Source organism: Streptomyces sp. NPDC087844 (genome assembly GCF_044742785.1).
Lineage (GTDB): Bacteria > Actinomycetota > Actinomycetes > Streptomycetales > Streptomycetaceae > Streptomyces.
The window spans coordinates 115,344-173,014 of sequence record NZ_JBIUVD010000005.1 but is presented as its reverse complement, the minus strand read 5'-3'; the positions used below and the strand labels follow the sequence as shown (position 1 = coordinate 173,014).

Annotated in this window: 46 protein-coding genes and 1 pseudogene (2 of these 47 cut by a window edge); 18 read left to right on the top strand and 29 right to left on the bottom strand. The window is 71.3% G+C overall.

The features are described from left to right. The 3 genes in view from ACIOKD_RS12655 to ACIOKD_RS12645 are tightly spaced (at most 37 nt apart) and all read left to right on the top strand, a layout consistent with a single transcriptional unit that may run on beyond the window. Positions 1–206, top strand: the 3' end of a protein-coding gene (locus ACIOKD_RS12655; protein WP_402082022.1) for a beta-ketoacyl-ACP synthase III. Its footprint begins 748 nt before the window's first position; the window shows 206 of its 954 coding nt (coding positions 749–954); its start codon lies off the left edge, out of view; its stop codon occupies positions 204–206. Positions 207–243: 37 nt separating this feature from the next. Continuing rightward, positions 244–477 carry an acyl carrier protein gene (locus tag ACIOKD_RS12650; protein WP_402082020.1) on the top strand — a complete coding sequence of 78 codons (234 nt, stop codon included), beginning with the start codon at positions 244–246 and terminating at the stop codon, positions 475–477. Continuing rightward, positions 477–1,448, top strand: coding sequence for an alpha/beta fold hydrolase (locus ACIOKD_RS12645; protein WP_402082018.1), 972 nt, complete (start codon positions 477–479; stop codon positions 1,446–1,448). The genes ACIOKD_RS12650 and ACIOKD_RS12645 overlap by 1 nt, the downstream gene beginning before the upstream one ends. 115 nt (positions 1,449–1,563) lie before the next feature. Here the strand turns inward: ACIOKD_RS12645 and ACIOKD_RS12640 are convergent, their stop codons facing one another. After that, positions 1,564–3,843 (bottom strand): M4 family metallopeptidase, encoded by a 2,280-nt coding sequence (locus ACIOKD_RS12640; protein WP_402082016.1) that lies wholly within the window; start codon positions 3,841–3,843, stop codon positions 1,564–1,566. Between the two features lie 650 nt (positions 3,844–4,493). Here ACIOKD_RS12640 and ACIOKD_RS12635 point away from each other — a divergent pair. Beyond that, a complete protein-coding gene (locus ACIOKD_RS12635; RefSeq protein ID WP_402082014.1) occupies positions 4,494–6,059 on the top strand; it encodes an alpha-1,2-mannosidase in 1,566 nt (521 codons plus the stop codon). 63 nt (positions 6,060–6,122) lie between these two features. On the opposite strand, the gene ACIOKD_RS12630 is transcribed toward ACIOKD_RS12635, so the two are convergent. The 6 genes from ACIOKD_RS12630 to ACIOKD_RS12605 all read right to left on the bottom strand — a co-directional run bounded on the left by ACIOKD_RS12630 (position 6,123) and on the right by ACIOKD_RS12605 (position 26,678). Next, positions 6,123–7,001 (bottom strand): TauD/TfdA dioxygenase family protein, encoded by an 879-nt coding sequence (locus ACIOKD_RS12630; RefSeq protein ID WP_402082012.1) that lies wholly within the window; start codon positions 6,999–7,001, stop codon positions 6,123–6,125. 93 nt (positions 7,002–7,094) lie between these two features. Next, on the bottom strand, positions 7,095–16,583 hold the full coding sequence (locus ACIOKD_RS12625) for an amino acid adenylation domain-containing protein (RefSeq protein ID WP_402082010.1): 9,489 nt from the start codon (positions 16,581–16,583) through the stop codon (positions 7,095–7,097). Continuing rightward, positions 16,583–20,626: an amino acid adenylation domain-containing protein gene (locus ACIOKD_RS12620; RefSeq protein WP_402082561.1), complete on the bottom strand. Its 4,044-nt coding sequence runs from the start codon at positions 20,624–20,626 to the stop codon at positions 16,583–16,585. The genes ACIOKD_RS12625 and ACIOKD_RS12620 overlap by 1 nt, the downstream gene beginning before the upstream one ends. A 655-nt stretch (positions 20,627–21,281) precedes the next feature. Beyond that, on the bottom strand, positions 21,282–24,866 hold the full coding sequence (locus ACIOKD_RS12615; RefSeq protein ID WP_402082008.1) for a substrate-binding domain-containing protein: 3,585 nt from the start codon (positions 24,864–24,866) through the stop codon (positions 21,282–21,284). A 169-nt stretch (positions 24,867–25,035) separates the two neighbouring features. After that, positions 25,036–26,004, bottom strand: a complete 969-nt coding sequence (locus ACIOKD_RS12610; RefSeq protein ID WP_402082006.1) for a polysaccharide lyase family 1 protein — start codon at positions 26,002–26,004, stop codon at positions 25,036–25,038. Between the two features lie 125 nt (positions 26,005–26,129). Then, a complete protein-coding gene (locus tag ACIOKD_RS12605; RefSeq protein ID WP_402082004.1) occupies positions 26,130–26,678 on the bottom strand; it encodes an NUDIX domain-containing protein in 549 nt (182 codons plus the stop codon). Between the two features lie 247 nt (positions 26,679–26,925). On the opposite strand from ACIOKD_RS12605, the gene ACIOKD_RS12600 reads away from it, so the two are divergent. After that, a complete protein-coding gene (locus tag ACIOKD_RS12600; protein ID WP_402082002.1) occupies positions 26,926–27,288 on the top strand; it encodes a PRC-barrel domain-containing protein in 363 nt (120 codons plus the stop codon). A gap of 27 nt (positions 27,289–27,315) precedes the next feature. After that, entirely contained in the window at positions 27,316–27,486 is a 171-nt protein-coding gene (locus tag ACIOKD_RS12595) for a hypothetical protein (protein ID WP_402082000.1), read from the top strand. 177 nt (positions 27,487–27,663) lie between these two features. Here ACIOKD_RS12595 and ACIOKD_RS12590 read toward each other — a convergent pair whose 3' ends face one another. Continuing rightward, positions 27,664–28,113: a spore-associated protein gene (locus ACIOKD_RS12590; RefSeq protein WP_402081998.1), complete on the bottom strand. Its 450-nt coding sequence runs from the start codon at positions 28,111–28,113 to the stop codon at positions 27,664–27,666. A gap of 253 nt (positions 28,114–28,366) precedes the next feature. Beyond that, positions 28,367–28,684, bottom strand: a pseudogene (locus ACIOKD_RS12585) (SDR family NAD(P)-dependent oxidoreductase); the annotation flags it as partial. Positions 28,685–28,796: 112 nt separating this feature from the next. Here ACIOKD_RS12585 and ACIOKD_RS12580 point away from each other — a divergent pair. The 3 genes from ACIOKD_RS12580 (at position 28,797) to ACIOKD_RS12570 (ending at position 29,818) form a co-directional block, all read left to right on the top strand. Then, positions 28,797–29,030 carry a hypothetical protein gene (locus ACIOKD_RS12580; RefSeq protein ID WP_402081996.1) on the top strand — a complete coding sequence of 78 codons (234 nt, stop codon included), beginning with the start codon at positions 28,797–28,799 and terminating at the stop codon, positions 29,028–29,030. A gap of 141 nt (positions 29,031–29,171) precedes the next feature. After that, positions 29,172–29,447 carry a hypothetical protein gene (locus ACIOKD_RS12575; RefSeq protein ID WP_402081994.1) on the top strand — a complete coding sequence of 92 codons (276 nt, stop codon included), beginning with the start codon at positions 29,172–29,174 and terminating at the stop codon, positions 29,445–29,447. A 128-nt stretch (positions 29,448–29,575) separates the two neighbouring features. After that, positions 29,576–29,818, top strand: coding sequence for a hypothetical protein (locus ACIOKD_RS12570; RefSeq protein ID WP_402081992.1), 243 nt, complete (start codon positions 29,576–29,578; stop codon positions 29,816–29,818). A 40-nt stretch (positions 29,819–29,858) separates the two neighbouring features. On the opposite strand, the gene ACIOKD_RS12565 is transcribed toward ACIOKD_RS12570, so the two are convergent. Further along, positions 29,859–30,932, bottom strand: a complete 1,074-nt coding sequence (locus tag ACIOKD_RS12565; protein WP_402081990.1) for a lysostaphin resistance A-like protein — start codon at positions 30,930–30,932, stop codon at positions 29,859–29,861. Between the two features lie 150 nt (positions 30,933–31,082). Here ACIOKD_RS12565 and ACIOKD_RS12560 point away from each other — a divergent pair, with 150 nt between their 5' ends. Then, positions 31,083–32,318 carry a sensor histidine kinase gene (locus ACIOKD_RS12560; protein WP_402081988.1) on the top strand — a complete coding sequence of 412 codons (1,236 nt, stop codon included), beginning with the start codon at positions 31,083–31,085 and terminating at the stop codon, positions 32,316–32,318. A gap of 984 nt (positions 32,319–33,302) precedes the next feature. On the opposite strand, the gene ACIOKD_RS12555 is transcribed toward ACIOKD_RS12560, so the two are convergent. From ACIOKD_RS12555 to ACIOKD_RS12520, 8 genes are all read right to left on the bottom strand, one after another. Beyond that, positions 33,303–33,611 (bottom strand): hypothetical protein, encoded by a 309-nt coding sequence (locus tag ACIOKD_RS12555; RefSeq protein ID WP_402081986.1) that lies wholly within the window; start codon positions 33,609–33,611, stop codon positions 33,303–33,305. Between the two features lie 187 nt (positions 33,612–33,798). Further along, positions 33,799–34,578, bottom strand: a complete 780-nt coding sequence (locus ACIOKD_RS12550; protein WP_402081984.1) for a DUF1963 domain-containing protein — start codon at positions 34,576–34,578, stop codon at positions 33,799–33,801. A gap of 226 nt (positions 34,579–34,804) precedes the next feature. Beyond that, on the bottom strand, positions 34,805–35,770 hold the full coding sequence (locus tag ACIOKD_RS12545) for a bile acid:sodium symporter family protein (RefSeq protein ID WP_402081982.1): 966 nt from the start codon (positions 35,768–35,770) through the stop codon (positions 34,805–34,807). 110 nt (positions 35,771–35,880) lie between these two features. Next, complete coding sequence (locus ACIOKD_RS12540; protein ID WP_402081980.1) at positions 35,881–36,375, bottom strand: lamin tail domain-containing protein; 495 nt, start codon at positions 36,373–36,375, stop codon at positions 35,881–35,883. Between the two features lie 154 nt (positions 36,376–36,529). Further along, positions 36,530–37,495 (bottom strand): hypothetical protein, encoded by a 966-nt coding sequence (locus ACIOKD_RS12535; protein ID WP_402081978.1) that lies wholly within the window; start codon positions 37,493–37,495, stop codon positions 36,530–36,532. 127 nt (positions 37,496–37,622) lie between these two features. Beyond that, positions 37,623–38,486: a DUF4184 family protein gene (locus tag ACIOKD_RS12530; protein WP_402081976.1), complete on the bottom strand. Its 864-nt coding sequence runs from the start codon at positions 38,484–38,486 to the stop codon at positions 37,623–37,625. 123 nt (positions 38,487–38,609) lie between these two features. After that, the gene (locus ACIOKD_RS12525; RefSeq protein WP_402081974.1) at positions 38,610–39,500 is read right to left on the bottom strand and encodes a hypothetical protein; all 891 of its coding nucleotides are present in this window, start codon (positions 39,498–39,500) and stop codon (positions 38,610–38,612) included. An 8-nt stretch (positions 39,501–39,508) separates the two neighbouring features. Continuing rightward, the gene (locus ACIOKD_RS12520) at positions 39,509–39,850 is read right to left on the bottom strand and encodes a PadR family transcriptional regulator (RefSeq protein WP_402081972.1); all 342 of its coding nucleotides are present in this window, start codon (positions 39,848–39,850) and stop codon (positions 39,509–39,511) included. Positions 39,851–39,909: 59 nt separating this feature from the next. Here ACIOKD_RS12520 and ACIOKD_RS12515 point away from each other — a divergent pair, with 59 nt between their 5' ends. Then, on the top strand, positions 39,910–40,752 hold the full coding sequence (locus tag ACIOKD_RS12515) for an EamA family transporter (RefSeq protein WP_402081970.1): 843 nt from the start codon (positions 39,910–39,912) through the stop codon (positions 40,750–40,752). 37 nt (positions 40,753–40,789) lie between these two features. Here ACIOKD_RS12515 and ACIOKD_RS12510 read toward each other — a convergent pair whose 3' ends face one another. From ACIOKD_RS12510 to ACIOKD_RS12480, 7 genes are all read right to left on the bottom strand, one after another. After that, entirely contained in the window at positions 40,790–41,248 is a 459-nt protein-coding gene (locus ACIOKD_RS12510; RefSeq protein WP_402081968.1) for a DUF3237 domain-containing protein, read from the bottom strand. Then, positions 41,245–42,105, bottom strand: a complete 861-nt coding sequence (locus tag ACIOKD_RS12505; protein ID WP_402081966.1) for an ABC transporter ATP-binding protein — start codon at positions 42,103–42,105, stop codon at positions 41,245–41,247. The genes ACIOKD_RS12510 and ACIOKD_RS12505 overlap by 4 nt, the downstream gene beginning before the upstream one ends. After that, the gene (locus ACIOKD_RS12500) at positions 42,098–43,114 is read right to left on the bottom strand and encodes an ABC transporter ATP-binding protein (RefSeq protein ID WP_402081964.1); all 1,017 of its coding nucleotides are present in this window, start codon (positions 43,112–43,114) and stop codon (positions 42,098–42,100) included. The genes ACIOKD_RS12505 and ACIOKD_RS12500 overlap by 8 nt, the downstream gene beginning before the upstream one ends. Further along, positions 43,111–43,986 (bottom strand): ABC transporter permease, encoded by an 876-nt coding sequence (locus ACIOKD_RS12495; protein WP_402081962.1) that lies wholly within the window; start codon positions 43,984–43,986, stop codon positions 43,111–43,113. Before ACIOKD_RS12495 ends, ACIOKD_RS12500 begins: the two co-directional genes overlap by 4 nt. Further along, the gene (locus ACIOKD_RS12490; RefSeq protein WP_402081959.1) at positions 43,983–44,933 is read right to left on the bottom strand and encodes an ABC transporter permease; all 951 of its coding nucleotides are present in this window, start codon (positions 44,931–44,933) and stop codon (positions 43,983–43,985) included. The genes ACIOKD_RS12495 and ACIOKD_RS12490 overlap by 4 nt, the downstream gene beginning before the upstream one ends. Further along, on the bottom strand, positions 44,930–46,597 hold the full coding sequence (locus tag ACIOKD_RS12485) for an ABC transporter substrate-binding protein (RefSeq protein WP_402081957.1): 1,668 nt from the start codon (positions 46,595–46,597) through the stop codon (positions 44,930–44,932). The genes ACIOKD_RS12490 and ACIOKD_RS12485 overlap by 4 nt, the downstream gene beginning before the upstream one ends. A gap of 78 nt (positions 46,598–46,675) precedes the next feature. Then, complete coding sequence (locus ACIOKD_RS12480) at positions 46,676–48,457, bottom strand: CocE/NonD family hydrolase (protein ID WP_402081955.1); 1,782 nt, start codon at positions 48,455–48,457, stop codon at positions 46,676–46,678. Between the two features lie 107 nt (positions 48,458–48,564). Between ACIOKD_RS12480 and ACIOKD_RS12475 the strand changes: the two genes are divergently transcribed. Further along, positions 48,565–49,152: a TetR/AcrR family transcriptional regulator gene (locus ACIOKD_RS12475; RefSeq protein WP_402081953.1), complete on the top strand. Its 588-nt coding sequence runs from the start codon at positions 48,565–48,567 to the stop codon at positions 49,150–49,152. Positions 49,153–49,317: 165 nt separating this feature from the next. Next, positions 49,318–50,778, top strand: coding sequence for an amidase (locus ACIOKD_RS12470; protein WP_402081951.1), 1,461 nt, complete (start codon positions 49,318–49,320; stop codon positions 50,776–50,778). A gap of 226 nt (positions 50,779–51,004) precedes the next feature. Here the strand turns inward: ACIOKD_RS12470 and ACIOKD_RS12465 are convergent, their stop codons facing one another. Beyond that, a complete protein-coding gene (locus tag ACIOKD_RS12465) occupies positions 51,005–51,865 on the bottom strand; it encodes a helix-turn-helix transcriptional regulator (protein ID WP_402081949.1) in 861 nt (286 codons plus the stop codon). A 144-nt stretch (positions 51,866–52,009) separates the two neighbouring features. Between ACIOKD_RS12465 and ACIOKD_RS12460 the strand changes: the two genes are divergently transcribed. The 4 genes from ACIOKD_RS12460 (at position 52,010) to ACIOKD_RS12445 (ending at position 54,656) form a co-directional block, all read left to right on the top strand. Beyond that, positions 52,010–53,005, top strand: a complete 996-nt coding sequence (locus tag ACIOKD_RS12460) for an aldo/keto reductase (RefSeq protein ID WP_402081946.1) — start codon at positions 52,010–52,012, stop codon at positions 53,003–53,005. Between the two features lie 310 nt (positions 53,006–53,315). Beyond that, positions 53,316–53,492, top strand: coding sequence for a hypothetical protein (locus ACIOKD_RS12455; RefSeq protein ID WP_402081943.1), 177 nt, complete (start codon positions 53,316–53,318; stop codon positions 53,490–53,492). A gap of 235 nt (positions 53,493–53,727) precedes the next feature. Then, positions 53,728–54,072, top strand: a complete 345-nt coding sequence (locus tag ACIOKD_RS12450) for a hypothetical protein (protein ID WP_402081940.1) — start codon at positions 53,728–53,730, stop codon at positions 54,070–54,072. Positions 54,073–54,452: 380 nt separating this feature from the next. Beyond that, positions 54,453–54,656 (top strand): cold-shock protein, encoded by a 204-nt coding sequence (locus ACIOKD_RS12445; RefSeq protein WP_402081936.1) that lies wholly within the window; start codon positions 54,453–54,455, stop codon positions 54,654–54,656. A gap of 114 nt (positions 54,657–54,770) precedes the next feature. On the opposite strand, the gene ACIOKD_RS12440 is transcribed toward ACIOKD_RS12445, so the two are convergent. From ACIOKD_RS12440 to ACIOKD_RS12430, 3 genes are all read right to left on the bottom strand, one after another. Further along, a complete protein-coding gene (locus ACIOKD_RS12440) occupies positions 54,771–54,989 on the bottom strand; it encodes a hypothetical protein (protein ID WP_402081933.1) in 219 nt (72 codons plus the stop codon). A 303-nt stretch (positions 54,990–55,292) separates the two neighbouring features. Then, positions 55,293–56,267: an aldo/keto reductase gene (locus tag ACIOKD_RS12435; protein WP_402081930.1), complete on the bottom strand. Its 975-nt coding sequence runs from the start codon at positions 56,265–56,267 to the stop codon at positions 55,293–55,295. Between the two features lie 105 nt (positions 56,268–56,372). Continuing rightward, on the bottom strand, positions 56,373–57,314 hold the full coding sequence (locus ACIOKD_RS12430) for an aldo/keto reductase (protein WP_402081928.1): 942 nt from the start codon (positions 57,312–57,314) through the stop codon (positions 56,373–56,375). Positions 57,315–57,360: 46 nt separating this feature from the next. Here ACIOKD_RS12430 and ACIOKD_RS12425 point away from each other — a divergent pair, with 46 nt between their 5' ends. Then, a protein-coding gene (locus ACIOKD_RS12425; protein ID WP_402081925.1) for a PLP-dependent aminotransferase family protein crosses the window boundary here: on the top strand, positions 57,361–57,671 show its 5' portion. It continues 1,126 nt past the right edge of the window; only the first 311 of its 1,437 coding nucleotides appear in the window; its start codon is at positions 57,361–57,363; its stop codon lies beyond the right edge, outside the window.

Here is a 57,671-nt window from a genome sequence, read left to right as displayed (position 1 = left end):
TCGGCATCCCGCCCGAGCGCACGCCCTCCAACATCGCCCACGTCGGCAACACCGCGGCGGCCTCCGTCCCGCTGCTGCTCGCCCACGCCGCGGACGAGGGGCAACTGAAACCTGGGCACCGCGTGCTCGTTGTCGCTTTCGGCAGCGGGCTCGCCTGGGCCGCCACCAGCCTCGTATGGCCACCGGGCATCACCGCGGAGCTGTAGAGATCCATCTGCCCAGGAACGTAAGGAAACGAAGCACGTGCTGGAAGAACTCAAAGGCATCCTCACGACGCAGGCAGGACTGCCCCCCGCGCCCATCACCGCCGACGCGACCCTGGCCGACGCCGGCATCGACTCCATGGCGGTGACCGTGCTGTCCATGCAACTGGAGGACCGCATGGGCCTGTTCCTCACCGAGGACGAACTCTCGTGCGCCCCCACCGTCAACGCCCTGGCCGACCTCGTCGCGAGCCGAGCCGCCGGGAACCCGTGATGTCGACAGCCCCCGCCGTGTGGAACCCGCCCCAGTGGAACGCGCCCGAGGAGACCAGGGAGGAGCTCGTGCCCCTGGAATGGCGCGGCCTGCGCTACACCTGCCGCGTCATCACCTCGGACCGGCCCCAGGTCACCGAACCCCTGCTCCTGCTCGGCGGCGCTCTCCAGGACATGTACGCGTGGCCCCGGCTGGAGCGCAGGCTCAGCGCCCACATGCCGCTGGTGTTCGTCGACCTGCCCGGTGTCGGAACAGCCGACGACCTGCCCGCCGAGCAGGGCTTCGACGCGCTCGCCGAGGCCGCGCTGGTGGTCGCCGACCGGCTCGGGTACGACCGGGTCAACCTCCTGGGCGCCTCGTACGGCGCGCCGATCGCCTACCGTGCCGCTCTGAGCCGGCCGGCGCGGGTCGCACGGCTCGTCCTGGCGGGCGCCACGCACCGGATGAACCCGCGCCTGGTGTCCGACTGCGAGCAGGTGTGGAGTGCCCGCGCCGCGCTCGCGGACGACATCGACGGGACGCTCTCCGACTCCGGCTCGTACGAGATCGCCGGCCGCGCCGTCGCCACGCTGCTGAACACCGCTCGCCGGGACCAGGTCTCCCAGGCGGCCACCGTGGCACGGCTGTTGCACCGGCAGTTCGCCCGCATCACCCCGGCCGCGGCCCGCCGGCACGCCGTCTGCCACCGACGACTGCTCGCCGCGGATCCACTCCCGTCCGAGAGGATCGACGCCGTGCGCGCGCTGGTGTTCACCGGCGAGCACGACGACGTCAGCACGCCGGACGAGAACCGTGCCGTGGCAGCCGCCATCGCCGATTCGACCTTCCTCCTGGTCCACGACGCCGACCACATGGTGCACCTGGAACGGGAAGCCGAGTACGCCGACCTGATCCTGCGCTTCCTCACCGACCTCCCGCTCGACGGCCTCCCCTACGCAACCGCACCGGAACGGCTCGGACTGCGCAGGTAGGAGCCCACACGGTCCGCGAACGCGGCACCGCCCGCCCGGACCATGGCACGGTCCGGGCGGGCGGGGATCAGGCCGAGCGGGGTTCAGGTCGGCGGGATGTGCGGGGGCAGGGGCGTCAGGGAGTGATGCGCCACTGCTTGATGTACCCCACGTCGATCGCCGCCACGTCACGCACCCGCAGCTTCCACGTGCCGTCGACGGGCTGCGCCGAGGCGTTCACCGTGAAGGTCTGGTTCACGTTGTCCGTCGAACCCCCGCTGCGGTTCAGCAGCGAGTACGCGGTTCCGTCGGGGCCCACCAGATCGACCGTCAGGTCGCCCCGGTAGGTGTGGACGATGTCGACGTACACCTCCGTCGTCGCCGAGGCGTTGCCCGGGCGGCCCGTGATGGTGATGGGCGACTCGACCGCGGCACCGTTGTCGGGGATGTCGACACGGGTGGAGCTGCCGTAGATGTTCGCCACGCGCCACTCGAAGGTGTCCGACGCGGTCGAGCCCGTGCTGTCGGTGACCGTGACGGTCACCTCGCTGGTGCCGGTGGTGGTCGGGACCCCGGAGATCAGTCCGCCGTCGGTCGCGGTGAGGCCGTCGGGCAGGCCGGTGACCTCGTAGGTCAGGGGTGAGTCCGTGTTGGTGGTGTAGGCCTCGATCTGCAGGGACACGTCCTGGCCGACGCCGGAGAGCTGGTCGTCGATCGGGGCGAGGTTGGTGCCGAGCGCGATGCGGTCGCCGACGTTGATGCCCGCCCAGGCGGCGGCGACGGCGAGGTAGGTGTCGCTGTAGGCCCCGAAGAGATCGGTCGCGGCCTGCAGGGTCGCGGTCCTGGCGCCCGCGTAGTTGGTCGACGAGGTCATGTACGTCGTCAGCGCGCGGTACCAGATGTCGGCCGCGTTCTCGATGCCGATGCCCGTCACCGGCACACCGTCCACGGTCGGGCTGTCGTAGTCGACCCCGTTGAGGGTCTTCGCTCCGCTGCCCTCGGACAGCAGGTAGAAGAAGTGGTTCGCCGGCCCGGAGGAGTAGTGGACGTCGATGCCGCCCAGTGAGGCGTCCCAGTGGTCGCGGGAGGCACCGTCCTTGGAGGGCTTGTCCATGTACCGCAGCGGCGTGCCGTCGCCGTTGATGTCGATCTTCTCGCCGACCAGGTAGTCGGGGACGTCCGCCTCCAGTCCCGCGTCGAACTCGACGGCCGCGGCGAAGATGTCCGAGGTCGCCTCGTTGAGACCGCCCGACTCACCCGAGTACGTCAGGTTGGCGGTCGCGGCGGTGACACCGTGGCTCATCTCGTGGGCCGCCACGTCGAGCGACGTCAGCGGCGCCGCGTTGCCCGCGCCGTCCCCGTACGTCATGCAGAAGCAGGAGTCCTGCCAGAAGGCGTTGACGTAGTTGTTGCCGTAGTGGGCGCGGCTGTAGGCGGCCACGCCGTCGTTGCGGATGCCGTTGCGGCTGTGGACGTCCTTGTAGTAGTCCCAGGTCGCCGCCGCGCCGAAGGCGACGTCCACGCCGGCGGTCTGCCGGTTGCCCGGAGTGCCGTCACCCCAGACATCGTTGTCATCCGAGAAGAGCGTGCCCGTGCCGGACGTTCCCTGATTCAGGTCGTACGTACGCTGCCCGGCGCGGTCGCCGTCGACGAGCTGGTACGACGAACCGGAGAGCGTGCTGCCGACGGACACCTCGCCGCTGTACTGGCCGTGACCCGCTCCGGTGTGCACGCCCTCGTACTCGGCGGCGACCTTGCCGGTGCGCGCGTCGGTGACGACGTGCAGCTCGCTGGGCGTGCCGTCGTCCTGGAACCCTTCGACGACGGACTCCCAGGCCAGGACCGGCTCGGCGGACCCGGCGGCCCACACCACGAGCCGGGGCTCGCCCTCGATCCCGGACTTCTCCACGTCGGCCGCCCTGCCGACGGCCAGTGCCTTGTCGGCGGCGCCGGTCGCGGAGATCTTCGGGGTGGTCGTCGGCACCGTGATGGTGGCGCGGGTCGCCTTGGAGGTGGTGCTGCGGCCGTTCCTGTGGTGCAGCACCAGGTCGCCGCCGAGGACCGGAAGCCCCGCGTACGTGCGCTCGTACCGGGTGTGGGTCGTGCCGTCGGCATCCTTGACGACGTCCTTCACGACGAGCTTCTCGCGTGCGCCGAGGCCGAGTTGCTTCGCCGTGTCACCGGACTTGGCGGTGGCGCTCTTGAGCAGTGAGGCGCGCGCGGCGGGTGACAGGGCGGGTTGGGCGGCTCCGGCCCGCGGTGTGGCGACGATCTTCGAGGGGCCGGAACCGGGGTCGGCGGGTGCGGCGGACACGGATGCGCCCTGGACGCCCAGGACGAGCAGCGAACTCGCGGTCGTGAGGGCGAGGGCTGCGGCGCGTCTGCGCCGGTGGGCAAAGCGATGGGACCCGGACAATGTCTTCTCCTCCTGCGACGGCCGGCGTCTGGTGGACACCGGCGGTGAGCGGGCCGACGGGGTATGGCCGGCCCGGGACGGGGCGGAGCGGAAAGGAGCGCAGCACGAGGTGCACACGAAGGCGCCGGAGAACTCGGCGGCGCGTGAGACGTGGGGGTACGGGGGAGGTATGAGTGGGGGGTGTGGGGGTGTGAACGAAAGGTGAACGTTCGACAGCAGAGTGACATCCGATGCACAGGTTGTCATGGATGTGACAAGACAACGGCTTGAATTGACCATTGTTTGCTGCGGGTTCCTCACCGGCGGCACATGTTTTCAGCCGCGGTGCCCCGGCGGCACCGCGGCCGTGCGGTGCGGTTCCGGTGCCTCCCCGAGGGCGGTGTGCCGACCGGACTCGTTCATCTCCGGGTGCGGCGGCTCCGGTGCGGGCGAACATCGGGACCGCACGACAGTCGTACGCGCCGGCCCGGGGCCCGGCTGAGCCGGCAGCAGTTCGTCCGTTCGTCCGTTCGTCCGTTTGCCCGTAGTGAGGCTCAACTGCCTTGCTGAACACGCTCGTTGTCAGTGGTGACGGCTAGTCTCCGGGACGACATGGAGCACTGCCCGGTCACCCGGCCGCGCGGTGCGGTGGACGCTCGTGAGGAAACACAATGGACCCTGTCTTCGCCGATTTCGCCACCCGGCCCGCCAAGCTGTCGAACGCCGTCGTTCGCCGGCACCGCTGTGCGGTCGCCCCGTCCTACGTGGTGGTGGCGTCGGGCGGCCACCTCAGCGTGGACTTCATGGTGCCGGACGAGGAGGAGATCACCGAAGCCGAGCTGTGTATGTCGGTGCTCGGCGTCGCCGCGCCCGTCGACGCCGAGGTGAACGGTGAACCGCTGGCCAAGGGCTTCCTGCTGCCCGGCACCGAAGGACCCGACACCGTACGCGAGTACGTGCTGACTGTGCCCGGCACGGCGCTGCGGCCGGGCGCCAACGTCCTGGCGGTGCGCAACGCCGCCGTCGAGGACGAGGACGACGGCGTGATACGGCTGCGGACCGTCACGTTGGACTCCGCCGAACACGGCGGCCGGGCACGGCGTGTGTCCGGGCAGGGGGCAGGTGAACGATCCGGGTGGGTCTTCGCCACCGAGCGCCGCCGCCTGGGAGCCGCCACCTGGCAGCCGGGGGCGGATCTGCGCCTTCAGGTCCACCGGAGCGAGACGAACGACGAGGCGGGCGAGCGGGAACCGGTCACCCGCCTCGCGTGGCGCGGGACCACAGGAGCGGAGTCCTCCGTGGCGTTCCGTACGGATCTGTCAGGGTTCCACGGTCACTTCAGGGACGCCGACGGCTCCCTCGGTGAACTGCGCGGCACCCTCACCGGCCCGCTGCCCCGTGCCGTCCCGCAGCATTTCACCACCGAGGAGGAGCACGACGGCGTGTGGAGCCCGGCCGGCCGGCTGCGGCTGCTCCTCGACGACGGCGGCGCCCCGGTGGACCGCGTGACGTGGAGCGACCGCGGTGGCGCGGCCACCTCGCTCTCGCTGCTCCTCCCGGTCATGGCGGGACGGCCCGCGGCACCCGGCGAGCGGCGTGACGTCACCGAGCTGGTCTCGCGGGTGTGGGCCAGCGACGAGTTCACGGACTTCGGCGAGGTCGCGGAGAACCTGGTGAAGTCGGGCGGCAAGTGGCTCGCTCACGAGCAGGACCCCGAGCTGAGCTTCACCTTCGACCTGCCGGTCGCGGTGAGTGCCTACAGCCTGACCTCCGCCAACGACGCCCCTGAGCGGGACCCGGCGGTCTGGGTGCTGGAGGGTTCCTCCGACGGCCGGTCCTGGACGCCGCTCGACTCCCGCGAGGGTGAGGTCTTTCAAGGCCGCTACCAGTGCAGGGAGTTCACGCTCGCCCGCTCGGAGGCCCATCGGTACTACCGCCTGCGGATCACCGACAACCACGGTGCGCAGGAGACCCAGTTGCTCGATGTGCGCTTCTTCGACGGGGGTGCCGAGGCCGCCGCCGCCGGCGTCAGCGACTTCGTCGGCTACCGCCAGAGCGCGGACGCGCAGCCGGTGGGCTACCGAGGGACGAGGATCCCCGCTCCCGTTTCCGGGGCGGACGGGCAAGGTGGCGACGAGCCCGGGGAACTGCTCGCCGTCGACTTCTCGGACACCGCCCGGAACCTGCAGGACGCCGCGCGGCTGCTGGAGCAACTGACCCGGTACCTGCGTCCCTGACACCTCGGCGCAGGCGGGCCCGCCCCGGCAGTCAGGGGCCGGGTCCGGCCGCCGCGCCTGCGGTCATGCCTGTGGCCGGGTTCCGTCGATGGCGACGCGCTGCCCGTAGCGGGAGTACGGGAAGTAGTCCCAGGTGGCGTGGTGCTGGACGCAGCGGTTGTCCCAGAACACCAGGGTGTCGGCCTGCCAGCGGACCCGGCAGTGCAGCAGGTTCGTGCGGGCGATGTGGTCGTACAGCATCTCCAGGACGGCCTTGCTCTCGGTGGCGGACAGCTGTGTGATCCGCGAGGTGTACGGGCCGTTCACGAACAGGAGTTTGCGTCCGGTGTCGGGGTGGCGCACCACGACCGGGTGCTCGTTGCGCGGCACGTCGTACTCCGCGGGAGGCATCTGCCCCAGCGTGAGCCAGGGGCGCGCTCCGTCGTGGACGGCGGTGAGTCCGTTCAGGAACGTCTTCATCGCAGGGGACAGCATGTCGTAGGCGAGGTGCATGTTGGCGAAGAGGGTGTCGCCCCCGCTGCCGATCTCCGGGACCTCGGTCACGTAGAGCATCGAGCCGAGTGAGGGCTCGTCGTCGGCGGTTCCGTCGGCGTGCCAGCCGTTGCCGACGACGGCCTTGGAGTCCTTGTCCGCACTGACCTTGAGGATGTACGGGTCGGACCCCTCCTCGGGCAGGGAGTCCAGGTGCAGCGGCCCGAACAGGGCGGCGAACCGCTTGTGGTCCTCCGGAGTGAGGTGCTGGTCGCGGAAGACGAGGACGTGATGGGTCAGGAAGGCCGTCCGGATGTCCTTCTGCTGGACCGGAGTCAGTTCCTCGGAGAGGTCGAGGCCGGATATCTCCGCACCGAGAAGCGGTGTCAGCGGGTCGACGGTGAAGCTCTCGTAGGTCTCACGGGGCGCTGTCGTGATGCGTGCGACGGCGTCCAGGGTGAACTGGTCCATGGGTGTCTCCGAGGTGAGGGGCGGCAGGGAAAGGGGCGGAAGAAGGCCGGCAGAGGGACAGGGAACGATCGGCGACGGCCTCGGGCCGGTGGCTCACCGGTCGGCGTCGATCGCGCGGGCTATGTCCCGTACGTGCAGCCCGGTGACGATCCCGTAGTGCGTGGCTTGTACGTGGTGCACCTGAGTGGGACGGGGAAGCAACGCCGTCCACTCCTCGGCGGCCGTCGGTGCGGGCGGGGCGAGGGGCAGGCCGGCGGTGATCTCGGTGGCCAGCCACAGGGTGCTGGGCGTGCGGGTCAGCCGGGGTGCGGTGTGGGCGGTCATCGCGGAGATGCTGGCCCGGCAGCAGTGGGCGAGCCGTTCCGCGTAGGTCTGCCCTGTCGCCTGGACCCGGGATGCCGGCCGGGCCGTGTCGCCCGGGGGCTGGTTGCCCCGCAGTTCGAGCTCGAAGACGGCACGCAGGGCGTTCTCGTCCGCCATCGGGACCTGGGCCTGCGGCGCGGGCGGATCCAGGAGATACAGCCGGTCCACGGGACGGCCCGCCGCTTCGGCGCTCGCGGCCATGGAGTGGGCGACCAGCGCGCCGAACGACCAGCCCGCGAGCCGCAGTCGCATCCGCGGGTCGGGGAACCGGGCGCGCAGCGCGGCGAGGTAGCGGTCGGCCCGCTCGGCGACCGACCAGTGCGGCAGCCGGGGATCGTGCAGAGCGGGGTCGGGGACGAGGCAGACCGTGGTGCGCGCGTTCAGGGCGGAGACCAGCGGCCGATAAGCCTGGATGTCGCCACCGACCGGGTGGATCACACACAGGACGTCCTGGTCGTCGCCGGTCTGCCAGGTCTCGATGGTCACCGGGTCGTCGGTGGGTTGCCCGGTCCGCGCGGGAGGGTCGAGGCGGGCGAGGAGATCGTTGACGCTCACCTGATGGCTGAGACGGGAGAGCTCGATGTCCACTCCGTACCGCCGCTTCACCTCGGAGAGCAGATCGAGCAGGGTGAGGGAGTCCGCGCCCAGGTCGTACAGGGACGCTGCCGGGTCCAGTGTGTCCGTGCCGAGCAACTCCCGCGCCGCCTCCACGAGTTCGGTGGCGTCGGGCGGCCCCGCGATGAGGCCGGGTGACTCCGCGGCACCGACCGGCCCTTGGCCGACCTGCGACGCCGGAGCCGACGCCGACGCCGACCCCGCTCCGGCCCCCGGCACCGGCTCCGGCACCGGCTCGTAGAAGTACCGGGAGGCCTCCAGTGGCGTACTGGACACGAGCAGGTGCGGCAGCTGGAGTTCCATGGCGTCGGCGAAGACGCGCAGTCCCTCGGCGGTCGACAGCCCCGTCCGCAGATGTGCCTGGTGGCGCGCGTCGGTGCCGAGCGCGTCGCGAGCCATGCCGGCGTCCCGCCACACGTCCCAGCCGATGCTCAGGCGCACGGTCGCCGGGGAGGTCTCGCCACCGTGGTGGGCGAAGGCGTCGAGCACCCCGTTCGCGGCCGCGTAGTCGAACTGGCCGACGCCGCCGAAGAGGGCCGACAGGGACGAGCAGTAGACGGCGTAACGCGGCCCGTGCCGGGCGATCAGCCGCTCGGTGAGCAGGACGGCCTTCAGTTTCGCCCGGTCGGCGCCGCGCATGGTCTCGCTGTCGCGGCGGATCAGGAGGGCGCCGGACGCGCTGCCCGCGGCGTGGACTATGCCGTGGAGGCGGCCGGTGCGGGGTGCGAGGCGGTCCAGGAGATCGTCGAGCGGCTCCTCGGCGAGATCGGCCGCGACGAGAGTGACACGGTCGGACCAGCGGGCGAGGGCGGCCGGCAGCTGAGGGCGGCGCGCGAGCAACACGACCCGCGCGTCGGTGTGTTCGAGCAGCCAGGTGGCGATGCCGGTGCCGACGCCACCGGTGCCGCCGAGGACGAGGTGTGTGCCGTCGCCCTCCGCGAGCCCGGCGCCCCTCATGAGCCCGACACCCTCCGCGAGCCCGACACCCTCCGCGAGCCCGGCGGCGCGGGGGAGCGGGCGCGCTACGGACCGGGCGACCGGCCGCCACCAGTAGCCCTGGCGCAGGGCGACACGGCGCTCCGGGGCGGCCTCCGTGGGCGTCTCCGCGAGGACGAGCGGCAGGAGATGGGCCCAGTCGGACGGATCGGCGCCCGGCAGGTCGATCCAGCGGGTGTCCAGGCCGAGTTCCTGGCGCGGCACCTCCACCGCCGCGGCCAGCAGGCCCAGTTCGGGGCGCGTCACCTCGCCCGTCACCGGTTGCGCACCGTGGGACAGCCACCACAGGCGCGGACGTGCGCCGGGCGGCAGGCTCGCCACGGCCTGGCACAGGGCGGCCGTGTGGTCGAGGCAGACGCGCCTCGCGTCCTCCAACGACGCTTCCCCGACCGGCCCTTCGACGCCGAGAGGCAGCGCGTGCAGCCACTCGAATCCTTCGGGAGCGTCGTGTCCGACGTCCCGTAGCAGCCGGGCCAGCGAGGCGGGGTCGGCGGGATCGACCTCGTACCGGTCGGTGCCGGACCGGGCGTACGCGGTGCCGGTCGTGACGTGGACGACGCGGCTGTGCGCGGAGTGCAGTGCCTTCCAGCCGACCGGCGTCGCGGTGCCGTCGGTGACGACCACGACCGGGCGCCCCGACAGGGACCCGTTGTACGGGACGGCCCGTCGCAGCCGCGCCCACTCGGTCTGGTGCAGCCACTCGTCCTCCGGCATCCGCACCGGAGGCGCGGTGGCGGCGGGGCCGGCTGCCGTGACGCGCTCGGGTCGCCGGGCGCCGCGCGGGAAGTCGTAGTCGGTGAGGGCGAAGGCGGGCGGCGGAAAATCCCAGGGCGGGGGAGCGGAGTCAGTGCCCGGCCGCAGATCGGCGCTCGCATCGGCCGACTCGGCCGGCCCCCGCTCCGGTTCCACAACGGCGCCCGCACCGGTCACCGCACGCTCAGCACCCTCCGCGACCGTCCGCAGCCACGCCACGGCCGTCCCGGCGTCCGGGCAGAGGGCCGCGACACGGTGCGTCCGCGTCGGCCGGCCGCTCCGCAGATGGCGCACGACCTGGTCGTACGTCTGCGGAGCGGCGGCCAGATGATCGGCGATGCGCCGGGCGTCCGTACGCAGGGACTGCTCGCTGCTGCCGGACAGCACCAGGCGGCCGGCGCGGGCGCTTCGGTCCGCGCTCGGCGGTGTCCGCCCCGGTGCGGCGGCCTCGTGGTGCTCCAGGATCAGATGGGCGTTGGTGCCGCCGATGCCGAAACTGCTGACGGCGGCGACACGGGGACGCCCCGTCGGCCAGGGCTGCGCGCTCGTCGGGATGCGGAAGGGGCCCGCGTCGGCGCCGATCTCCGGGTTGAGACGCCGGAAGTCGACGTTCGGCGGGATCACCCCGTGGTGGACGGCGAGTGCCGCGCGCACGAGGCCGACGACGCCCGCGGCGGCGCCCAGGTGACCGATCTGGCTCTTCACGGACGACAGGGCGCAGGAGGCGGAGGCGGGCAGGTCGAGAGCCTGCCGCAGCGCGCCGACCTCCACGGGGTCGCCCAGCCGGGTCCCGGTGCCGTGCGCCTCGACGTAACCGATGTCGGTGGCCGGGCGGCCGCTGCGGCGCAGCGCGGTACGGATGACCTCCCGCTGCCCGGCGACGGAAGGCGCGCTGTAGCCGAGCTTCGACGCGCCGTCGTTGTTGAGGGCGGACCCGGTGACGACGGCGTAGACGGTGTCGCCGTCGCGTTCCGCGAGGCTCAGCGGCTTGAGGACCACGACCCCGACGCCACTCGCGCCGACGGTGCCCGCGGCGTCGTCGCTGAAGGGCCGGCAGTGGCCGTCGGGCGAGAAGATGTGCTGCGGCCGGTAGGTGTAGCCGTCCGTCAGCAGCGTGTCGACCAGTACCCCGCCGGCCAGCATGACGTCGGCCTCGCTCTGCCGCAGCAGTCCGGCCGCGAGGTGCACCCCCACGAGGGAGCTGGCACAGGCCGCCTGCACGGTGAAGGCGGGGCCGGTCAGGTTCAGGTGGTACGCCACCTTGGTGGCGAGGAAGTCCTTGTCGTGGTGGAGGGCCAGGCGGAAGCCGTCCGGGAGGGCGGCGGGGTCGGCCTCCCGGAGCATGGACTGGAAGTAGGTGTTCTCGCCGCAGCCCGCTATCAGGCCGACGCGGCCGGCGGCGGGGTCGGCGATGCCCGCGTGGGCGAGCGCCTCGACACAGCTCATCAGCAGGTGTCGCTGCTGCGGGTCCATCAGCCGTGCTTCCTGCGGGCTGATGCCGAAGTGGTGGGGGTCGAAGGCCAGCAGCCCGTCCATCTGGCTGCGGGCGCCCACGCGCCCCTCGGTGGCCGGGAAGTGCTCGATGCCGCGCTCTCCGGACTCGACCAGCCGCCAGAACGACGCCAGATCGGGGGCGCCGGGCAGTCGTACGGCCATCCCGATGACGGCGATCGGCTCGTCCGAGCCGCTGTTCCGTTCGACCGGTACACGCGCCGGGGACGGATCCGTGGCCGGGACCGCAGCCGTGTCCGGAGTCGGGTCCGACGCGTGGAGGAACCGGCTCAGGCCGCGTACGGTGACGTGCTCGAAGAGGTCCGCGACCGTGAAGGACAGGCCCAGGTCGACACCGCACCGCAACTGGAAGCGCATCAGGTCCAGACTGCCCGCGCCCGCGTCGAAGAACCGCTGGTCCGGCAGCACTCTCTTGCCCGTGACCGTGGCGAACAGCTCGCACAGCCGGGCCTCCCGCGCGGACACGACGGATCCCAGGGGTCCCGGGCCCCGCGTCTCAGGCGGCAGTCCACCCTTCAGTTCACGCCCCTGGGTGGCGACCGCGCGTCGGTCCAGTTTGCCGCTCGGGGTGCGCGGCAGCGCCTCCACCCTGCGGTACGTGCGTACGCGGGCGAAGGGCGGCAACTGCCCGGCGAGATGCGTGTTGAGCTCGTCCAGGTCCGGGTCGTCGCCACGGCACTGCAGCAGCGCCACGAGGGAATCGCCGTCGCGGGACACCAGGGCACCGATGACCGACGGGTGACCCACAAGCGCGGCCTCCAGCTGGCCCGGCTCCAGCCGGTGGCCGCTGATCTTGACCTGGTCGTCGTCCCTGCCGTCGAAGTGCAGCAACCCGGCGGCGTCGAAATGCGCCAGGTCGCCGCTGCGGTAGAACGTTCCCCGGTCGGGCAGCTCGGTGAATCTGGTGCGGTTGAGCTCCGCGTCGCCCAGATAGCAGGGCGAGGCCATCGGGCCCCCGATCAGCAGATGGCCGACAGCCCCGGGCGGGAGCGGTTCGCCGCTGTCGTCGGCCACACGAAGGACCGCGTTGGCCACCGGGTGCCCGATGGCCGGGCGGGTGGGCCAGAGCATCGGGTCGCCGTCGAGGCACAGACCGCTGACGACATGGGTCTCCGTGGGCCCGTAGTGGTTGAACAGCCGGGCGTCCGTCAGACCGGCGAACCAGCGGCGGATGGCGTCGGTACACATGAGCTGCTCGCCGGCGGTGACCACCTCACGCAGCCGCGACGGGAAGCGACCCAGGTGGACAGCGTGCTCGGCCAGCAGTTGCAGCGCCACACAGGGCAGGAACAGCCGCTCGACACCGGCCTGTTCCAGCTGGTCGAGCAGAGCGGGCAGGTCCTGCCGCCACTCGGGACGCACGAGATGCAGGCGTCCGCCCGAGCACAGCGTGGTGAGGATCTCCTGGAAGGAGACGTCGAAGGACAGCATCGAGAACTGCTGGGTGACCGCGGCCTCGCCGAGACCGCCCGCTCCGGTCTGCCAGTGCAGGAGGTTGCACAGGGTCAGGTCCGGTACGTCGACACCCTTGGGCGTGCCGGTCGAGCCAGAGGTGAACAGCGTGTAGAGCGGTCTCAGGCCCGCGTGGGGAGCCGGTCGCGGTGCGGACGGCGCGGCGGCGGCCAGCTCGATCAGGTGTCGTGGCAGTTCCGGTGGCGCGATCCCGGCCACGTCCTCCTCCGCGCCGGCCGAGGTCAGGACGCACAAGGGGGCGGCATCGCGCAGGACCCGGCGCAGCAGCGCCGGCGGGTAGGCGGGATCGAGCGGTACGACGGTCAGGTTGAGCTGTGCGGCGGCGAGGAGAGCCACGACGTGCTCGGCCGACGGTGTGAGATGCAGCGCGACCCGGGCGGGCGCCCCGGGGTCGGACGGCAACGGGAGCCGGGCCGTCAACTCCAGGGCCAACGCCCGTGCGTGGGCGTCGAGTTGCGCGTACGTGCGGGTGTGGTGGCCCGTGGTCAGGGCCGGCGCGTGCGGAGTCCGCCGTACCTGTGCGGCGAAAGCCTCCGCCACGGTCGTGAACGCGGGTGTGCTCAGCGCCCCTTGTCCAGGGTCGGGGAGCGTACGCCGGTAGGGCGCGACGAGTGCTGCCAACGTGTGCTCCTCCTGAGCCCGCTCCCCGTTCCCGTCCCGCTCTCCGTTTTCGTCCCCCTCACCGTTCCCGTCCCCCTCCCCGTCCTCGGCGGTGAGCAGGTCGATCGCCCGTACGAAGAGCCGATGGGCGGACGCCACCACCTCGGCGTCGAAGCGTCCGGCGGCGTACTCCCACAGGCAGTCGAACCCGGAGTCCCGCTCGACGACGGACAGCGTGAGCGCGCACTTGGTGTCGACGGGTTGCGGCCAGGCGGGACGGACCCGGCAGTCCGGCAACGACAGCGCGCCGAAGTCGGTGTTCTCCAGGACGAACATGAAGTCGAAGAGCGGGCCGCCGCCGAAGTCGTGGTCGGTCAGGACGTCGGCGAGCGTCACGTCCTGCCGGTCCAGAATCTGCTGGACCCCGGCGGTCTGCCGGCCGAGCTGCCGGCGCAGGCCGTCGCCCGGCTGGAGCCGCAGAGGCAGCAGCACGGTGTTGGCGAACATGCCGACGGTGGAGGCGAACTCGCCGACCGGCCGGCCCGAGACAGGGCTCGCCACGAGGGGACGGGTCTGTCCCGTCACGCCGTACAGGCTCCAGGAGAAGGCGGCCAGCAGCAGCTGGAAACGGGTGAGCCCGAGTTCCGCCCCGAGCCGGTCGAGCCGGGAGCGTCGGACGTGGTCGAGGGACGCGGTCAGCAGCCGGGCACCGGTGTCGGCGGTGCCCGCGACGGCGGGCGGGGGCGGGGAAGGTTCCAGGGCCGCGTAGTGGCGGCGCAGCGCCGACCGCTGCTCGTCGTAGGAGGACTCCAGGTGCCAACGCCGCTGCCACAGGGCGACATCGAGCGGCGTGTGCCGGGATCCCTCTTCCTCCTCGCGGCCGGCCACTTGTGCGGCGAAGGTCGCGGTGAAGGTGGTGAGGTCGCGGAAGAGGACGTTGAGGGACCAGCCGTCGACGGCGATGTGGTGCAGATGGAGCAGGAGGACCGTACCGTCGGATGTGCGCAGCAGGCCCGCTCGCAGCATCCGTGCCTCGGCGAGGTCGAAGGGCGTGGCGAAGAACCGCCGCGCCGCCGGCTGCCAGCCCTCACCGTCGAGGACGTCGGCCGGCGCCCAGGGGTCGAAGGGGTCGCCGATCTCCTGGAGGAGACCCTCCGGGGTGGACCGGAAAGCCGTGCGCAGTGCGGGGTGCTCGGCGACGAGACGGGTGAGTGCGGCGCGCAGGGCGGTCTCGTCGGGGGTGCCCTCAAGGTGGAAGGCGAGTGGAACGTCGTAGGCGCGCCTGTGCGGGTCGCTCCGGTCGAGGAGCCACAGGCGCTGCTGCTCGGAGGTGGCCGGCGCGGAACGGCGTCCGCTCGGGTCCGGCACCGCCGGGTGCGGTGGCGACTGCCGTGCGCCGGAGGAACCGGGGGAGCCGGAGGTGATGGCCTCGGTCAGTGCGGCGAAGTCCTCCCGCAGTACGACCGACTGCGGCACCTCGACGTTCCAGCGGCGCCGGATCCGAAACCGCAGGCGCAACGCCTTGAGCGAGTCGCCGCCCTGGGGAATCCAGCGGTCGTCGGGCCGCAAGCCGGGCACTCCCAGTACGCTTCCGGCCATCTCCAGCACCTCGCGCTGCGCGTCGGTCACCTCGACGGCCGTGCCCGAGGCACGGCGCCATGCCGGCGTCGTGGAGCCCAGCAGGGCGGCGTCGTCGACCTTGCCGTTGGCGTTGCGCGGCAGGGCGTCCACGAGATGGGTGCGGTGCGGGCGCATGTACGGGGGCAGGGTGGCCGTCAGATGGCGTTCGTACTCCTCGTACGTCAGCTCGGTGCCCAGTACCAGGTAGGCCAGCAGTTCATGGGCGCCGTCCACGTCGTGCCGGGTGCAGACCCGGGCCTGCCGGACGGCGGGGTGTGCGCCGAGCCGCTGCTCGACCTCACCGGGTTCGATGCGGAAGCCGCGTACCTTCACCTGGCGGTCCGCTCGCCCGACGAAGGTGAACAGCCCCGTGGCGTCACGGCGCGCGAGGTCGCCGGTGCGGTACCAGACGGCGCGGCCCGCGTCGTGCCACGGCAGCGGGGCGAAGCGGCGGGCCGTCTCCTCGGGCAGATTGCGGTAGCCCGTCGCCAGCCCGGCCCCGGCCACGTACAGTTCGCCGATCTCGTCGGTCTCGGCGGCCCGTGAGCCGTCGGCGACCAGCAGCGCGTCCGTGGCGGGCACGGGCCGGCCCACGGGAACGGTGTCGCCGTCGAAGTCACGGGGCACGGGGTGGTGCAGGGCGAAGGTCGAGGACTCGGTGGGCCCGTAGGCGTTGACCAGCCGCGTCGCGGTGCCGGGGTTGTCCCGGTACCAGCGCTTGACGCGGGTGGCGTTGAGCTGCTCGCCGCCGATCAGGACCTGGCCGACGGAGTCGAAGCAGTGCGGCACGCTGTCGGTGACGGCGTTGAAGAGGGCAGTGGTGACGAAGAGGGTGTCGATCCGCGCGTGCCGCAGGGTTTCGGCGAGCAGCAGGGGGTCCTGGACCTGTTCGTCGCTCAGGACGACACAGGTCCCGCCGGTCAGCAGCGGTACCCAGACCTCGTAACTCAGGGCGTCGAAGGCCGGGTTGGAGATGCTCGCGTATCGTGCGCCCGCGGTGGGGGAGAGGAAGCCGGGCTCGGCCAGACGCATGATTCCGGCGTCCTTGACCTCGACTCCCTTGGGGCGGCCCGTGGTGCCCGAGGTGTAGAAGAGGAACGAGGTGGCCGCGTCCGTCGCGGGGGTGACTTCGTCGAAGGGCGTCGCGCTCGTGCCCACACCCGCGCCCGCACCCGTGGCCGCGTCCTTCGTCGCGGGGAGGTCGGCGAGGAGGTCGTCGACGTCCAGCGGGAAGCCGGGACCCTCGCCGAGCGCACTGCCCGTGCCGTCGTGGACCAGGGCCACGGCGGCCGAGTCGTCGAGGATGTGGCGGCGGCGTTCGGCGGGGCTCTGCGCGTCGAGTGGGACCACGGTGGCTCCGGCACGGCGGATGCCGAGCATCACGCACACCAGCTGCCAGGACCGGGGCAGGCGGACCGCGACTGCCTGCCCCGCACGGACTCCGCGGGCTCGCAGGCCGCGCGCCACACGCAGGGAGGCCTGGTCGAGGGCCGCGTAGTCGAGGCTGTGCTCCCCGTCGACCACGGCGAGGGCGTCGGGGGTCAGGCGTGCCTGGTCGAGTACGGCCCCGGCCAGCAGCGGACCGGACGTGGAGGAGCCGTACGCGGCGGAGCCGGCCGTGGCGGAGTCGGGCGCGGAGGAACCGGACATCACGCCTCCTCGGTGACGGTGGACGCGACTGCGGGCGCGGCGGCGAGCGCGGCGAGTTCGGCGGCGAGCACGGCGGCCACCCGCGGCGAGGTACCGCTCTCCAGCACCTCCCAGTGGTCGCAGTCCAGTGGTTCGACCCGGATGCCGTTCTCCGCGCGACGCCGCCAGAAGTCGCGTACCCCGGGCAGGGACGCCGGGTCGGTGGTGGTGCCGCCAACGGCCTGCATCAGGACGAGACGGGCCGCCGAGGACGCCGGGAGGTGGTCACGGGCCGTGAGGCGATTGTGGTTGTAGATCCGGAAGTACTGGTCGATCTGCTCGTCGTCGATCCCCGGATACATGCCGTTGAACTTCACGAGCTTGTCCCGGAACTCGGCCAGGTCCACGGGCGCGGTCGCGGTGGCGCGCACCTCGGGGTCCTCGGTGGCCTGGGTGTCGAGCAGCACCACACTCACGTCGGTACGGCCGGCGCTCGCCAGTCGGCGGCCCATCTCGTGGGCGACCAGTCCGCCGTAGGAGAGGCCGGTGAGGACGAGAGGGCCGGCGTCGAAGGGTTCGATCAGCCGCAGATAGGCCTCGGCCATCTCCTCGACGCCCGGCAGGAAGGTCTCGCCGGGATTGACCCCGGGGGACTGGATCCCGTACAGGCCGACGTCCGTGGGCAGGGTCCTGGCCAGGGGGAGGTAGCAGAAGGCGGTGCCGCCGGCGGGGTGGACGCACACGACGTTTCCGCCGGTGCCGCCCTTCCGGAACTCGATGAGGTTGCTCGGCGGTGCCCCCGGACGGCCCTGGCGGACGAGACCGCCGAGGCCTTCGATCGTCGGGTGGAGCATGAGGTCGCGGACGGGGAGCGTGGTGCCGAGCGCTGCACGGACGCCGTGGGCCATCTTGATGGCCGACAGACTCGTGCCTCCGATGTCGAAGAAGCTGTCACGGATACCGAAGTCCGGGCCGAGGAGAATGCCCCGCCATATCTGATGCAACGTCAACTCTATGTGGTCGCGGGGGCTTTCCGTGTTGACCTGGCCGGTGCCGGCTTCGGCCGCTGCGCGCAGCAGGGCCGTACGGTCCAGCTTCCCGTTCCGGCTCAGCGGCAGGACGGGCAGCTCGACGACGACCGCGGGGATCATGTAGTCCGGCAGCCGGTCCGCCAGGGCCGCGCGCCACTCGTGCGGAGGCCGGGCGGGCACCGCGCCGACGGCCACCGCCGCCACCAGCCGGGGTTCGGCGCCGGTGTCCCGGTCGACCACCACGGCCGCCTCACGCACCTCCGGAAGGGCGAGCAACGCCGCCTCGATCTCGGCCGGTTCGATACGGAAGCCGCGCAGTTTCACCTGGTCGTCGACGCGCCCCACGTACACGGCGTTGCCGTCGGGCAGATACCTGGCGAGGTCCCCCGTACGGTAGACGCGCTCGCCGGGGAGGAACGGGTCGGGCAGGAACCGCTCGTCGGTCAGGTCGGGGCGGTGCAGATAGCCGGCCGCGAGACTCGCGCCGCCGAGGTGGACCTCTCCGGCGACACCGACCGGGACCGGCTCCAGGTGCTCGTCGAGGAGGTACATCCGGGTGCCGGCGAGGGGGCGCCCGATGGGGCACTGCCGGTCGAGGGGCTGCGGGTCGTAGTACGCCGTGCTGTACAGCGTGGTCTCGGTCGGCCCGTAGCCGAAGCACACCTTGAGACCCGCGAGATGCTCCCGCATGCGGTGCAGCGCGGCCTCCGGCAGGGACTCCACACCGGTGAGCAGCTGGCGCAGCGCGAGCCCGTCGAGCCGTTTGCCGGGCTCCTCGTCGATCCACCGGATGTAGGCGGGCGGCAGGAACGCCTGCACGATGCGATGCTGTCGCATCCACTCCATCAGTTCCTCGGGATCGCCCCGCAACTCCTCCGGTACGAGGTGCAGTTCGGCGCCCGTCGTCAGCGGCAGCAGCAATTCGTGGACCGAGGCGTCGAAGCCGATGCTGGACCACGCGGAGGTGGCCTCCCCCGGCGTCGCGCCCATGCGGGCCACCCAGTTGTCGAACAGGTTCAGGACGCTGCGCCGGGTGACGGCCACGCCCTTGGGGCGGCCGGTCGAACCGGACGTGTAGAGCACGTAGGCCACCTGCTCGTCGTCCGGGACCGGCGCGGGCGGGACATCGTTGTCCGCCGATGCCTCGACCGTCGGCAGGTATCGCCAGCCGGCCGGCCGCTGCGCGCCGGGGAGGTCGCTCAGCACCAGGACGGCGGCCGCGTCCTCGACCATCGCGGCGAGCCGAGCGGGCGGCTGGGCCGGGTCGAGCGGCAGATAGGCGGCACCTGACTTCAGGATGCCCAGCACGCCGACGACCAGCTCGACGGAACGCCCGGTGTGCAGAGCGACGATGTCGCCGGGGCCCACACCCTGGTCGGCGAGGGCACGGGCGAGGCGCCCGGCCCGCCCGGCGAGGGTGGCGTAGTCGAGCCTTTCGCCGCCGCACACCAGCGCGGTCTGCGTCGGGCGGGCCGCTACCTGCTCGTCGAACCGGTCCACCAGCCCACCGGTACGGGAGTCTGTACCGAACTCCGTTCCGCTCCCGGTGCGGGACGCGGACTCGGCCGTGAGGGGCCGTCCGTTCGCGAACTCCGTGAGCAGCAGCCGCCGTTCCCGGTCGTCCATCAGCCTGAGCGTGCCGACGGGCGCCTCGGGCCGGGCCACCATGTCGGTCAGCAGGTGCTCCAGCTGACGTACGTACCGCCGCGCGGTGTCCTCGTCGAACAACGCCGACGCGTAGTCCAGGTGGCCGACGACGCGACCCCGGGACTCGGTCAGCGACAGCGCCAGGTCGAACTTGGCCGGCGCGTCCGGGATGTCGAGCGGAGTGACGTCGAGGCCGGACAGTTCGAGCAGCCCGTCCCGCTCCGGGACCCAGGCGCACATCGTCTGGAACAGCGGTGTGTGGGCGGCGCTGCGGACCGGGTTGACGAGCTCCACGATGTGCTCGAAGGGCATGTCCTGGTGGTCGAGTGCGTCGCGCAGGACTCCGCCCACGTGCGCGAGGGCGTCGCCGGCCGTCGCCGTGCGGGAGAAGTCGGCGCGCAGAGGCAGCGTGTTCACGAAGAAGCCGATGAGATCCGACAGGTCCTCGTTGTGCCGCCGGCCCGCCGTGGGTGTGCCCACGACCACGTCGGTACGGCCGCTGAGCCGCGACATCAGCAGCGACCAGCCGGTCAGGACGGAGCCGAACAGCGTGCGTCCGCGCTGTCGTGCCAACGCCCGCAGGCCGGCGGTGAGGTCGGCGTCGAGGGCGAACTCCACCCGGCCGCCCCGCAGATCCTGCTGGGCGGGGCGCGGGCGGTCGGTGGGCGGCCCGGACAGCGGCGGGGCGTCGGCCAGCTGCCGCTGCCAGAAGTCGGCGTGTTCGGCGAGTCCGCCCGCGAGGACATGCTCCCGCTGGGCGCGGGCATGGTCGGCGTACTGCAGGGGGAGCGGCGCCAGCGGGGAGGGTAGTCCGTCCAGCAACGCCTTGTACAGAGCGCTTAGTTCACTCATCATCACGCTCATGGACCGGCCGTCGAAGACCGTGTGATGGATCGTCAGCAGCAGGACGTGGTGGTCCTGCGCCAGCGTGAGGAGACGGCCGCGGCAGAGGGGGCCGCGCGCCAGGTCGAACGGGTCCGAGGCTTCCCACAGGCGCAGTTCGCCGAGGCGCGCCGTGGAGTCCGGCAGTCCGGTGAGATCGTCCGCCGCGAGGGTGAATCCGGTCTCCGGCGGATCGATGTGCTGCTGCACCTCCCCGTCGACGGCCACGAGCCGGGTGCGCAGTGCCTGCTGTCTGACGACGAGCGCGTCGAGCGCGCGACGCAGGACGGCCGTGTCGAGGGGGCCACGGAGGGTGAAGGTGACGGGTTCGTTGTACGCCTCGTTCCCGCCCGGGAGCTGGGCGAGGAACCACAGGCGCTGCTGGGCGAAGGAGGCCGGGGCCAGGGTGAAGGAGACCGAGGGCTCCCGCCGGGGGGAGCCGGCGGGATGCTGCCGGGGAGACGGAACCCGGGGGGTGTACGGAGCCTGGGGGGTGTCATGCACGGACAAGGCTGGGTCTTCCCGTCGTCAGGGTTACTGGTTCCGAGAGGCACGCTGGGGGTTCGGCCGCCCGTGCGGCGGGCCGCCGAGGCTGCTCTACGTCCGGTTGCCGGGCGGAGCTGCGGAGTCGGGGCGGGCGGCTGTCCGGCGATTCATTGCGACAACGTTGCCAGGCGATAACGACGACGAGTTCATGCCTTCGTCGTGCGGCATTCTGCCCACCAGCTTTCTGGCTCACGGCGCCCCACGGGGTGCGGAGGCGTCGTCCGACTGGTGTACCGATGGGGAACACCTGGACGCACGGCGATAATTGATCAGTGGACCAGAACCTGTCAACGGTCACCGGGCGGGTGGAACCCAACGCCCGAAAACATACCCATGCGACCGGTTTTTCGGGAAGTGAGGGCGTTCTGAGATGCAAAGATCACCCCGTTTGGGGCGGTGTTCGGGGCGTGCGCCACGAGCCGGACGAGAAGTCGGCAACCGTCCCCATGGGCAAGAAACGTCCGCCGCTCATAAACGGGCGAGAGGCATTCTTTAAGGAGACTTGACGGACCGTGAGCGCTTGCCTGTGCGATATCCGCTGCGGATTCGACGGCGTTTCCGCGCGGGGATGAGCGTGGTTTCAGCGCGGTTCGAGCGCGGGTCGGCCGTCGGTTCAGTGGCGGGCCGGGCCGGCGGACAGGTCCCGTACGCCCTCGCCGGAGCCGGTCTTCTCGCGGTAGTGGTGCGGGGCGGCACCCGTGACCCGACGGAACACCCGGCTGAAGTAGGCGCGGTCGCGGAACCCCACGGCCCGGGCGACGCTCTGCACGCTGTCGTCGCTCGACCGCAGGCGCTCCGCCGCCCGCCGGATCCGCAGCCGGGTCAGGTACTCCCACACCGTCAGGCCGTACCGCTGCTGGAAGAGCTTGCCGAGGTGGTCGGGGCTGACGCCGGCGGCCTGCGCGACCTGCCAGCGGGAGATCGGCCGCCGCCAGTGCTCGTAGAGGAAGACCAGGGCCTCGTCGAGGACGTCCCTGGTGCGCGGCGGCAACCGGGCGCCGTGGGCGGCCAGTGCGCGCACGAGCGCGGCGGCCTCCTGCGGCGCGAACACGTCCATGTCCAGCATGAGCAGCGCCGGATGCTGCCGGCCGCGCCGCGCGTCCGCCGCCGTCATGCCCTCGTGGTCGGCGATGACGACGGGACACAGGGCCCGGCCCGTCCCGTCGTGCAGCCGGTCCACCACGTCCAGCGCCTGGAGGTCGGGCAGCGCCCGCTCCAGCACCACCAGCCGTGGCGTCTCCTCCGCGACCAGCGCCAGCAACGCCGTCGCGTCGGTGGAGACCCGCGCAGGATGGTCCGGCAGCGCCGACTCGGCCAGCCGCCGCAACGCCTCCCGGGACTCCTGCGAGCCGCCCGCGACGATCACCGGCTCGGCGAATCCGTTGGGCCGCAGCGCGCGCAGGGCCTGCGGCAGATCGGTGCCGTCGGCGCCGAACAGGACGAACGGCGTGTGGCGCAGCGCCGGATGGTCGTGCAGCCGCTGTACCGCCCGCCACTCCTGGGGCCGGTCGGGCAGCGCGTCCCACACGACGGCTCCGGGCGTGCGCCGCGCCACCGACGGCATGGGATCGTGCGCGGTGTCGGGCCGGTACACCTCCAGACCGTGACGGGCGGCGTGCGCGCGGATGTCCGCGCCGAGTTCGCCGGGAGTGACGACGAGCAGCGGGGCGTCGCCGGCTGCGGCCAGATGTGCCTGTCCGTCGGGAGAGGGCAGGGCCAGTTCCAGGACGTACTGGGCCCGGTCCGTCGCGTCGGAGACGGTCAGCGCCCCGCCGTGCATCATGGCCAGCCGCCGGGCCGTGGTCACCCCGACGTCCAGGAGCCGGCCGGGCTCGGTGATCGACGTACGGGCGTCCGGGACGTCGACCGTGATCCGCACGCCTGCCGGGCCGAGGGCGGCCGCCACCCGGGGCGGTATGTCCTTCGCGCGGCCCGCCGCCGAGATCAGCACGTTGAGCAGGATCTGTTGGAACCGCGTCTCGTCCACCCACACCGAGGGCAGCCGTTCGGGCAGGTCGAGCCGCCATGCGGGGCCGGCGGGCAGCGCGGAGGCCGCCGTCGCGCACGCCCGCGCGAGTACGGGCAACGGGTCCACGAGTCGCCGGGTCAGGAGGAGATCGCCCGCCTCCGACCGCGCCAGGTCCAGGAGGTTCTCCATGAGGTGCAGCACGCGCGCGGCGTCCCGCCGGACCTCCATGAGGGCCGCCGCGGGGTCACCGGACCGGTGCAGCATGGCCTCCACCGGAGTACGCAACTCGTCGCTGACATGCGTCAGCAGCCGCGTCTGGAACCTGCTCGCCTGCTCCGCGGCGTCCCGGGCGCGCCGCACCTCGTCGAAGAGCCCGATGCCCTTCAGCGCGGCACTGATCTGGTCGCCCAGTTCCCGGTACAGGGCTCCGTCGGCCCCGTCGTGGTACGCCGCTCGGGCGGAGGTGGCTTCGAACACGGCCACGCCCAGGTGCTCCTCGCCGATGTGCAGAGGTTCGAGGACCAGCGTGAAGCGGTCCTGGCCGGGCAGCAGGGAGTCGGGAAGCAGCAGGGCCGGCGAGAACGCGGGGCTGCCGAGGGGGCCGGCGGGGCCGGGTTCACGGCCCGCGTCCGCACGGGCGAGCAGGGGGCGCGCCATACCCAGAGCCGCCGGCCCTGAGGCGTCGGCGTCGCGCTCGTACAGGACGATCCGGCAGTGCGGGACGCCCGACTGGCCCAGATGGCGCCCCAGTACGTCCGAGAGTCCCTCCAGGTCCACGACCGTGGTCAGTGCGGTCCCGAACTCCCTCAGCCTGCGCGCGCGTTGGGTCCCCGACCAGCGCTCGTACTCAAGAAGGGCACGCGATCGCTCCGCCACGACGAGCCTTGCCTGTCCGAACAGGACCTCACCGGCCCGGCGCAACGGGTCCGGCAGCGTGTCGACGACACCGCGACGGGCGCTCTCCAACGCCTGGTGCCATCGGTCGACTTCGGCCTGTGTCCCCGCGTTGCTGCGCAACAGCCGCTCGACGAGAGGGAGGAAACCCCCGGGCCGGACATCACGGTGCACCGCGCCGTGGCCGGCCCCTGGCCCGCGGCTGTCGCTGTCGCTGCCGCCCCCGCCACCGGTGCTCACCGGCGTGTACGGATCGCCGTCGGCGCGCGCGAGTTCGGCGCGGAAGGCCGCGGCCAGGCGGGAACCGCCGGACGGCAGTACGCCGTCCACCGCGTCCCATCCCGCGGGGCGCCGCTCGGCGGCCGGTGCCGGGGCGACGAGCGGGGGCTGGTACGAGGTCGGGTAGGGGCAGCCGCAGGAGCGGCGCGGCACCAGCGTGGCCGGGATGGTGGTGCGGTCCGGCGGGCGGGTGCCGCGCAGCCGGGCGACGAGGGTGTCCACGGCGAGCGCGCCCAGCTCCTCGAAGGGCAGCGCAACGGAGGTCAGGGGCGGGTCGCCGAGACGGGCTTCGGGGGAGTCGTTGAAGCCGACCACGGCCACGTCCTCCGGTACCCGTATGCCGCGTTCGGTGAGATGGCGCAGGGCCCCGGCGGCGAGGACGTCGCTGCAGGCGAGCACCACGTCGAAGTCGACACCGGGTGTCAGCCCGCGGGCCTCCAGCAGTACCTGCATCGCCGAGGCACCGGCCGCCGCGGCGAAGTCGACGGCCGCGCCCACGTGTTCGTTGCGGATGCCGTGGTGGCGCAGCGCGTCGACACACGCGCGGTAACGCTCCTCGGAGACCGGGTTGGCGAGCGGCCCGTGGATGCAGGCCGGCCTTCTGCGGCCGTGCTGGACGAGGTGCCCGACCAGCTTGCGCATGCCCGCGTGCGAGTCGATCGACAGCACGTCGGTCTGGTCGCTGAGCGGTTGATTGAGACTGATCAGCGGCAGATGGGAGAGCCGGCGCAGCAGGCGGCGGGCTCTGGGCCCGGCCGAGGGCAGCCCCAGGGTCGAACTCCAGCAGACGACGCCGTCGAGCCGGGCGGGGCCGGCGAGTTCGTACAACTCGCTGCGGGCCACGTCCCCGTGCCGGAGGTTCCCGCCGGGGAAGCAGATCAGGTTGACGTCGTTGCGTTCGGCGGCGGCGCGGGCCCCGGACCAGAGGGTCGCCCCCACCCCCAGATGGATGTTGGCGGTGAGCAGCCCGACCGTCAGAGGCCGGTTCGCCCCGGGCGACGTACCGCCCACGGCGTACGGACCGGTGTACGGATCGCTGTACGGACCCTGGTCCATCGGCGTCCCCTCGCTCGGCTCCGCCGTCGGCGCACTGTGGGCCCGCCGGGTCCAGGGCAACGTAGGGGAGGCGGAAGCGCGGGGCAAGACCGGTGACGCGTCGGTCACCGGTCCTGCCCCGCGCTGTGCGGTGCTGTGCTGTGGTTCTGGTGTGGTGTGGAAGCCGGGATCAGATCTTGCCGACGCCCGCACCGGCGGTCACGGTCGCCTTGACGGTGGAGGCCGACTGGGCGGTGTAGCTGTACGGGATCGACGCCACGGAACCACCGGCCTGGCCGGAGCCGGAGTTCACCGAGTGGTTGTTCTTGGCCACGAGCGAGCCCGCGGACGAGTCGCCCTCACCGAGGTGGTAGGGGTCGTCGGTGTTCTCGAAGTAGTTGCCTTCCACGAGGACGCCCGCGTTCTCGGTGGACGCCACACCGTAGGAGCCGACGTTGCTGAAGTAGTTGTTCAGCACGTGCACCGGGTTGCCGAAGCGGACGCGCGGGTTGCGCTGGTTGGTGCCGTCGAACCAGTTGTGGTCGTAGGTCACCTTCAGCTTGCCCGTGTCCTCACTGGAGTTGTCGTCCGAGTGACCGAGCAGCATGTTCTTGTCCTGGCCGTGGGTGCGGTTCCAGGACACCGTGATGTTCGTCGAGGCCCGCTTGATGTCGACGGCTCCGTCGTACGCGCCGGAGATGTCGTTGTGGTCGATGTGGACCTTCGTCGAGTACTGGACGTTGATGGCGTCGTCGTTGGACCCGGAGAACGTGAGGTTCTGGATGATCACGTTGCTCACGCTCGCGATGTTCAGCCCGCTGCCGGTGATCTTGCCCGCGGTGCCGACGCCGACGACCGTCTTGTTCGACGCGACCTTCGTCATCTCCGTCAGCGCGATGGTGCCGTTGACGCGGACGGTCTGGGTCGTGCTGCTCTGCACTGCGGTCTTGAAGGCGGCGGCGGTGGTGACGGTCACCGTGCTTCCGCCGGCACCACCGGTGGTGCCGGCTCCGAAGCCGATGGGCGCGGCGGCGGCGACCGCCGGCTCCAGCTGGGAGGAGGTGGAACTGCTCGCCGTGTTGGCTCCGATGACAGCCAGTGCGACGGCACTCGCGGCTGCGGCTCCGGTCAGGGTGAACCGTGCGCTCGTCCTGCGCATGTGGATCTCCGTCCGTGGGGTTTTGGAGAAGTGACGTGCCAGTGCGGGTGCTGCGCCGGGGCCGCGCGGTCGGCTCGCTGTGAGACTAGAGCGACGGATGTGGACAATGACGTGCCGTGTGTGGACTATTGCGTCCCGCTCACGCTTGCTGCCTGAGCCTGCCGGAGGGCACTCAGCCGCAGGGCGCACTGCCGCATGCGCGGGCGATCGTCGGAGAACCATCCCTGCCATGGCTCGTCCAGCCGGTGCCAGACAGCCGGCTGATCTCCTTCGGCCGCCAACCGCGTGCGCCGGTCGACGACTGCCACGTAGGAGATGCCCGCGGTGGCCGGCCAGTCGGGGTGATATGACCGCACCGTGGCGGACGCGGGCATGGCATGCGGTTCCGCCTGTACTCCGGTCTCCTCGAACAGTTCCCGACGAGCGGCTTCCCGCGGTGTCTCCCCTGGGTCCACCTTGCCGCCCGGCGGCACCCAACCGCGCCAACGGTGCCGTACCAGCAGCACATGGGTCAGAGCGCGGTTGAACACCCACACCTCGGCCGCGAGCGGACCGCCCAGGGCCGCCTCGGGGCGGCGCAGCCACTCCAACACACCGTCGCGGGCGTCCGGAGCCAGCCGCGCATCGCACACGGCAGCCGCGAGGACCCGCGCCTCGATAGGTTGTCCTGTCACCCACCGGACAGTACGGCGGGCCACTGACATTCATGGCGCTGCGGGCGTGCAACCGGCATCGGGACCGGCACCGGGACCGGCACAGTGACCGGCACCGGTCACTGTCGGTGAAACTGCCGCACACCCCCGGGAGCGTCGAAGTGCTGCTGGAGCGCTGTCGAAGCGTTCGCATCCCGGCCGCGCCGCTGTGGTGTCAGGGGCGGCAGCGGGGGAACTCGTCGCAGATGAGTGGCTCAGGAGGCGCAGCATGAGCAAGATCCGCGCGGCCGATGTGCGTGAGTGGCGCAATCGCGATGTCGTCGACCTCAAGGGGCACAGGATCGGCGTGCTCGAATCGATCTATGTGAACACCGCTACCGACGAGTCAGCCATGGCCACGGTCCGTATCGGGTTGCCCACTCGTCAGCGGCTGGCTTTCGTCCCGCTCGACGACGCGGTTCTCGGACCCGACTATGTGCGGGTTGCCTACGCCAAGGCTCTGGTGAAGAAAGCACCCTCGGTGGGCATGGACGACATTCTCCCCGCCGAGGAAGAAGAAGCGATCTTCCGGTACTACGACATGGCCTACCAGACGGGCGCGAACGGAGAGAGGCAACTCGCGCGTCGTTGACTCCCTACTCACTCCGAAGGTTCTGGTATGGCTCTCTTCCTGTTTCTCGTCCTGGTCGCCGTCGTACTCGGAATCATCGGGGTGGCCGCGGAGGGACTGGGCTACCTGCTGGCGATCGGCATCGCGGTCCTCGTGGCGGCCCTGGCCCTCACGGCTGTGCGCTGGTCCCGGCGCTCCAGCAACCGCCCCATCCGCTGACGCGCCCGGCGAGGGTGTCCGGCGCGGGAACCGGCGTGGCCGGGCGGCCCTGGCGGGCGACCGATCGAAGCCCGCCCTGGCAGAACTCGGTGAGTCTGCCAGGGCGGGCTTCGATCGGTGCGCATTCACCGGTGCGCATTCACGCGTGGTCAGGCGGTGGCCGCCAGGAGCGGTGGGTCAGCGGGTCGAGGTGACCCGGTGCTCCCTGAGAGCGGCACAGTTGGAGCCGGTCACCTGTACGTACACGTTGTTGATGTGGCCGCCCCAGTCGACGCAGTGGCCCTTGCCGTACACGTACGCCGGTCCCGCGTACGACGTGTACCGGCCGTAGTCCGAGTCGCCCTCTTCGGTGTCCGGGATGTAGACCCAGGTGGACATGTCCATGGCCGTGCCCGGGTTCTTCCGGATGGTCGCGACGCAGTTCTTGCCGTTCGAGGCGTTGTACGTGAGGTACACGGTGCCCAGCGAGCCGACGGGAGCCGAGTTCACGGTCTTGTAGGCGCTCCCGCAGACCTTCTGCGGCGTGGTGTTGGGTGCGGCGGAGGCGGGTGCGGCCAGGGCGACCGTGGTCCCCACGGACAGGGCGCCCAATGCGACGACAGACAGGACAGAACGGTGGAATCCCATATTTCCCCCTTGTGATCTTTGCGGTCTGTTGCTCCTGCCTGGTGTGACACGCGAGGTATGGGAAGGGTTGTGCCTCGCTCGCAAAAGATGTGCGGGACGAGCGGCGCCGGCAGCCGGTAGGGGGCGGGGAGGTGCCCTCCGGGAGGGTCACGAAGCTTCTACGCCTGGACATCAAGAACTCTGCTCGCCGACGTGGGGCGCGGTAGGGTCCGGCCGCGTCCACGCGGCTACCAAGGCATTGCGAACGCCGCCGTCATATCGGGGCAGGCCGAATTCCGGCCGGTCCGGATCGATCACCGCCAACCGCCCGGAACGATCCCGCACTGCTCCATACGTTGACCACGGTCGGGGTTCGAGGATTGCGCAGGAGGGGAAGCGCGGCCTCCGTGACGCGGCACGATCCCGACCGCGTTGGTGTGAAGGCTCGCAGGGCCGTGGGCCCGTCGAGGACCCAGTCCCCGACGACGCCCGCGTTGTGCACCAGGACGTCGAGCCGGCCCTCGGCCGAGTCGATCGTCGCCGGCGCGCGGCTCACCGACGCGTCGTCGGTCACGTCCAGCTGCACGAATCGCGCGCCGAGCTCGGCGGCGGCCTTCTCGCCCCGCTCGACGTCACGCGCGCCGAGATTCGTCGATCGAAGTCACCGCTGACGCGCCGCGCTCTCAGCACGTACATGGACGGCGGTGCCAGTCGGCCGAGGGTGCCACGGGGCGGCCGGCGAGGGTGACGCGGCCCCAGATCTGGTTGAGGCCGCCGTCGACGTACAGGCTCGAACCGGTGACGAAGCCGCTCTGCTCGGAGCCCGCTTCGTCACCACCTTCGGCTACGGCATCGCCGTACAGGCCGCGAGCGGTGTCGGCCGAGACGGACTCCAGGAGATGGCCGACGCGGCCCTGCGCAACCGGCCACCCCTCTGATGATCCACGGGCGTTCCTGCATGCCGCCCGCGGGCCCGGGGCCGGGGAATTCCCTGTCCGCCTGGGTGCCGATCCCGCGCGCGTCGATCCCTCACCGCCGGTGGGGCCCCGTTGTCAGTGGCGGGTGGAAAGCTGAATGTCGTGAATGGCGACGAGCAGCTGCTGCGCGGCCGGATATACGGCCACGACCACGACGACCCCGATCCGGGCCCACGCCCGGGCCGCTCCTATGCCGCCCTGGTCGGCGGCCCCTTGGACGGACTGCTCCTGGACGTCACCGACTGGACGCCGGATCAGATCGCCGAGGGCGCCGCCCTGTCCACCGAGCTCGGCCGGTTCGGCGCCGGCGGCCGCGCTCTGTACGACCCGCGCCCGTCAGACCCGTCCCGCTTCGACTGGTCCGGCGACAGTCCTTGAACGCCGGACGGGCTGAAAGGTCTGGGGGCGCGGGGAACCGCGCCCCCAGACCCTGCCGAACAGACAGGCCGGGGACCGCTCATGAGCCGTGAGCCGCCATCGAGGGCGGCGACAACCTCGCCGCCCCGTTGGCGTACGGCCGGACGCACTGCTCGCCCGAGACCCGGCAGCGGCTGTCCCGGCGCTGCGGCACCACCGGGTTCTGTGTGCTGCGGGGCCGTGCCGAGGCGGCGCCACGTGTTCTCACGACTTGTACACGGGAGCGGCAACGGCCGCTGTGGTCCACCCCCGCAGTCGGTATCGCCAACGCCGACCTTCTCGACCTGCTCGCGGTCGTCGGCACGCAGGAGGTGGTGGGGCCGACTCGTTGAGCGCGTCCCGGGCCGTGGGGAACGACGGCGTGCGCGAACGTCATCGGGGCATCGCGTCCTCGGCCGCGCCGGGGGGTGCGGGGACCGGCGGGAAGCCCTCGGTCCCGGCAGCGGCCCCTGCCCCGGCCCCCGCCCCGACCCAGGCCTCGGCTCCCACCGTGGCGGAGCGCGAGTCCGGGACGCCGGGGGCGCGGGCACTGCGACGGTCGAGCCACAGCACCACCGCGGTGAAGACGACGATCACCGTGATGTCGAGGGCCGCCAGTTGCCAGGGCAGGTCGGCCGCGGTCTCGTCGGAGTCGAGGCCGCCGACGAAGGCCGCGGCCAGCGCGAACGACATCAGGTTGTTCACCGCGTGCAGCGCGATGGCCGCTTCGAGGCCGCCTGTACGCACCGTCAGCCATCCGGCGAGAACACCGAAGACGACAAGGTCCGCGAACCCTTCCGGCGTGCCCCAGCCGTGGGCGGCCGCGAAGAGCACCGCCTGCGGCAGCACGGCGATCCACGGCGAACGGAAGAGACCGCCCACCGCCTGCAGGAGCCAGCCCCGGAACGCGTACTCCTCGGCGGCCGCCTGGAGCGGCACCAGCACCATGAGCATGGCGAGCGAGGGCAGATACCGGTCCAGGCCGACCCAGACCTCGCCGCTCGTGCCCGCCGTCTCACCACCGGCCGGTACGAGCATCATGGCGCCCATTCCCGCCGCCACGACGGGCAGCGCGACCAGCACGTACCGCCCCAGCCGGCGCTTGCGCAGCCGCCCCTGGACGGAGGAGACGGTCCCCGCAGGGCGGCCCCCCACCCATCGCACCGCCAGCAGCACCACAGGAATGGCCAGGGCCAGGTACGTGAGGTCCAGAGCGGTGTTCAGCGTGGGGCCGAAGTCGATGGCCTCATCGGAATCCTCGGGGTATCCATGGGCGCTGCCCACCCCGTAGGCCACGCCATACACCACCATGAACAGCAGGAGCCACATGCCGACCACCGTCACGGTCCCGGCCGGCGGGCGCCACCAGCGGTGCCTCCCGGTCACATGGGCCATGCGGTGATAGGCGAGGGGGGCGCCGGGCTTCAGAACTCCGTCCCCGAAGGGAGGAGTTGTCGAAAAGGTCATGGCACAAGTCTCCCGTCCGCACGCCGCCGTCGCGTCGGCCCGAGGCAGGAACGGGGACTCTGTCCGGCTGTCCTCCGTGACCGCTGTCGTCCGTGGATGTACGCCCGCAGGCCGATGACCGTGGCACACGGGCACCTCTATGCTCGCGCCATGCCAGCGCATCCAGGTCGACCGCCGTTGCTCAAGCGCCCGTCGCCAGGCCACTGGACGGCGGCCGTCTGGGGCGGGGCCATGGGTTTCGCGTGCGCCGACGAGTTCTTCGTTCTGCCGGGCGAGCACGTCCGCGACGACCAGGTCGTCCCCGGCTTCGATCTGACGTATGTGAGCGGCCCGGTCCTGCTGGGTGCCGCCGTCCTCGTGCTGACCGCGTGCCGGCTCCCGCGCGGTCGCCCGCTCGTGGCCTACGCCCTGCTGCTGCTCGGCTCGGTCCTCGGGGCGGGACTGCTCGGCCAGGCCGCCGAGTTCCCGCTGGTGCAGTTCCTGGCGCCGGACGTCGCCCTGTACTTCGTCGCAGCCACCGCGACGCGGCGCACCTCGGCGTGCGCGGCGGGCATGGCACTCACCGTACTGATGATCCCGTTGACGGTACGGCTGTCCAGGGGCGGCAGCATCGACACCGCGGCGCAGCTGGCCGTAGCCCTCACGGTGCTCGTCGCCTGGCTCCTCGGCAACTCCGCCCGCCAGTCCCGGCTCCATGCCGAGCAGTCCAGGGCGCAGGCCGCCGTCCAGGCCACCACCGACGAACGCCTGCGCATAGCGCGCGAGTTGCACGACATCGTCGCGCACACCATCGGCATCGTCGCCCTTCAGGCGGGTGCCGCCCGCCGAGTCATCGACACGCAGCCGGCCCGGGCCAGGGAGGCCCTCGGTGAGGTGGAGAAGGCGAGCCGGGAGGCACTGTCCGGACTGCGCAGGATGCTCGGCGCGCTGCGTCAGGCGGACACCGCGGGTGCCGCGCCGCACGAAGCACCGAGTTTGTCGGACGTCGACGGGCTGGCCGCGGCCACCACGTCGGCGGGGGTGCGGGTCGTCGTGCAGTGGCACGGTCGGCGGCGGCCACTGCCGCCGGACATCGACCTGTCGGCGTACCGCATCGTCCAGGAGTCGGTCACCAACGTGGTCAGACACGCAGGCGCCCGCTCGTGCCTGGTGCGGGTCGACCACCGGGACGCCGAGTTGACTCTGGAGATCACCGACACCGGCCGTGGACCGGGCGGCGGCGGATCCCGCGCCGGCCACGGCCTCGTGGGCATGCGCGAGCGAGTCGCCCTGCTGCGGGGGGAGTTCAGCGCGGGGGCGCGCCCGGAAGGCGGCTTCCGGGTGGTGGCCCGACTGCCGCTGCCGCAGCAGACGCCCCACGAGAAGTTGACGCCGGTCGCGTCGTGACCAGTTGTACGACCGTCGGTGTGGTGCGGGCCTCGCGGCGTTGTCAGTGGTGGTCACCAGGCTGCTGGACATGGCTTACCGCTGGGCGCGACCGCATACATGTCCAGGGGATTCCCGTGATCCTCTCTCCCCCGACCCACTGATCACCCGATTACGGTCGTCCGCCGGGCCATGGCCTGTGAGGGGTGGCGGCGCGTGCCCTTGCCGGCAGGCCCCGGCGTGGGGGAGGTCGTAGTGGCGCGCAGGCCGGTCGAGGGCGAAGTGTACGTGCACTACGGCCAGATCCATGTCGAGAGCGACCCGCGGAGTTTCGGCCCGGGGCCGGCGGAGGCGTTCGCGGGTCAGACGTCAGGGTTGTGCGGAGCCGCGATCCCAGGTGCGCTGTGGCTGACGACCGGCCTGCACACGGGCTCGGTCGGCTTCACCGTCGAAGTGCACGATGACGAGGAAACCGGCCCGCCCGCGAACACGCGGCCGTGCCCAGGCGCCGGACGTGTCGTGGGGTTGTGGGTCCGCACCGCGGGCTCCCGGGCTCCGAGCAGGAGCCGACTGTCGAGGCCGGCCGGAGCCGCATCGCCGACTACGCGGCTCCGGCCTTCGTCCTCCAGGCGCGCCCAGACAGGCAACTCCCGCCATCTCGCACCGCCGGGAGGGCGCCGCGCGCGGGTCCGATCCGGGGGGAGATCCTCGGTCCCTCACGCCTTCCGGCCGTTGCCGCGCACCCGCGCGTCAGCGGCCGGCCGCAACCAGCCTCCCACCGTGGGCGCGACATGTCCGCACACCGAACCGGCGCGTTCGCCCGCTGAGCGCTCACCACGGCTTTCCCGAGAAAAATCTGCCCGTGGACACCGGCCTCGGCATCAGTTCATCGCATCATCGGCGCACCGAATGGCCCGGCGACGGGCCCTCGGAGCCGACGCGGCGTGACAGCTTGTCGGGTGGGCTCCGTCGGGCCGGTCAGGCGACTCGGCGGGTCGCACACGTCTATCGGTCACCGCTGTCCGGTGCGGAGACCGCGTCGGCGAGCACCAGCAGGTCGCCGTCGGCCGCTGTTTCGGCGACGCTGTGTCCGAGCCGCAGCAGCAGCCCTGACACGGCGACCTTCACGATCACTCTTATGCTGTCGTCGCTCGAAGCGCAGCCGCCTCGCTCACGAGCCAGCGAGGCGAATTCGTCCGAGGCCGTCCAGCTGACCAGGGCGCCGGCCGACACCTCGGTCACCCGCAGTCCCGGGACACCGAGCTCCGCGTCGCCCAGTACTTGGAAGCCGGCCTGAACCAGGGCAAATCTCACTTGTGCGACGAGCTTCGCAGGTACATATGGCACGGGAGCCGAGTGCCCGCGAAGACGGGGATCATGCCTCCGTGTACGGCGCCGAATCGGCAGGCCGTCGAAAGCCGCCCGACGAGCTGCCGGATACGACGCCTACCGCGTCGCCGCCGATGCCGAGCAGGTCAGCGCATACGCCGTCCGTTCGAAGTCAGCACTGCTGCTCGTACCGGAGGTTGGCGTACCGCCGTGCGGCGATGTCCTGGCGGGTGCCCACGATCAGATTCAAGGTGTAGACGTCGTAGTCGATCGCCTGCCCTGCCATCTGCGCAAGGAGTACGAGGTCGCCCTCGTCCGGCGCCATGTCCCACGAGTGGGAGAATCCACCGATCTGCACGCAGACGCCTGGGCGGGTCCCACCGGAGGCCGCATCGAGGACGGCCTCCTCGAAACGGTCCAGCGCGTCATCGTCTCCGCCGTCGTCCAGGAAGGCGCGGGTGGCCGGGGCCTCCCGCCGGTCCTCGCCGAGGGTGAGCCCTGCCAGGGGGTACAGGGTCTGTGGTTCATGGACCTTCACCCGCAGGGGCTCACCGTCGAACTCGTACGTCGCGGCGCGCTCGGTGGTGGGTGTTCCGGCAGGAACGTGCAGCACCACGGACGACTCCGGCGGGTACTCGATCTCGGTGAAGAGCAACAGGTGGCCGTCGGCGGGCAGTTCGATGTCCAGGGCCCCGTGGGGCAGGGCCCCGCAGTCGACACTCAGCACCAGCGGCTCCTTCCCCTCGGGCCATTCCACCCCGTCCGGCAATGAGGGGAGTCCGCCTGTTCGCGCGGCCGGCCGGGCGTCCTCCTGCTGGGACCGCGGAAGTTGCCCGTACGGCACCAGATAGACACATGGCCGGGATCCGGTCGTCAACTCCTGTGCGACGGGGCCGGGAATGCCGTACTCGGCGGCTGTCTCCCGGACGAACCGCTCGTCGATCGATGTCATGCCCGCGATCGTGCCAGCAGCCACTGACAAGCCGTACGGCAGCCACCCGGGAGCGGGTCCGCCGCACCGTCCCGTCGACGCCCGCGCAGCCGGGAACGGGGTCCGGCGGCCGTGCGCCCGCCTCCTCGGCCCGTTGTCCGGCCTCCGGCCGAGCGGACACGTCCGCCCCGGGCCCACCACGGACGCGGACGAAAGCGGCAACGGCGCCCCGTACACGGCGGGACGGTCAGTGGCGTCGGCGTGAGAGCCAGGCGGCGGCCAGGGCGCCGGAGATGTTGTGCCAGACGGAGAAGACGGCGGCGGGCAGCGCGGCCAGCGGGCTGAAGTGGGCGGTGGCCAGAGAAGCCGCCAGCCCCGAGTTCTGCATGCCGACCTCGAAGGCCATGGCGCGGCTCGCCGGCTCGCCCAGCCCGGTGAGCCGTCCCGCGCCGTATCCGAGTGCCAGCCCGAGACCGTTGTGGAGCACGACGGCGACGAACACCAGCAGCGCCGCCGACTTGATGACGTCGGCGCTGCCCGCCACCACCACGGTCACGATCACACCGATGGTCACGGCGGACAGCCAGGGCAGCACCGGCAGGGCCCGTTGCACATAGCGGCTCGCCAGCAGCCGGACGGCGAGCCCCGCGAGGACCGGCAGCAGCACGGTCTTGAGGATGTCGACGACCATCGAGCCGGCGTCGACGGGCAGGTACTCGCCCGCCAGCAGCAGCGTCAGGGGCGGAGTGACCAGCGGGGCCACAAGGGTGGAGACGGTGGCCACCGAGACGGACAGGGCCACGTCACCGCGCGCCAGGTACGTCACCACGTTGGAGGCGGTGCCGCTGGGGGCACAGCCGACGAGGATGACGCCCGCCGCGAGCTGCGGCGGGAGCTGCAGCAGGTGGGCGATGGCCCAGCCGAGCCCCGGCATGATGACGTAGTGCGCGACGAGCCCGAGGGCCACCGCCCAGGGCCGTCTGGCGACACCGCGGAAGTCCTGCGGGGTCATCGTGACGCCCATGCAGAACATCACCACGCCCAGCAGGTACGGCACCGACTCGCCCCAGCCGGCGAAACTGCCCGGGAGCAGCAGCCCGGTGGCGCCCGCGGCGAGGACGAGGACGGGGAAGAGGGTGACGGCGCGGCGCGCGGAGCGGTCGCCTGCGGTGTCGTTGTCGGTCGCGTGCTGTTCGGGTCGTTCGGTACTCACCGTGAGAGACAACGCCTGGTCAGGGCCTTGTCGCAAGCCTGTCTCGCGATGTGATCAGCGGGCCCGGTCACCCTCCCGCGGGAAGTCCGGCAGGAGGGCGACCGGGTGTGTCAGCCGTGGTACGTGATGTAGCCGTTGCCGTCGCGGTCGTCCGCGCGCTTGGTGTAGGAGTGGACGTCCGCCCTGGAGCCGCTGGGCTTGTACAGGTAGATGGTGTCCTTGTCGTTGTTCCAGATGAAGTTGCAGTTCTGGCGGTACACGACATTGCCGGCGTCGGAGTCGGTGGCACGTCCGCCGCGCAGCTTCACGTAGTCACCGGGCTCCAGCTTGTGGCCGGCCGTGAAAGTGAACTTGTTCCCGGTGGCGTCCTTGACGACGTACCCCTTGAGGTTGACCGTCGCGGTGCGGGAGTAGTTCTTGATGGTCAGGTACTCGTTCTTCGTGTTCCCCCCGGAACAGCGGTTGGAGTCGGTCCCGGGTGCGTCGTACTGGACGCCCTTGACCTTCAGCGCGGACGAGTACTCGGCCGCCTGGGCGGTGCCGGTCGAGAGTGCGGCAAAGGTGCCGAGTGTGACAACTGCGGTCAGCGCAGAGCGTATGCGCATGAGTGGACCCCCCTCAGTGGTGCGGATGAAGCTGTTGGAGCATACCTAATGTGAAGTTAAAGCGTTCATTGTGTGCGAAATGTGGAGACGGATGTTTCGACTGCCTTGCGCGGGAGGGGGATCGGGAGGGGGGAGAGCCGGGTGCGGGTGACGGTCAGCCGGGCAGGGGCTGCCACCGGTCTTCCTGTGTCCCTTCGACGCTGCTGCGCCACACCAGCGCCCCACCGATCAGGCCAGGCTCGTCCCGGGCGGCCAGGGTCGGGGATTCAAGCATGTCGGCGGCTTCTTCGAGGTAGGTGACCAGCGTGTCGAGCACTTCGTCGGGTGCGTCGTCGTAGCGCGACCAGGAGCCCAGGTAGCCGGTCGCGGCGTCCAGGTACAGGCCGCTGGTGCCGTCGGCGGGGCCCAGGGCGATCACCGGAATCCGGGTCGCCGTCCACGCGGTGATGTCCTCGTCCTCGGGGTGACGGGCGTTGTGGATGTCCATGTTGACCTGGGTGTCCGTTTTGAGGTGGTATGCGGCAGCCGCGGCGTCCAGGTTCATCAGAGCCATGTTGCGCGGCAGGCATCCCCGGCCGTCGGCCCCGTCGTCGCCCGCGGTCAGCATCCACAGGACGCGCAGCTCCACGGGTATCGGGACGCCGAGATCCTCTTCCAGGGCGGCGATCGCCGCGGGGCCGGCGCCCGCGCGGAGGGCGGCGTACGAATCGGGCGCGTTGCGCTTCAGCCAGCTGGTGATGCGTCGCCAGGCGTCGGCGACCTCCCGTACGGTGACCGCGGCGACCTCAAGATCGACAGGCCGGCCTTCCTCCCGCCCTTCGTCCCGCGGTCGTGCCTGCCCTTGTTCGGAGACGTTCGTGAAGGGCTCGGTGGAAGGGACCGCTCTGAGGAACCGGATCTCGATCCGGTCCGGCTCTCGGATGTAGCTCACGGACAGGTCGGGGCAGTCGTCGAACATGTCGCCGTCGACCGTCACCGTCAGGATGCCGGGCAACCCCGAGGGCCGGCCCATGTCGGGGTCGTCGGCCAACTGCCCCGCCAGGGCCTTGAGCGCGTAAGGAGCGTCTGCCCCGAGCCGGGCGGCGGTGTCGCGTACGTCCGGCTGTATGTCGACCTTCACTGCGGGATGCTCCTTGCCGGTCGGGTGGCGGCCACTGTCCTCATGTGCGGGTCGAGTCAATCCCCTGGGCCCTCACGGCGTGACCGGTTCGGAGCGGAAAGTGTTGCCGACATCCTAGGGAGGGACGTCAACGGCCTTCCTCGTAAGGACTTTTGCCAGCGGTTCCCGCGGTCGAACCGGACGGGCGGAGTGGTGTGACGGCGTACCGGATCCACCATCCGGTCATGGAGAGGACCCCGACGCCGATGAGGGCGACGCCCGCGCCCTTCGCCGCGTCGGACAGCACCCCTTCGATCGTGACGCCGAGCGGCGGCCCGGTGGTCGTCGACTGCGTGCCCGCGAGCCACCAGGCGTGGGCGACCGCGCCGACGACCGTGAGCAGGGTGACTGCGAGGACGACGAAACCGCGCGTCGCGATACCGGGACCGGTACGGCCCTTGCCGGTGAGGAGGCGGGCCCGCCTGCGCCACACGTACACCGCGGTGACGGCCAGGCCGCCGATCGTGCTCGCGTGTTGCAGCGCTCGCGCCCAGGTGAGGCTGCCCACGAGTGGGGAGGTGAGCCAGGGCGCATGGGTGACGAAGAAGCCGTCGTGGTGGGTGAAGGCGTCCCAGGCCAGGTGTGTGGCGATGCCGATCAAAGCGGACAGGACGATCCACCCGGCTCGGCGTGCCCGCGTGCCGGCTGTCCGGGGCGGCGGTGGAGGGCCGGATATCGGCAGCAGGGATGCCGACGGGCGATGGCCGGCGCGGAGCAGGGCCCAGAGTGCGAGGGCGTACGGCAGGGAGACGGTGACAGCGCCGAGGGCGGTGTGCGAGGTCGTGGCGTTGACGAAGGGTTCGTACCAGGACCGCGCGCTGACGGGCAGGCCCGTGGTGCCCACGAAGTAGGGCATGTCCGGGGCGACGGCGCCGGCGACCAGCGCGGCCCGGCCGAAGGGCCGTCGCATCAGCGGCAGTACGGCCGCGGGGTGGGACAGGGTGAACGGCATGAGCGTCCTCTCGCGCAGACTCGATAGTCCGTCGAACGGAATGCTACGTCAAACGGACTATCGACCGATCCTCGGTCGCGGCAGGATGTTCGGATGGGCGAGCGGACCGTTCAGGCAGTTCGTTCAGAGGATGGTGCGTCCGGTTCGCGCCAAGTGGCCGGTCAGCGGCGCGATCACTGCTGCGGCCGCAAGTGGGGCTGCCGACCACAGGACGGCAGTCGTCTCACCCCACGCAGTGGCGCAGGCGTGGGCGAGCAGGGGCGGGGACACCAGGGCCATCACTCCCAGTTCAAGGCCGCCTCGCGTTCCGCTGCGCCAGGTCAGCGCGACACCGGTCGCGGCGAGCACGAGCACCGGCCAGCATCCGTAGTCGGTACTGACCCACGGCACCGCGTGCGCGTCGATGGCCGCGCGCGGCACGACGACAAGCGCGATCACGGCGCCGGCCATACCCGCCCGGCCCGCCGCGGTCGCCTCCAGGCGTCGGTCCGGCGGGCACGCCAGCACCACGGCCGCCGTCAGCGCGAACGCGGCCGGGGTGACGACGGGGTCGCCGAACGCCGGTCCGCTGACCACCGCGGCACCAGCGAAGGAGAGCAGCCCCGCCACCGCGAGGGGCACTCCCGCGCGCCACCGGCCGGTCAGCGCCGACGCCGCGCCCACGAACCCGATCAGTGACGAGACGAGCAGCGCACCCCACGCCCCTGACAGGTCGACTCGAAGCTGCACCCGGAGCGGGGTGGGGGAGGAGACCAGCGCGGCGTACCAACGTGCGAGGTGCAGGCCGCAGGCGGCGGCGGAGACGGCCAGGGCGAAGGGGTAAGCCAGAGCGAGCACCCGCGAGGCACGAGTGGCCGGCCCCAGGCCCATCCGCATCCTCATCGCGTGCGCCGCCAGGCCCGCGCCCTCTCGCAACCGCGAGCCCAGCGGTTCGCCCGCGGTCGACTCGCGGTAGGTCGCGGCGATCTCCCCGCCATGAGCCCGCCGGTAGGCGGCGGGATACAGCCGCAGCACGTGCTCGATCACCTTGTGGCGGCCGACGGCCGTGTCACGGACAGGCGGCGCGTGGCCTCCTTCGCCGTCGCGGCCAGGCGCTCGGCCTCCGCCGTCAGCCGCTCCCGCCCCGACGCGGACAAGGTGAAGATCCGCCGCGCACGGCCGTCGGCGACCTCCTCGCGTTCGATGTCGATCAGGCCGTCGGCGAGCAGGCGGTCCAGGGCCCCGTAGAGGGCGCCCGTACGCAGCACGACACGACCGCCGGTCATCGCCTTGACCTCCTGCGCGATGGCGTATCCATGTCGGGGTGCGTCCGCGAGGGCGGTCAGCACCATCAAGGTCGGCTCTTGCATCACGCGCTCACTCACCCCTCGACGATAGTCACTCCGCCGGACTGTCTCAACGCGGTGCGGGGCATCCGGAGCGGATGGGTGCCTTTCTCGCGCTTGCTTCCGCGGCCTGCTACGGCCTCGTCGACTTCGCCGGCGGGCTGCTGTCCCGTCGGGTCCACTTCGCTGTGGTCACGTTCCTCGGGCAGGTCGGAGGCCTCCTGCTCGCGCTCACCGCGGCTCTTCTGCTTCCCGCGGAAACGGTCTGGTCCGCGGATGTCGCGTGGGGAGCGCTGTCCGGCGTCGGCAGTGCCCTGGCCATGCACTTCCTCAATCGTGGCCTGAGCCGGGGCGCCATGAGTGTCGTCGTACCCGTGAGCGCTGTCACCGGGGTGGCCCTGTCCGTGCTGTGCGGCGTGACCTTTCTCGGTGACAGGCCCACGCCACTGGCCTGGCTGGGCATCGGCGTCACCGTGCCCGCACTGTGGCTGGTGTCCGCCGGCGGCACGGGGCGGGCGGGCCGCGGGCGGTCCGGCCGGCTGCCGGTGGACGGCCTGATCGCCAGCCTCGGGGTGGCCGTGCAGTACATCGGACTCGCCCAGGTGGATCCGGCGAGTGGTATCTGGCCCGTGGCCACCGGCCGTCTCGCCGCGGTCCTCCTTCTGCTGCCGAGCACCTGGCGGTACGCTCGCGAATTCCGGCAGCCCGCCCGACTCCTGGGTCGGGCGGTTCTGATCGGAGCGGGTGCGGCTCTCGCACTCATCCTCTATCTCTGGGCCACCCAACGGCAGATGCTGGCTGTCGCCGTCGTCCTGGCTTCCCTGTACCCGGCCGTCCCCACCGTCCTCGGACTCACGGTGCTGCGCGAACGGGTCACCCGAGCACAGACGGTCGGCCTGATGGGTGCGGTCGCCGCTGTCATCCTGCTCAGCCTGGGGTGAGTGGTGACGTGCGTCCACGGCCGCATCGCGACGGCCCTCAGACGACGGCGTAGCAGCGGATGACGATGTGGCCGTCCTCCTCGCGGGCGAGGCCGACGAAGACGGTTGCGGCGAGCCAGCGGTGGGCGGGAGCGTCGGTGCGGAAGACGGGGGAGGTCCGGAAGTAGGTCCCGGCCTCCGCCGTCCTGAGGGGCCCGTCGCGTTGCTCCGGGCTGTCCGCGCCCTCGTGGTAATAACCACGGTTGGTGATGTCGATGACGGCTCCGTCGTCGGCCCGGATCAGATAGCGGGCCTCCAACTCGCATACAGATCCACGGGTGTTGGACCAGTCGCCGCCACCGGCGAGGACAGTGCCCCGCAGCCGCGGCCCGTCGACGCTCCCGCCGGTGATGGGGGTGAACTCGGTGCGCTCACCGTCTCCGTGGCCGATGTGAAGGCTCTCGGCGACCTGGGCGCGGATCTCGAACACGTAGGTGAGGGCCGGGGAGGATGTCATGACACTGTTCCGTTCGTCGTGGTGCGGCGGGTGGGTTTCCAGCCCCGGCGGGGCACGGAGTCGAGGAGAGTGCGGGTGTAGGTCTCCCGGGGATCGGTCAGTACCTGCTCGGTGGGCCCGCGCTCCACGACACGGCCGCGGTGCATGACGACCACGTCGTCGCAGATGTGCTGGACGACACCCAAATCGTGGGTGATGAACAGGTAGGCCACGCCGGTCTGTTCGCGGATCCGGCCCAGCAGCGTCAGGATCTGGGCCTGGACGGAGACGTCGAGCGCGGCGACGGCCTCGTCCAGGACGAGAACTCGGGGGTGTACGGCCAACGCGCGTGCGATGGCGACGCGTTGGCGCTGGCCACCCGAAAGGGCGCGGGGGAGGGAAGCCGCCTGGCGCTCGTCAAGGCCCACCTGGTCGAGGTGCTCGGCCACCCGTTCCCGTAGCGCCTGTCCCCTCAACTCCGTGTGCAGAGTGAGGACTTCCGCGAGGCAGTCCTGGACGCGCTGACGGCGGTCGAGGGAGGCGTACGGATCCTGGAAGACCATCTGGATGCGGCGGGCATGGGCTCTGCGTTCGGCGGCGTGGGCCCGGCGCCCGGGGACGTCGTGGCCGCCGAGCCGGATCGTGCCGGCCGTCGGCCGCTCCAGGCCGGCGATCATCCGCGCGGTGGTGGTCTTCCCGGATCCCGACTCGCCCACGACGGCCAGCGAGCCGCCCGCCGCCAGGGCCAGCCCGATGTCGTGTACGGCCGTGAAGTCGCCGAACGTCTTGCACAGTCCGGCCACTTCGAGAGCAGGCGCCTGTACCAGGGCCTGTGGTGAGTGTGGCTGCGGGTGCGGGTGCGGGGCCGAGTCAGCCATGCGTGGAACTCCTGTCACTCGTACCCGTGCTCGGGACGGGGTCGGACACCGGGAAATGGCAGGCCGTGCGGCTGTCACCGGTGGGGCGCGGCTCGGGGCGTTCGACCGTGCACACCTCCGCCGCCGAGGAGCAGCGGGGCGCGAAGGCGCAGCCGGGACCGGCCTCGAAGGCCGACAGGGGGCGGCCCGCGATGGCACGCAGGGGCCGGGCACCGGCACCGAGTTCCGGACGGGAGGCCAACAGGGCCCTCGTGTACGGGTGGTGGGCGCCGTCGTACAACTGCCCGGCGGGCAGATCCTCCACCACCGTCCCCGCGTACATGACCGCGACGCGGTCGCACACGGCCGCCGCGAGCGCGAGGTCGTGGGTGATGAACAGCATCGCCAGCCCGCGCTCGACGCGTGCCTCGTCGATGATGGCCATCACCTCGGCCTGGGTGGTGACATCGAGCGCGGTGGTCGGCTCGTCGGCGAGCAGCAGCTTCGGTTCGGCGGCCAGCGCGGCGGCGATCATGACGCGTTGCAGCAGACCGCCGGAGAGTTCGGAAGGGTACTGGCGCAGCCGGCGGGAGGCGTCGACGACACCGACATCCTTCAGAAGAGCGGTGACCGTGGCCTCAGCGGCCCCGGACCGGACACCCCGGGTGGTGATCAGGCCCTCGGTGAGGAAGTCCCCGACGCTGCGGACGGGATTGATGTGTGCCCGCGGGTCCTGGAAGATCATGGCGACCTCCCGGGTACGCAGGGTACGCAGTCGGGCCGGCGTCATGGCCGGGACCGAGGCGCCCGCGAAACGGATGTCACCGCTGGTGCGGGCGCCGTACGGCAGCAACCGCAGCACGGACCGGGCCGTCATCGACTTGCCGGAACCGGACTCGCCGACCAGCCCCACGGCGGTGCCGGCCGGAACGTGCAGGTGGACGTGGTGGATGACGGGACGATGGCCGCCCCGGACGGGCAGGGTGACGCGCAGGTTCTCCAGTTCGAGGAGAGCGGGTGGCCGGGTCATCGCTGTTCTCCCAGAAGGCGTTGGGACACTCCGCTGCCGAGCAGGTTGCAGGCGATGACGAAGACGACGATCACCAGACCCGCGTACAGGGACTGTTCGGCGCTGCCCGCCAGGATGCCCGCGGATCCGTTCGCGACCATCAGTCCCCATTCCGCGGTGGGCGGCTGGGCGCCCAGCCCGATGAAAGAGAAGGCGGCGATGTCCAGGAGGGTGTACCCGAAGGACGTGACCACCTGTACGAGGACGAGGGGCAGGAGGTTGGGCAGCAGGTGGCGCAGGCAGATCCGCGGTCCCGACATGCCGAGCATCCGCAGGGCGGAGATGTACGGGAGTTGGCGTTCGCGCTGGGCCGCGCTGCGCACGACGCGGGCCACGTAGGGCAGATAGGCGATGGACAGGGTCACCACCGCCACGGTCAGTCCGGCGCCGAACACGGCCGCCGCCACCACGGCCAGGACCAGACCGGGGAAGCCGAAGACGACGTCCAGCGCGGCGGAGACGAGCCGGTCGTACCAACCGCCGATCCAGGCGGCGCTGACGGCCAGAGCGGTGCCCACCGTACCCGCGGTCAGCGTCACCACCGCCGGGGCGAGCAGGCTGGGCCGGGCCCCGTACATCAGTCGGGACAGGATGTCCCGGCCGGCGTCGTCGGTGCCGAGCCAGTGCGCGGCGGAACCCGCCTGGGACACGGCCGTCACGTCCACGGCGTCGGGATCGTACGGCGCGAGGAGCGGCGCGAAGAGGGCCGCCAGCACAGCCACCGCGACGACGGCGGAGGCGGCGATCAGCAAGCCGCGTCCCCGGGCGAGGGAACGCAGCCGGCCCGGGCCCGCCCGGCCGCGTCCATGCGCGGCGATCTGGTACGTGCTCATGCGCGGGCCTCCAGGGAGACGCGGTGGTCGAGCGCGGCGGTGACCACGTCCACGAGGGTGTTGACAGTGACGAAGACGACGACGGTGATCAGAGCCAGAGCCTGGACCACCGCGAGATCCTGCTTGGCGGCGCTCTGGATGAGCAGAGCGCCGACTCCGTTGATGCCAAAGGCCTGTTCGACGATGGAGCAGCCGGCGATCAGACCGGCGACCGCCACACCGGAGACGGAGAAGATCGTCCCCGAGGCGTTGCGGAGCACATGTCTGCGGATCACGAAACGCTCCGGGATACCGCGGCTCCGTGCGGTCTGGACGTGCTCGGAGCCCAGTTCGGCGCGGACCGCGGACCGGGTCACCTGTGCGACGTACGCGAGCCAGGAGGCGGCGAGCGCGAGAGCGGGGAGGGTGAGGTGTTCGATCCGTCCCGCGAAGCCGGCGCCCGCGCCGTAGGCGGGGAACAGGTCCCATCGCACGGACAGCCACCAGATCAGCAGGACGGACATCACGAACGTGGGGACGGCCATGAGGACGGTGGTCAGCACGGTCACGAGGGTGTCGCTCCACCGGCCGCGCAGCGCCGCCAGCGTGCCGAGGAGCACACCCGGGACGATGATGAGCAGGGCCGCGTAGCCGACCAGGAAGGCCGTGTTGCCGATGCGGCTCCGCACCAGGTGCAGCACGGAGTCCTTGTAGGTGAGGGACTCACCGGCGTCCCCGTGCAGGATTCCGGTCAGCCAGCGTCCGTAGCTCTGCGCGAAAGGATCGTCGAGGTGGTACTGGCGATGGATCTCCGCCAGCAGCTGCGGGCTGGGCGGCTTGCCGCCGCCGATCAGCAGGGTGGCGGGATCGCCCGGAGAGATGAACAGCGTGCCGTAGATCGCGATGCTGGCCACCAGCGCGGTCACCACCAGCATCGCCGCACGGCGGGCGACGAAGCGCCAGATCATGAAATGGCTCCGCCGGTGTCCCCGCCGGTGGCACCGAGCTGGGCGGCCCACGGCATGTTGATGTACGCGAAGGACGCGGGCGCCCCGCTGAGCCGCTTGTTCAGGAACATCCGCTCGTAGGGGGCGGCGATGGGCACGATCGGCAAATCCTTGGAGTACAGGGCCTGCGCCTGCGTGAACAGGCTCGCCGATTCGTCCGCGTCCAACGCCGCCTGGGACCGTGCGAGCAGCGAGGTCACCTGCTTGTTGTCGTAGTGGATCCAGTTCATCGGGGACGCGGGCGAGGTGAACATCTGCGCGTAGGAGAGCGGATCGGGGATCTCGACGTACCCGAGTGCCATCGTCGCGTCGAGGCCCTCGCGCAGCGACGCGTCGTAGAAGAGGCCCGACATCTGGGTGGGCTGGAGCTGCTTGATGACGATCTTCAGCCCGATTGTCCTGGCCGCCGCCTGCACGAAGGTGAGGGTCTGCAGGGACTGCTGGTCCCCCGCGGCCGTGGCCACTGTGACGGTCCGCCGCTTCGGGGCGGCCTGATCGACCAGTTCCTTGGCCTTGTCGACGTCGACGTCCGGTACGGCGGGCAGCTCGTCGTAGCCCTTCGCGTAGACGTCCGCGGCCTCGCCGTTCTTCCAGACCAGGGACGGTATGAAGGTCTTCAGCTTCTGCGCGGCGCCGTCGAAGACGTTCTTGACCAGGGCGTCACGGTCCAGGGACAGGGAGAGCGCCTGTGTCACGCGGTGGTCGGCCAGCGGTGAGGAGGGGCCCGTCGGCGAGATGAACACCGTCTGCGCGGAGGGCCCGTAGTAGAGGGTGCCCGCGTCCGACGCGCGCAGCGCCTTGGCGACGGTGGAGGGAATCTCGTAACTGCCGTCGATCTGCCCGGACAGCAACGCGCTCGTCAGTGTGCCGTTGTCGGTGATGAACGTGAAGGTCAGCTTCTTGGCCTTGGGCCGCAGCGCCGTGTCCCAGTAGTCCGGGTTGCGGACCGCGGTGATGGACTCGCCGGCCTTCCAGCTCTTCAGCTCGAAGGGGCCGGTACACATCAGACCGCCCTTCGCGGTGCCGTAGGAGGCGCCGGCCTTCTTGAGGTACGACGCCTCGCTGACCGCTCCGAAGCCGTTCACCAGGTACTTGAGGAACAGTTCGTCCGGTGCCTTGAACCTGACGGTCACCTGGTGCTCGCCGGTCGCGGTGATGCCCGCGACGCTCGCCAGGACCTGGGTGTTGACGCTCTGGGTGGCAGGTTCGCCCTGCCGGGTCAGACTGGCCACCACGTCCTTGGCCGTCATGGGTTCGCCGTCCCAGAACGTGACGTCCTTACGGAGGTCGAGTACGAGGGTCTTCGGGTCGGGGCGTTTCCAGGCGGTGGCCAGACCCGGGGCGAGGGTGTAGTCCGGCTTCAGCCGGATCAGTGGGTCGCAGAGGTTCGAGGCCACGGTGCTGGGGGAGTAGTCGCCGACCTTCGCCGGGTCGAGGGTGATCGGTTCACCCATCGGCAGGTTCCAGGTGACGTTGTCGAGCGCGCCGGAGGCCGCGGGCGTGGTCGAGGTCAGCTTGACGGCGCCGGTGGAGGCCGTGGAGTTGCCGTCGTCCGACGAACAGCCGGTCAGTACGAGCAGAGTGCCCACAGCGGTGGCGGTGAGGGCGGTTCTGGGAGCGTGCATGTCGGTGCTCCTGATGAGGGGAGTGCTGGGAGGGTGATGAGGTCCTTGAGGTGTGGGCCGGTGTCTCGTGACGGCGCGTCAGACCGCGTGCGTACCGGTGCCGGTGCCATGTGTGTTGACGCAGGGGCCTGCGAGCACGGTGACGGTCAGCTGGGTGACGGCGTCGGCGTACAGGGTCTGCGTGCTCGGCTTGGGGGCGAGCGTGGTCCACGGGTTCTCGGTGCTTCCCGACGACGGCAGGAACATGGGGTAGTCGCTGCCGGCGATGGTCAGGGCCAGCCGGTGGCCGGGTCGCAGCCGGTAGCCGGTGTGGCCCAGTGCGACCGGGATCTCCGCGGGGGCTCGGCGCGTGCGGACGGACACCTGACCCCGGATGATCATGTGCGCCTGCCCTCCGGGCGAGATGTCCAGGACCTTCGCGAAGACGTCGAACGTCTCGCCGGTGCCGGTGACACGCAGAACCAGGTCGACCGGTCCGGCGAGATCGAGGGGCTCGGACAGGGCGGGGGTGCTGAAGACGAGTACGTCCTCGCGGTCGGCGAGCTGTGCCTCGTCCGGGTAACTCTGCAGGAACGAGAAGGAGTTGGCGACCTGGGACGGGACGAGCGACTCGGGGTCGTAGACCCACCGCACACTCTGTTCGCCGTCGCCGTCGCCCGGTTCGTTGCTCAGGGTGCCGCCCGGCAACGGCCCGCCCGCACGGGCGGGTTCGGTGAGCCAGAAGGTGCGCTCGGTGCTCTCGGCGGGCGGCCACGCCTCTGCCGTACGCCATCCGTCATGACCCAGTTCCCAGGCCACCTTGGGCAGGGCGGACACCGGGCGGATGCCCTTGAGGAACACGTCGAAGAAGTCCAGCGCGGGGCCCGCGTAGTTCAGAAGCATGCGGTCCAGGGCCGCTTCGTCGTGGGCGTGGTCGTCCGCGGGGGCGGCCGGGGCGAGATCGAGGTGGTAGTTCTCGTGGTCGATCGCTCCGGCCCACAGGTACTGGACGGCGTCCCAGCCGGGGCGGGAGGCCAGCTCCAGGTAGTCCCGCATGTGGGGTATAGAGATGTTGTCGAACCAGCCGACACAGTGCAGCACCGGAACGGGCCGTGCGTCGAAGGGATGCCGTCCCAGCGCGGGCAGCAGGTTCGTGTAGCGGGGGGCGAGCAGGTCGAACCAGGCAGAGCGGGCGCCCATGGCGGTGAACGCCTGCTCGTACTGCTCGATGACCGGGCGGACAGAGCGGTCGGGCGTGAAGTCGTAGACGCTGTTGTCGACCCAGTAGTGGGCGTAGTACTCGATGCCCTCCAGCCACACCGGTCTGCCGACGGGGGACGGGTCGTCGGGGTCGGACTGGGTGGTCCCGTTGAAGTCGACCGTGGTCACCCTGGGGACGACCGCTCGCAGCGCCGGGTGCTGCGCGGCGACGGCGGCCCACTGGGTGAAGCCGTAGTACGAGTCGCCGAACATGCCCACCACCCCGTTCGACCAGGGTTGATGCGTGATCCAGTCGATGGCGTCGTAGCCGTCCAGGGGTTCCCGGAGGAACGGCAGGGTCTGGCCGCCCGAGCGGAACTTGCCGCGCACGTCCTGGACGACCAGGGCGTAACCGCGTGCCGTGAACAGGGAGGCGATCTTGTCGAAGTAGACGTACCGGCTGTTCTTGTCGTAGGGCAGGCGGACCAGCACGGCGGGCAGTTCGTCCGTGCCGGAACCCGTACCTGAACCCGTGTCGGAAGCTGTGCCGACACCCGCGTCTGCGCCCTCCGGCAGATAGACGTCCGTGGCCAGGCGCACCCCGTCACGCATGCGCACCAAGTGCTGTCGGGCGTGGTCCGGAACGGGCGCGGAGCCGGTCCGCTCGTAACGAATGCTCATGAAAGATCTCCGGGAATCCAGATGCAACGCCGTTATGCAACAACGTTGTATGACAACATTGCAGCTCCACGTAAACGTGGTCAACCCATTGAGTTAAGGTCTGCGACATGCCGATCGAGGTAGACGAAGCCAGGCGGCTCGACGAGATCGCCGCCGCCACCATCCAGGTCGCCCGCGAGCGAGGTGTCCGCTCCGTCACCATCCGGGCCGTCGCCGCTCAGCTCGGCGGATCGACGGCCATGGTCACCAACTACGTCTCCAGCCGCTCCGCCCTCATGCTCAACGCCCTGCGCAAGGCGGAGGAGGAGTGGGCCCAGGAGATGGAGGAAGTGCTCGAAGGCCGTACCGGCCTGGACCGGCTGCGGGTCGCCGCCCGTTGGATGAGCACCACGCAGCATGACGACGAGGTGCTGCGCAGGCTGCTCATGGAGATCGCCAGCGCCGGTCCGGCAGCGGGTGAGGAGATCGAGGATCTGCGGCGCGTCACCTCCCGGCGCAACCGGGCGGAGCTGTCCACCCTCGCAGCCCAGGCAGGTCTGCCCGACCCCGCTCTCGGTGCCGACATCCTGCATCTGCTGTTCCGCGGGTACTGGCTCTCCACCCTGGAGGACCCCGAGAGCTGGACGGCCGACCGGGGTTCCCGGGTCGCGCTGGCCGTCATCGACCTGCTCAGGGACGGCGCGCGCGAGGGGTGAGCGGGCCCGGCCCGGGTCGGCCGGGGGTTGACAACGCAGGTGGCGCCGCACAATCTGAGCGCTAAATAAAACGCCGTTGTACTACGTCGGCGTCCCTGCCTTCTCCAGCCCTGCCGCCAGCCCCGCCGTGGCGACGGCCGCGCCCTGTTCCCGAAGAGGTAGCCCATGGCATCAACCACCGCGCCGGACGAGCTGTGGCAGTGCACCGCCACCGAACTCGCCGCCCGGATCCGCGCCCGTGACATCTCAGCCGTCGACGTCATGCGGTCCTGCCTCGGCCGGATCGAGGAGACGAATCCCGTACTGAACGCGCTGGTCGACCTCCGCCCCGACGAGGCACTCGCGGCCGCGGACCGGGCCGACCGCGCCGTCGCCGCCGGGGACGAACTGGGGCCCCTGCACGGTGTCCCCGTCTCCATCAAGATCAATACGGATCAGCGGGGCCACCCCACCAGCAACGGCGTCCGCGCGCTCGCGCACCGGCCGGCGCAGGACGACGCGGCCTGCGTCTCCGCACTGCGTGCCGCCGGAGCGGTGCCCGTAGGACGCAGCAACTCGCCCGCCTTCTCCTTCCGCTGGTTCTCCGCCAACGACCTGTACGGCCGCACGCTCAACCCCTGGGACCACGGCCGCACCCCGGGTGGCTCCAGCGGTGGCGCCGCCAGCGGCCTCGCCGCCGGAATGACCCCGCTGGCCCAGGGCAACGACATCGGCGGATCCATCCGCTTCCCCGCCGCCTGCTGCGGAGTCGTCGGTCTGCGCCCCACCGTCGGGCTGGTCTCCGACTGGGCTCCGCCCGCGTACGCCGAAACGCCGGACGGGCTCGTCGAGTTGGACTTCCCGCCCACCGTGCACGCGATGGCGGTGCAGGGCCCGATGGCGCGTACCGTCGGCGACGTGCGGCTCGCACTCGCGGCCATGAGCGTTCCGGACCTCAGGCACGCACACGGAATCCCCGCGCTGCGCGTGCCGTCGGCCGACGGCGGGGGCCGCCCGAAGGTCGCCGTCGTCCGTGAGATCGGCACAGTGAGGAACCATCCGGCCGTGGACCGGGCCGTGGGGGAGGCCGCGGCCCGGCTCGCGGAGGCCGGGTACGAGGTCGAGGAGCTGGCCGACATGCCGCTGCTCGCCGAGGCCAGTCGGTTGTGGTCCCTGCTGATCACCGAGGACATCCGTCTCATCCGGCCGGTGGTGGCCCGGCTGGGGGACGACAGCATCCGTACCGCACTGGACAACCATTTCGCGGCTGCCGCCGAACTGTGGGGCGAGCGCCCCGAGTTGGAGACGTACATCAACGGCTGGGCCCGCCGCGCGACGCTCATCACGCGTCTTCAGGAACTGCTGGGCTCGGACCGGCTGCTCCTCACACCGGTCTGCGCCGAACCCGCCTTCGAGCAGGACGCGGACATCACCGAACCCGGCCGGGCCCGTGAGCTGTTCACCGCGATGTGGCCGATGACCGCCGTCCCCGTGCTCGGCTTCCCCGCCGTCACCGTCCCGGTGGCCGTCAGCGACGGCCTGCCCATCGGCGCACAGCTCATCGGCGGCCGTTTCGAGGAGCATCTCGTCCTCGACGCGGCGGAGGTGATCGAGTCCAGGTCCGTCGGAGTGACGCTGTGGAGCTGAGGTGCGCAAGCGGGCGACAGGGTCGTCGTGCCCGCCGCGGTGCCCGGGAGGTTGCACGTCGTCCGAGACCAGCGGCCTCGCCACCCAGGCGATCCGCGCCGCGGCCCCGCCCAGTAGGTGAGCGTCTTCGGCGAGTCGCCGGGCAGCCGCCGGCCGAGCAGCCCGGCAGAGCTGAACCACGTCCGGCCTCGGCGCGGGACGAACGGGCAGCCCGTGGCCGGCCGCTTCACCGTACGGGCGGGCCGGTGGGCCCCGCGGGGAACTTCTGGACGCCGAGTACCCGCAGCAGGTCCAGCCGCTCGCGGGCCTCGGTGTCCGCCGGAGTGAGCACCAGCAGCTGCTGGCCCTGATCGGGAGTGACCAGGGTCTCGCAGTCCATCGTCAGGCGGCCCACGCTCGGGTGCAGGAAGGTCTTGCGGTCGGCGCGCCGGACCGCCACCTCGTGCTCGGTCCACATTCGGCGGAAGTCGGCGCTCGCGGCCTGCAACCGGTCGACGAGACCGGCGACCGCGGCCTCGCCCGACCGGCGGCCGACAGCCGCGCGCAGGTCCGCCACGAGCCTGCGACCGTGGTTCTCCTGCTCCTCGGGCGGGCAGACGGCACGGGCGGCGGGATCGGTGAACCAGCGGTACACGACGTGACGCCGGTCGCCGGAGATGCCGGTGAGGTCGCCCATGAGCAGGACGGCGGTCCGGTTCTGGGCCAGGACCTCGCCCAGGTCGGACAGCACCAGGGCCGGGGTGTCACCGAGCAGGTCGAGCATACGGATCAGGCCCGCACGGGCCTGCCGGGCCACTCCGTCGGCGGGCGGGGGCCGGTGACCGGCCAGGTGGAAGACGTGGTCGCGCTCGTCGTCGGAGAGACGCAACGCCCGGGCCAGCGCGCCCAGGAGCTGCGTCGAGGGCTGACTGCTGCGGCCCTGTTCGAGGCGTACGACGTAGTCCACCGACATGCCGGCGAGCATGGCCACCTCTTCCCGGCGCAGACCGGCGGTGCGGCGGCGCGGGCCGTCGGTGATGCCGACCTCGGCCGGGCGGATCGACTCCCGTCGGCGGCGCAGGAAGTCCGCGAGCTGATCACGTTCCATGGAGCCATGGTCCTTCGTGCGGGAGGGCCGAGCCAGGGAGCGGCGCTCCCATGATGAACGCTCCGCTCCCGTACGTGGCCGCGCGGACCCACAGTGGGTGGCGGACCGCCGACGGAGGAGAACGCGATGACGACGGAGAACGCCATGAGGACACGAACCCTGGGCAGCACAGGCCCGGCAGTCTCCGCGCTGGGGCTGGGCGCGATGGGGATGTCGGGCGCCTACGGCGCGGCCGACCGGGCCGAGAGCATCGCCACCGTGCATGCCGCGCTGGAGTCCGGAGTCACACTGTTCGACACCGCCGACTTCTACGCGATGGGCCACAACGAGCTGCTGCTCGCCGAGGCGCTGCGCGGCCGGGACCGGGACAGCTACCGGCTGAGCGTCAAGTTCGGCATGCTGCGGGGACCGGGACCGGGGTTCGGCGGGCACGACGGCCGTCCCGAGGCGGTGAAGAACTTCCTGGCCTACTCGCTGACCCGGTTGGGCACCGACCACATCGACATCTACCGTCCGGCCCGGCTGGACCCGGCCGTGCCCATCGAGGAGACGGTGGGCGCGATCAAGGACATGATCGACGCCGGACACGTACGGCACCTCGGCCTCTCGGAGGTCGACGCCGCGACGGTCCGCCGGGCGCACGCCGTGCATCCGGTCGCAGACCTGCAGATCGAGTACTCGCTGATCTCCCGCGCGGTGGAGACGGACGTCCTCCCCGCGCTGCGGGAACTCGGCATCGGACTGACCGCGTACGGCGTGCTCGGCCGCGGCCTCATCTCCGGGCACTGGTCCGCCGGCCATGCCGCGGGGCCCGGTGATGCCCGCGGCTTCAGTCCGCGGTTCTCCGGCGGCAATGTGGAGCACAACCTCACCCTTGTGGAAGCACTGCGCCGGATCGCCGAGGCGAAGGGGTGCACCGTCGCCCAGCTGGCCATCGCCTGGGTGGCCGCACAGGGCGAGGACATCGTGCCGCTGGTCGGCGCCCGCACCCGGGAGCGGCTGGCCGAGGCGCTGCCCGCCCTGCGAGTGGACCTCACCGCGGACGACCTGGCCGAGATCGATAGGGCGGTGCCGCCGGGGGCTGCGCGAGGTGACCGATACCCCTCCGCGTTCATGTCCGGCCTCGGCGTGGGTAACTGACTCCTGGAAGGCCGGCCGGAACGGCGTTCAGCCGGCGCCGGCGTCGGCGCCCAAGGCGAGGAGTTCCGGCGCGGCCCGCGTCAGCGGCCAGGTCGCACGTGGTGGTGCAGGTGAGGGTGGCCGTGTGTCCGCGGCCGTCGAGCGCGGTGACCTTGTCCAGGGCGCAGGGCCCGGCCCGTATGCCGAAGCGGACGACCCGGCCGGCGGCTGTACCGGGGGTGGCGGACACCCGGCCGCGCAGCGGCAGAAGGAGGTGCCAGCCGGTCCTCGGGCAGCGCGGCGAGCAGCGGTACGGTCGCCAACGCCTGCCATGCCGCTGGGGATCGAGCTGGTTCTCACCGCTTCTCCGGAACGTCTTGCCGCACGTCCGGCGCACCGCTCGTGCCACGCGGAACCAGGACGCATCCTCGACGCGGACCCGTACTACTACCGCACGCGGGGTGTGGAGGTGGCGGGCGTCCGGGAGTGGGCACCTGTGGCCGGATAGGTGAGCTGATCGGGTGGCAGGCGGTGCCGGTTCCAGGCCCATACGGGGGCCCGGGGCCGTGCGCGGGGGTGCCGGCTCGCAGGACCGTGTGGGTGGCGCCGCCGCTGAGAGGCGTGGAGCGGCCCCGTCGCAGGTAGAAAAGGTGCGCGGCCATGCCGTGTCACTGCCGCGGTCCCTGGACGGGACCGCCCCCTCCCGCCATCCGCATCCAGCCTCTGCACGGAAGGATCCCCCCATGCGCGTTTCATTGATCACGAAGGCCGCGTCCCTGCTCGGTGCCGTCGCTCTGGCCGGTGGAGGACTGCTGTTCTCCGGCACCGCACGGGCCGACGAGGAGCGGACGTTCGACTGCCAGATGGTCTACGTCTTCGGCAACGGGTCTTCCGTGGAGGGCTACGACTGCGGGGAGCCGCTCACCTACGACGGGCCCGGCAAGGTCCGGTACTTCAACGGGTCCGGCGGCTGGACGTGCAAGAACATCAGCGTGCGGCCGGATTCCGAAGGGGGCACCGAAGCGGTGTCGGTCCTGAAGGCGACGGGCTGCACATCGGACGGCTATCCCGGCCGCACCCTTTCCTGACCGTCCGCGCGGCCTCCCGACGGCGAGCGACGGCGACCGATGGCGCGGGTCCGGCGTACTGGCCGTAGGGCGGCAGGTGACCACACGTCAAGGCGGCACGCGCCGTTCCAGGGACGCTCCTCCTGTCCTGGACGGTGCCCGCCGGGCAACTGACAGGGCGTCATGCCCAGGCCGCGGGGCAGTCCACGCGACGCGGTTCGCATCATGGTCGTTGTTCCCTGGTGGTAGGCGGTTTCGCGGTGTAGCGTCATCGTCAGATGTCGTGGTTCGCAGTACCTGCCCGCGCTCCGGTGCGGGCATTTTGCTGTGCAGTGCAGGACCAGGGCGATCACCTCCGGGCCCACGCGGTGTGGGTCCGATATCGACTGGAAGGCACCAGCATGGCCAAGGGAACTGTCAAGTGGTTCAACGCCGAGAAGGGCTTCGGCTTCATCGAGCAGGAGGGCGGCGGACCGGACGTCTTCGCCCACTACTCGAACATCAACTCCTCGGGTTTCCGTGAGCTCCAGGAGGGCCAGGTCGTGAACTTCGACGTCACGCAGGGCCAGAAGGGCCCGCAGGCGGAGAACATCACGCCCGCCTGATCTCGCGGTCGGACGGCGGCGGCCCCCGGAACACCTGTTCCGGGGGCCGCCGTGTTTCCCTGCGGCCTCATGGCACGCGCCGCAGCGACGCCGCCAGGAAGTTCACCGCCTCATTCAGTCGAAGAGGATGTCCAGCACGAGGCCGACAAGACCGCCGACCTCCTCGTTCCGGTCACGGTCGTCGGACGACTGCGAACGGCTGTCCTTGCAGAGTCGGCCCGTCTGCCCGGAGGAGTCGTGCGAGAAGAGCAGGCGGCAGTCGGCGGCAACCGGAGCGGCGGTCCGAGTGGTGGCCTGAGCGGTGGGAACGGTCGCGAAGACTGCTCCGGTCACGCAGAGAACCGTGAGTGAAGCGCGCGCGAGCATGCGCATGGACTTCCCCTTTGCGTAGTGGAAGAGGCGCTGATGGCCTCTGACCTCGCGATCTTCGCCGCTGTCGCAGACCGGTCGCGCTGCCCACGCCGGACTCCCGCCCGCTTGTCACCCGGTTCGCGTACGAGCCGAAGGGCCTGTTCAGACACCGACTGAAGCGCTGCTGGACGCGTAAGGCCCGCGGGCATTGCCGCGCGCCGGGTGCTCTGGGCGGCATGGAGACTCGGCACAGACGCACGCGGATGCGGGCGGTGACGGCAGGTGTCAGCGCTCCATGATCCGCATCTGGGCCTCGGTGTGCGTGTCACCGGCGGCCGGAGGCAGGCCGGTGAGCCGGGCGAGTTGCTCGTCCGTGAGGCGGACGGCGTCGGCGGCGGTGTTCTCCTCGACGCGGGCCACCCGCCGGGTGCCGGGGATGGGCGCGATGTCGTCGCCCTGCGCCAGCAGCCAGGCAAGGGCGACCTGGGCCGGGGTGACGCCGATCTGTACGGCGACGGCGGCGACCTGGTCGGCCAGGCGCAGGTTGTGCTGGAAGTTCTCGTCGGTGAACCGGGGGTTGTCCGCACGGAAGTCGGTGGGGTCGAACTGGTCGGTGGAGCGGATCGTGCCGGTCAGGAAGCCGCGCCCGAGAGGGGAGAAGGGGACGAAGCCGATGTTCAGTTCGCGCAGCACGGGCAGCACACGGGCCTCGGGGTCGCGGGTGAACAGCGAGTACTCGGACTGGACAGCGGTGACGGGGTGCACGGCGTGGGCGCGGCGGATGGTGTCGGGGCCGGCCTCGGAGAGCCCGATGTACCCGATCTTGCCCTCGGTGACGAGCTCCGCCAGGCACCCGACGGTGTCCTCGATCGCGGTGCCGGCGTCGACGCGATGCTGGTAGTACAGGTCGATGTGATCGGTGCCCAGGCGCTTGAGTGAACCTTCGACGGCGGCGCGGACGTTCTCCGGGCTGCTGTCCGTCGCCCCCGGGCGACCGGTGTGGGAGATCAGGCCGAACTTGGTCGCCAGCACGACCTGGTCCCGGCGGCCCTTCAAGGCGCGGCCGACGAGTTCCTCGTTGACGTACGGGCCGTAGACCTCGGCGGTGTCGATGAAGGTGACGCCCAGTTCCAGTGCGCGGTGGATCGTGCGGACGGACTCCGCGTCGTCGGCTCCGGCGCCGGTGTAGCCGTGCGACATGCCCATCGCACCCAGACCGATCCGGGCAACGTCCAGGTTTCGCAGTTTGATGTGCTTCATCACTGTTCCTCATCTCGTGGTCCGTCGACGCGCCGAGGTCCATTCTCCGGCAGGGAGCCACGAGGTGCCCCTTCACCCAGGGCCGCGCCGGCCGGTCGGCCCGGGTCACATCGCTGAGTCCAGCCGTTGGCGCTGGTCGGCGGTCAGGTCCAGTGACACCCCCGCGAACGCCTCGTCCAGTTGCTCGACCGTGCTGACACCGACGATCGGCGTGACAGCCGGGTTCCCTCCGGTCAGCCATGCCAGCACCACCCGGTTGCGGTTCGTGCCGGTCTCGGCGGCCACCTCGTCGAGCACCGTGAGGCGGCGGGCGGTGCCGGGGTGGTCGTACTCCGCGGGCAGGGGCTTGTCCGCGCGGGTGTAGCGGCCGCCCAGCAGCGGCGTGTACGCCCACAGGGCCATGTCCGGGTGCTGCTCCAGGTAGTGGAGCACCTCATCGGTGACCGCGCCGAACCGGTGCACCACGGAGGGCCGGGTCGCGGGGCGCGGTTGCAGGTACGTGTGGTGCTGCTGCACCGCGGTGAAGCCGGCGCCGCCGTTCGCCCGTGCGAGCTGCCGGGCCCGCTCGACCAGCCAGACAGGGTAGTTGGAGCAGCCGAGACGACCGACCGTACCCGCGGACACGAGTTCGTCGAAGGCGGCCACCGTCTCTTCCAGCGGGGTGACCGGGTCGGGCTTGTGGGCCCAGTACAGCTCGACGTGATCCGTACCCAGCCGTCGGAGGCTGCCCTCGATCCCGCTCTTGACGGCCCCGGCCGAGAGACCTTCGGCCGTCTCCGGGAACCGTCCGGCCTCGGTCGGCTCGCAACCCACCTTGGTGCTGATCCTGACACGGTCACGGACGCCCGGCCGGCTCGCCAGCCAGCGGCCGAGCAGCGACTCGCTCTGCCCGCCGAATCCGCTCGGATCCTCCCAGAACGAGTAGCAGTTGGCGGTGTCGATCCAGACGCCTCCGGCGTCCACGAAACGGTCGAGGAGCGCGAACGACTGTCGCTCGTCCGCGGTTGTGCCGAACAGCATGGCCCCAAGGACCAGGTTCTTCATCATGTCCCCGACGCTAGGCGGATTCGGATCGGCGGTACGCTCCAATCCTGTGACCGTTTCCCAGACCAATCTCGCGTGGGCGACCCTGCTGGACGTCGGGCCCGCGGACGGCGGGCGGCGCCGTCTGCACGATCGCCTGGCTCGCGCGCTGCGCACCGCGATCCGGGACGGCCGACTGGCGGAGGGCGCCGCCGTGCCTCCGAGCCGCGCGCTCGCGGAGGAACTCGGCTGTTCACGTTGGGTCGTGACGGAGGCGTACGGGCAGCTCGTCGCGGAGGGATACCTCTGTGCCCGGGTGGGCTCCGCCACCCGTGTCTCGTGGTCACCCGACACCGCGCCGCCGCGCTCTCGCGCGCCGCG

What these genes read in the sequence shown, in the direction of transcription:
- ACIOKD_RS12645 (WP_402082018.1), top strand. Translation starts at nt 477, where the DNA reads ATGTCGACAGCCCCCGCCGTGTGGAACCCGCCCCAGTGGAACGCGCCC.
- ACIOKD_RS12635 (WP_402082014.1), top strand. Translation starts at nt 4,494, where the DNA reads ATGGACCCTGTCTTCGCCGATTTCGCCACCCGGCCCGCCAAGCTGTCG.
- ACIOKD_RS12630 (WP_402082012.1), bottom strand. Translation starts at nt 7,001, where the DNA reads ATGGACCAGTTCACCCTGGACGCCGTCGCACGCATCACGACAGCGCCC.
- ACIOKD_RS12625 (WP_402082010.1), bottom strand. Translation starts at nt 16,583, where the DNA reads ATGTCCGGTTCCTCCGCGCCCGACTCCGCCACGGCCGGCTCCGCCGCG.
- ACIOKD_RS12615 (WP_402082008.1), bottom strand. Translation starts at nt 24,866, where the DNA reads ATGGACCAGGGTCCGTACAGCGATCCGTACACCGGTCCGTACGCCGTG.
- ACIOKD_RS12610 (WP_402082006.1), bottom strand. Translation starts at nt 26,004, where the DNA reads ATGCGCAGGACGAGCGCACGGTTCACCCTGACCGGAGCCGCAGCCGCG.
- ACIOKD_RS12600 (WP_402082002.1), top strand. Translation starts at nt 26,926, where the DNA reads ATGAGCAAGATCCGCGCGGCCGATGTGCGTGAGTGGCGCAATCGCGAT.
- ACIOKD_RS12595 (WP_402082000.1), top strand. Translation starts at nt 27,316, where the DNA reads ATGGCTCTCTTCCTGTTTCTCGTCCTGGTCGCCGTCGTACTCGGAATC.
- ACIOKD_RS12590 (WP_402081998.1), bottom strand. Translation starts at nt 28,113, where the DNA reads ATGGGATTCCACCGTTCTGTCCTGTCTGTCGTCGCATTGGGCGCCCTG.
- ACIOKD_RS12565 (WP_402081990.1), bottom strand. Translation starts at nt 30,932, where the DNA reads ATGACCTTTTCGACAACTCCTCCCTTCGGGGACGGAGTTCTGAAGCCC.
- ACIOKD_RS12560 (WP_402081988.1), top strand. Translation starts at nt 31,083, where the DNA reads ATGCCAGCGCATCCAGGTCGACCGCCGTTGCTCAAGCGCCCGTCGCCA.
- ACIOKD_RS12550 (WP_402081984.1), bottom strand. Translation starts at nt 34,578, where the DNA reads ATGACATCGATCGACGAGCGGTTCGTCCGGGAGACAGCCGCCGAGTAC.
- ACIOKD_RS12540 (WP_402081980.1), bottom strand. Translation starts at nt 36,375, where the DNA reads ATGCGCATACGCTCTGCGCTGACCGCAGTTGTCACACTCGGCACCTTT.
- ACIOKD_RS12530 (WP_402081976.1), bottom strand. Translation starts at nt 38,486, where the DNA reads ATGCCGTTCACCCTGTCCCACCCCGCGGCCGTACTGCCGCTGATGCGA.
- ACIOKD_RS12515 (WP_402081970.1), top strand. Translation starts at nt 39,910, where the DNA reads ATGGGTGCCTTTCTCGCGCTTGCTTCCGCGGCCTGCTACGGCCTCGTC.
- ACIOKD_RS12510 (WP_402081968.1), bottom strand. Translation starts at nt 41,248, where the DNA reads ATGACATCCTCCCCGGCCCTCACCTACGTGTTCGAGATCCGCGCCCAG.
- ACIOKD_RS12505 (WP_402081966.1), bottom strand. Translation starts at nt 42,105, where the DNA reads ATGGCTGACTCGGCCCCGCACCCGCACCCGCAGCCACACTCACCACAG.
- ACIOKD_RS12500 (WP_402081964.1), bottom strand. Translation starts at nt 43,114, where the DNA reads ATGACCCGGCCACCCGCTCTCCTCGAACTGGAGAACCTGCGCGTCACC.
- ACIOKD_RS12495 (WP_402081962.1), bottom strand. Translation starts at nt 43,986, where the DNA reads ATGAGCACGTACCAGATCGCCGCGCATGGACGCGGCCGGGCGGGCCCG.
- ACIOKD_RS12490 (WP_402081959.1), bottom strand. Translation starts at nt 44,933, where the DNA reads ATGATCTGGCGCTTCGTCGCCCGCCGTGCGGCGATGCTGGTGGTGACC.
- ACIOKD_RS12485 (WP_402081957.1), bottom strand. Translation starts at nt 46,597, where the DNA reads ATGCACGCTCCCAGAACCGCCCTCACCGCCACCGCTGTGGGCACTCTG.
- ACIOKD_RS12480 (WP_402081955.1), bottom strand. Translation starts at nt 48,457, where the DNA reads ATGAGCATTCGTTACGAGCGGACCGGCTCCGCGCCCGTTCCGGACCAC.
- ACIOKD_RS12475 (WP_402081953.1), top strand. Translation starts at nt 48,565, where the DNA reads ATGCCGATCGAGGTAGACGAAGCCAGGCGGCTCGACGAGATCGCCGCC.
- ACIOKD_RS12470 (WP_402081951.1), top strand. Translation starts at nt 49,318, where the DNA reads ATGGCATCAACCACCGCGCCGGACGAGCTGTGGCAGTGCACCGCCACC.
- ACIOKD_RS12465 (WP_402081949.1), bottom strand. Translation starts at nt 51,865, where the DNA reads ATGGAACGTGATCAGCTCGCGGACTTCCTGCGCCGCCGACGGGAGTCG.
- ACIOKD_RS12460 (WP_402081946.1), top strand. Translation starts at nt 52,010, where the DNA reads ATGAGGACACGAACCCTGGGCAGCACAGGCCCGGCAGTCTCCGCGCTG.
- ACIOKD_RS12455 (WP_402081943.1), top strand. Translation starts at nt 53,316, where the DNA reads ATGCCGCTGGGGATCGAGCTGGTTCTCACCGCTTCTCCGGAACGTCTT.
- ACIOKD_RS12450 (WP_402081940.1), top strand. Translation starts at nt 53,728, where the DNA reads ATGCGCGTTTCATTGATCACGAAGGCCGCGTCCCTGCTCGGTGCCGTC.
- ACIOKD_RS12445 (WP_402081936.1), top strand. Translation starts at nt 54,453, where the DNA reads ATGGCCAAGGGAACTGTCAAGTGGTTCAACGCCGAGAAGGGCTTCGGC.
- ACIOKD_RS12435 (WP_402081930.1), bottom strand. Translation starts at nt 56,267, where the DNA reads ATGAAGCACATCAAACTGCGAAACCTGGACGTTGCCCGGATCGGTCTG.
- ACIOKD_RS12430 (WP_402081928.1), bottom strand. Translation starts at nt 57,314, where the DNA reads ATGATGAAGAACCTGGTCCTTGGGGCCATGCTGTTCGGCACAACCGCG.